55 protein-coding genes and 1 pseudogene (1 of these 56 only partly in view) are annotated in these 55,456 nt (G+C 69.0%); 16 read left to right on the forward strand and 40 right to left on the reverse strand.

What is annotated here, in order from left to right:
- Positions 1 to 43: 43 nt before the first annotated feature.
- Positions 44 to 988, forward strand: coding sequence for an RDD family protein (locus tag E0H75_RS28535; RefSeq protein ID WP_238163330.1), 945 nt, complete (start codon positions 44 to 46; stop codon positions 986 to 988).
- A gap of 55 nt (positions 989 to 1,043) precedes the next feature.
- Here E0H75_RS28535 and ahcY read toward each other — a convergent pair whose 3' ends face one another.
- Positions 1,044 to 2,480 (reverse strand): adenosylhomocysteinase, encoded by a 1,437-nt coding sequence (ahcY, locus tag E0H75_RS28540; RefSeq protein WP_131516766.1) that lies wholly within the window; start codon positions 2,478 to 2,480, stop codon positions 1,044 to 1,046.
- 121 nt (positions 2,481 to 2,601) lie between these two features.
- On the opposite strand from ahcY, the gene E0H75_RS28545 reads away from it, so the two are divergent.
- Entirely contained in the window at positions 2,602 to 2,961 is a 360-nt protein-coding gene (locus E0H75_RS28545) for a MerR family transcriptional regulator (RefSeq protein WP_131516767.1), read from the forward strand.
- A 158-nt stretch (positions 2,962 to 3,119) separates the two neighbouring features.
- On the opposite strand, the gene E0H75_RS28550 is transcribed toward E0H75_RS28545, so the two are convergent.
- The 8 genes from E0H75_RS28550 to E0H75_RS28585 form a co-directional block, all read right to left on the reverse strand.
- A complete protein-coding gene (locus E0H75_RS28550; RefSeq protein WP_131516768.1) occupies positions 3,120 to 4,079 on the reverse strand; it encodes a cation diffusion facilitator family transporter in 960 nt (319 codons plus the stop codon).
- Between the two features lie 33 nt (positions 4,080 to 4,112).
- On the reverse strand, positions 4,113 to 5,285 hold the full coding sequence (manA, locus tag E0H75_RS28555; RefSeq protein ID WP_131516769.1) for a mannose-6-phosphate isomerase, class I: 1,173 nt from the start codon (positions 5,283 to 5,285) through the stop codon (positions 4,113 to 4,115).
- The gene (locus E0H75_RS28560; protein ID WP_131516770.1) at positions 5,279 to 6,355 is read right to left on the reverse strand and encodes an SIS domain-containing protein; all 1,077 of its coding nucleotides are present in this window, start codon (positions 6,353 to 6,355) and stop codon (positions 5,279 to 5,281) included. The genes manA and E0H75_RS28560 overlap by 7 nt, the downstream gene beginning before the upstream one ends.
- Entirely contained in the window at positions 6,355 to 6,558 is a 204-nt protein-coding gene (locus E0H75_RS28565) for a Trm112 family protein (RefSeq protein ID WP_131352674.1), read from the reverse strand. Before E0H75_RS28565 ends, E0H75_RS28560 begins: the two co-directional genes overlap by 1 nt.
- The gene (locus E0H75_RS28570; RefSeq protein ID WP_131516771.1) at positions 6,559 to 7,944 is read right to left on the reverse strand and encodes a phosphomannomutase/phosphoglucomutase; all 1,386 of its coding nucleotides are present in this window, start codon (positions 7,942 to 7,944) and stop codon (positions 6,559 to 6,561) included. It abuts the gene before it with no gap.
- 37 nt (positions 7,945 to 7,981) lie between these two features.
- Positions 7,982 to 8,725 (reverse strand): ThuA domain-containing protein, encoded by a 744-nt coding sequence (locus E0H75_RS28575; RefSeq protein WP_131516772.1) that lies wholly within the window; start codon positions 8,723 to 8,725, stop codon positions 7,982 to 7,984.
- Positions 8,718 to 9,806, reverse strand: a complete 1,089-nt coding sequence (locus E0H75_RS28580; protein ID WP_131516773.1) for a Gfo/Idh/MocA family protein — start codon at positions 9,804 to 9,806, stop codon at positions 8,718 to 8,720. The genes E0H75_RS28575 and E0H75_RS28580 overlap by 8 nt, the downstream gene beginning before the upstream one ends.
- Before the next feature lie 101 nt (positions 9,807 to 9,907).
- The gene (locus E0H75_RS28585; RefSeq protein WP_238163331.1) at positions 9,908 to 10,354 is read right to left on the reverse strand and encodes a metallopeptidase family protein; all 447 of its coding nucleotides are present in this window, start codon (positions 10,352 to 10,354) and stop codon (positions 9,908 to 9,910) included.
- A gap of 31 nt (positions 10,355 to 10,385) precedes the next feature.
- On the opposite strand from E0H75_RS28585, the gene E0H75_RS28590 reads away from it, so the two are divergent.
- A complete protein-coding gene (locus tag E0H75_RS28590) occupies positions 10,386 to 10,769 on the forward strand; it encodes a DUF3499 domain-containing protein (protein ID WP_131516774.1) in 384 nt (127 codons plus the stop codon).
- On the opposite strand, the gene E0H75_RS28595 is transcribed toward E0H75_RS28590, so the two are convergent.
- The 4 genes from E0H75_RS28595 to E0H75_RS28610 form a co-directional block, all read right to left on the reverse strand.
- On the reverse strand, positions 10,770 to 12,245 hold the full coding sequence (locus E0H75_RS28595; protein WP_131516775.1) for a DUF5719 family protein: 1,476 nt from the start codon (positions 12,243 to 12,245) through the stop codon (positions 10,770 to 10,772). It lies immediately after the preceding gene.
- Positions 12,242 to 15,154: a glycosyltransferase family 2 protein gene (locus E0H75_RS28600; RefSeq protein WP_131516776.1), complete on the reverse strand. Its 2,913-nt coding sequence runs from the start codon at positions 15,152 to 15,154 to the stop codon at positions 12,242 to 12,244. The genes E0H75_RS28595 and E0H75_RS28600 overlap by 4 nt, the downstream gene beginning before the upstream one ends.
- Positions 15,155 to 15,397: 243 nt before the next feature.
- The gene (locus E0H75_RS28605; protein WP_020389877.1) at positions 15,398 to 15,649 is read right to left on the reverse strand and encodes a WhiB family transcriptional regulator; all 252 of its coding nucleotides are present in this window, start codon (positions 15,647 to 15,649) and stop codon (positions 15,398 to 15,400) included.
- A gap of 350 nt (positions 15,650 to 15,999) precedes the next feature.
- Complete coding sequence (locus E0H75_RS28610) at positions 16,000 to 17,262, reverse strand: hypothetical protein (RefSeq protein WP_131516777.1); 1,263 nt, start codon at positions 17,260 to 17,262, stop codon at positions 16,000 to 16,002.
- Positions 17,263 to 17,377: 115 nt separating this feature from the next.
- Here E0H75_RS28610 and cofD point away from each other — a divergent pair, with 115 nt between their 5' ends.
- The 3 genes from cofD (at position 17,378) to E0H75_RS28625 (ending at position 20,129) form a co-directional block, all read left to right on the forward strand.
- A complete protein-coding gene (cofD, locus tag E0H75_RS28615) occupies positions 17,378 to 18,355 on the forward strand; it encodes a 2-phospho-L-lactate transferase (RefSeq protein WP_131516778.1) in 978 nt (325 codons plus the stop codon).
- On the forward strand, positions 18,352 to 19,326 hold the full coding sequence (locus tag E0H75_RS28620) for a coenzyme F420-0:L-glutamate ligase (RefSeq protein ID WP_131516779.1): 975 nt from the start codon (positions 18,352 to 18,354) through the stop codon (positions 19,324 to 19,326). Before cofD ends, E0H75_RS28620 begins: the two co-directional genes overlap by 4 nt.
- Before the next feature lie 125 nt (positions 19,327 to 19,451).
- On the forward strand, positions 19,452 to 20,129 hold the full coding sequence (locus E0H75_RS28625) for a DUF3105 domain-containing protein (protein ID WP_238163332.1): 678 nt from the start codon (positions 19,452 to 19,454) through the stop codon (positions 20,127 to 20,129).
- 532 nt (positions 20,130 to 20,661) lie between these two features.
- On the opposite strand, the gene E0H75_RS28630 is transcribed toward E0H75_RS28625, so the two are convergent.
- The 5 genes from E0H75_RS28630 to E0H75_RS28650 form a co-directional block, all read right to left on the reverse strand.
- Positions 20,662 to 21,759, reverse strand: coding sequence for a mannose-1-phosphate guanylyltransferase (locus E0H75_RS28630; protein ID WP_131516781.1), 1,098 nt, complete (start codon positions 21,757 to 21,759; stop codon positions 20,662 to 20,664).
- A 9-nt stretch (positions 21,760 to 21,768) separates the two neighbouring features.
- The gene (locus E0H75_RS28635; protein ID WP_131516782.1) at positions 21,769 to 22,833 is read right to left on the reverse strand and encodes an NAD(+)/NADH kinase; all 1,065 of its coding nucleotides are present in this window, start codon (positions 22,831 to 22,833) and stop codon (positions 21,769 to 21,771) included.
- Between the two features lie 82 nt (positions 22,834 to 22,915).
- A complete protein-coding gene (locus E0H75_RS28640) occupies positions 22,916 to 24,001 on the reverse strand; it encodes a hemolysin family protein (protein ID WP_131516783.1) in 1,086 nt (361 codons plus the stop codon).
- A complete protein-coding gene (locus tag E0H75_RS28645; RefSeq protein ID WP_131516784.1) occupies positions 23,998 to 25,335 on the reverse strand; it encodes a hemolysin family protein in 1,338 nt (445 codons plus the stop codon). Before E0H75_RS28645 ends, E0H75_RS28640 begins: the two co-directional genes overlap by 4 nt.
- Before the next feature lie 63 nt (positions 25,336 to 25,398).
- Positions 25,399 to 26,232 (reverse strand): SDR family NAD(P)-dependent oxidoreductase, encoded by an 834-nt coding sequence (locus E0H75_RS28650; RefSeq protein ID WP_131516785.1) that lies wholly within the window; start codon positions 26,230 to 26,232, stop codon positions 25,399 to 25,401.
- A 70-nt stretch (positions 26,233 to 26,302) separates the two neighbouring features.
- On the opposite strand from E0H75_RS28650, the gene E0H75_RS28655 reads away from it, so the two are divergent.
- Positions 26,303 to 27,217, forward strand: a complete 915-nt coding sequence (locus E0H75_RS28655; RefSeq protein ID WP_131516786.1) for a LysR family transcriptional regulator — start codon at positions 26,303 to 26,305, stop codon at positions 27,215 to 27,217.
- Here E0H75_RS28655 and tatA read toward each other — a convergent pair.
- Positions 27,158 to 27,397, reverse strand: a complete 240-nt coding sequence (gene tatA, locus E0H75_RS28660; protein ID WP_131516787.1) for a twin-arginine translocase TatA/TatE family subunit — start codon at positions 27,395 to 27,397, stop codon at positions 27,158 to 27,160. The genes E0H75_RS28655 and tatA overlap by 60 nt on opposite strands.
- 66 nt (positions 27,398 to 27,463) lie before the next feature.
- On the opposite strand from tatA, the gene E0H75_RS28665 reads away from it, so the two are divergent.
- Together E0H75_RS28665 and E0H75_RS28670 are read left to right on the forward strand one after the other, a co-directional pair.
- Complete coding sequence (locus E0H75_RS28665; protein ID WP_131516788.1) at positions 27,464 to 28,144, forward strand: TIGR03089 family protein; 681 nt, start codon at positions 27,464 to 27,466, stop codon at positions 28,142 to 28,144.
- Complete coding sequence (locus E0H75_RS28670) at positions 28,144 to 28,929, forward strand: SDR family NAD(P)-dependent oxidoreductase (protein WP_131516789.1); 786 nt, start codon at positions 28,144 to 28,146, stop codon at positions 28,927 to 28,929. Before E0H75_RS28665 ends, E0H75_RS28670 begins: the two co-directional genes overlap by 1 nt.
- On the opposite strand, the gene E0H75_RS28675 is transcribed toward E0H75_RS28670, so the two are convergent.
- From E0H75_RS28675 to galE, 4 genes are all read right to left on the reverse strand, one after another.
- Positions 28,907 to 32,128, reverse strand: coding sequence for an AAA family ATPase (locus tag E0H75_RS28675; protein ID WP_131516790.1), 3,222 nt, complete (start codon positions 32,126 to 32,128; stop codon positions 28,907 to 28,909). The two genes, E0H75_RS28670 and E0H75_RS28675, sit on opposite strands and share 23 nt — an antisense overlap.
- Positions 32,129 to 32,174: 46 nt before the next feature.
- Positions 32,175 to 32,594 (reverse strand): Crp/Fnr family transcriptional regulator, encoded by a 420-nt coding sequence (locus E0H75_RS28680; protein WP_131516791.1) that lies wholly within the window; start codon positions 32,592 to 32,594, stop codon positions 32,175 to 32,177.
- A 100-nt stretch (positions 32,595 to 32,694) separates the two neighbouring features.
- A complete protein-coding gene (locus tag E0H75_RS28685; RefSeq protein WP_131516792.1) occupies positions 32,695 to 33,024 on the reverse strand; it encodes a hypothetical protein in 330 nt (109 codons plus the stop codon).
- Between the two features lie 26 nt (positions 33,025 to 33,050).
- Entirely contained in the window at positions 33,051 to 34,007 is a 957-nt protein-coding gene (gene galE / locus E0H75_RS28690; RefSeq protein WP_131516793.1) for a UDP-glucose 4-epimerase GalE, read from the reverse strand.
- Positions 34,008 to 34,073: 66 nt separating this feature from the next.
- Between galE and E0H75_RS28695 the strand changes: the two genes are divergently transcribed.
- Positions 34,074 to 34,823: a phosphocholine cytidylyltransferase family protein gene (locus E0H75_RS28695; protein WP_131516794.1), complete on the forward strand. Its 750-nt coding sequence runs from the start codon at positions 34,074 to 34,076 to the stop codon at positions 34,821 to 34,823.
- Here the strand turns inward: E0H75_RS28695 and E0H75_RS28700 are convergent.
- The 3 genes from E0H75_RS28700 to E0H75_RS28710 all read right to left on the reverse strand — a co-directional run bounded on the left by E0H75_RS28700 (position 34,813) and on the right by E0H75_RS28710 (position 38,518).
- Entirely contained in the window at positions 34,813 to 35,436 is a 624-nt protein-coding gene (locus E0H75_RS28700) for a class I SAM-dependent methyltransferase (protein ID WP_131516795.1), read from the reverse strand. The two genes, E0H75_RS28695 and E0H75_RS28700, sit on opposite strands and share 11 nt — an antisense overlap.
- A gap of 59 nt (positions 35,437 to 35,495) precedes the next feature.
- Positions 35,496 to 37,592: a spermine/spermidine synthase domain-containing protein gene (locus E0H75_RS28705; protein ID WP_131516796.1), complete on the reverse strand. Its 2,097-nt coding sequence runs from the start codon at positions 37,590 to 37,592 to the stop codon at positions 35,496 to 35,498.
- A 62-nt stretch (positions 37,593 to 37,654) separates the two neighbouring features.
- On the reverse strand, positions 37,655 to 38,518 hold the full coding sequence (locus E0H75_RS28710; RefSeq protein ID WP_131516797.1) for a S1 family peptidase: 864 nt from the start codon (positions 38,516 to 38,518) through the stop codon (positions 37,655 to 37,657).
- 283 nt (positions 38,519 to 38,801) lie between these two features.
- Here E0H75_RS28710 and E0H75_RS28715 point away from each other — a divergent pair, with 283 nt between their 5' ends.
- Entirely contained in the window at positions 38,802 to 40,286 is a 1,485-nt protein-coding gene (locus E0H75_RS28715; RefSeq protein ID WP_131516798.1) for an LCP family protein, read from the forward strand.
- 6 nt (positions 40,287 to 40,292) lie between these two features.
- Positions 40,293 to 41,309, forward strand: coding sequence for a glycosyltransferase family 2 protein (locus E0H75_RS28720; RefSeq protein ID WP_131516799.1), 1,017 nt, complete (start codon positions 40,293 to 40,295; stop codon positions 41,307 to 41,309).
- A 187-nt stretch (positions 41,310 to 41,496) separates the two neighbouring features.
- On the opposite strand, the gene E0H75_RS28725 is transcribed toward E0H75_RS28720, so the two are convergent.
- The 6 genes from E0H75_RS28725 to E0H75_RS28750 are packed head-to-tail and all read right to left on the reverse strand — an operon-like array spanning position 41,497 to position 45,625.
- Positions 41,497 to 42,264, reverse strand: coding sequence for an ABC transporter ATP-binding protein (locus E0H75_RS28725; protein ID WP_131516800.1), 768 nt, complete (start codon positions 42,262 to 42,264; stop codon positions 41,497 to 41,499).
- The gene (locus tag E0H75_RS28730) at positions 42,251 to 43,141 is read right to left on the reverse strand and encodes an ABC transporter permease (protein ID WP_131516801.1); all 891 of its coding nucleotides are present in this window, start codon (positions 43,139 to 43,141) and stop codon (positions 42,251 to 42,253) included. The genes E0H75_RS28725 and E0H75_RS28730 overlap by 14 nt, the downstream gene beginning before the upstream one ends.
- A 55-nt stretch (positions 43,142 to 43,196) precedes the next feature.
- Positions 43,197 to 43,898 (reverse strand): tyrosine-protein phosphatase, encoded by a 702-nt coding sequence (locus tag E0H75_RS28735; protein ID WP_131516802.1) that lies wholly within the window; start codon positions 43,896 to 43,898, stop codon positions 43,197 to 43,199.
- A 28-nt stretch (positions 43,899 to 43,926) separates the two neighbouring features.
- Positions 43,927 to 44,589 carry a hypothetical protein gene (locus E0H75_RS43715; protein WP_202873216.1) on the reverse strand — a complete coding sequence of 221 codons (663 nt, stop codon included), beginning with the start codon at positions 44,587 to 44,589 and terminating at the stop codon, positions 43,927 to 43,929.
- A gap of 29 nt (positions 44,590 to 44,618) precedes the next feature.
- A complete protein-coding gene (locus E0H75_RS28745) occupies positions 44,619 to 44,942 on the reverse strand; it encodes an AzlD domain-containing protein (protein ID WP_131516803.1) in 324 nt (107 codons plus the stop codon).
- Entirely contained in the window at positions 44,939 to 45,625 is a 687-nt protein-coding gene (locus E0H75_RS28750; RefSeq protein ID WP_131516804.1) for an AzlC family ABC transporter permease, read from the reverse strand. The genes E0H75_RS28745 and E0H75_RS28750 overlap by 4 nt, the downstream gene beginning before the upstream one ends.
- Before the next feature lie 69 nt (positions 45,626 to 45,694).
- Between E0H75_RS28750 and E0H75_RS28755 the strand changes: the two genes are divergently transcribed.
- The gene (locus E0H75_RS28755; protein ID WP_131516805.1) at positions 45,695 to 46,246 is read left to right on the forward strand and encodes a helix-turn-helix domain-containing protein; all 552 of its coding nucleotides are present in this window, start codon (positions 45,695 to 45,697) and stop codon (positions 46,244 to 46,246) included.
- Positions 46,247 to 46,313: 67 nt separating this feature from the next.
- Here the strand turns inward: E0H75_RS28755 and E0H75_RS28760 are convergent, their stop codons facing one another.
- Complete coding sequence (locus E0H75_RS28760; RefSeq protein ID WP_131516806.1) at positions 46,314 to 47,144, reverse strand: SAM-dependent methyltransferase; 831 nt, start codon at positions 47,142 to 47,144, stop codon at positions 46,314 to 46,316.
- Between the two features lie 165 nt (positions 47,145 to 47,309).
- On the opposite strand from E0H75_RS28760, the gene E0H75_RS28765 reads away from it, so the two are divergent.
- Complete coding sequence (locus tag E0H75_RS28765) at positions 47,310 to 48,185, forward strand: helix-turn-helix domain-containing protein (RefSeq protein WP_238163333.1); 876 nt, start codon at positions 47,310 to 47,312, stop codon at positions 48,183 to 48,185.
- On the opposite strand, the gene E0H75_RS28770 is transcribed toward E0H75_RS28765, so the two are convergent.
- Positions 48,182 to 48,673 (reverse strand): winged helix-turn-helix transcriptional regulator, encoded by a 492-nt coding sequence (locus E0H75_RS28770; RefSeq protein WP_131516807.1) that lies wholly within the window; start codon positions 48,671 to 48,673, stop codon positions 48,182 to 48,184. The two genes, E0H75_RS28765 and E0H75_RS28770, sit on opposite strands and share 4 nt — an antisense overlap.
- Positions 48,674 to 48,801: 128 nt before the next feature.
- On the opposite strand from E0H75_RS28770, the pseudogene E0H75_RS44700 reads away from it, so the two are divergent.
- Positions 48,802 to 49,131: pseudogene (locus E0H75_RS44700) on the forward strand (GNAT family N-acetyltransferase); the annotation flags it as partial.
- A 75-nt stretch (positions 49,132 to 49,206) separates the two neighbouring features.
- Here the strand turns inward: E0H75_RS44700 and E0H75_RS28780 are convergent.
- The 6 genes from E0H75_RS28780 to E0H75_RS28805 are packed head-to-tail and all read right to left on the reverse strand — an operon-like array spanning position 49,207 to position 54,013.
- Positions 49,207 to 50,337, reverse strand: a complete 1,131-nt coding sequence (locus tag E0H75_RS28780) for an epoxide hydrolase family protein (RefSeq protein WP_131516808.1) — start codon at positions 50,335 to 50,337, stop codon at positions 49,207 to 49,209.
- A gap of 3 nt (positions 50,338 to 50,340) precedes the next feature.
- A complete protein-coding gene (locus E0H75_RS28785) occupies positions 50,341 to 50,688 on the reverse strand; it encodes a VOC family protein (RefSeq protein ID WP_131516809.1) in 348 nt (115 codons plus the stop codon).
- 48 nt (positions 50,689 to 50,736) lie between these two features.
- On the reverse strand, positions 50,737 to 50,931 hold the full coding sequence (locus tag E0H75_RS28790) for a ferredoxin (RefSeq protein ID WP_131352715.1): 195 nt from the start codon (positions 50,929 to 50,931) through the stop codon (positions 50,737 to 50,739).
- A gap of 30 nt (positions 50,932 to 50,961) precedes the next feature.
- Positions 50,962 to 52,170 (reverse strand): cytochrome P450, encoded by a 1,209-nt coding sequence (locus E0H75_RS28795; protein WP_131516810.1) that lies wholly within the window; start codon positions 52,168 to 52,170, stop codon positions 50,962 to 50,964.
- Entirely contained in the window at positions 52,167 to 53,369 is a 1,203-nt protein-coding gene (locus E0H75_RS28800) for an NAD(P)/FAD-dependent oxidoreductase (RefSeq protein WP_131516811.1), read from the reverse strand. The genes E0H75_RS28795 and E0H75_RS28800 overlap by 4 nt, the downstream gene beginning before the upstream one ends.
- A complete protein-coding gene (locus E0H75_RS28805) occupies positions 53,366 to 54,013 on the reverse strand; it encodes a TetR/AcrR family transcriptional regulator (protein WP_202873217.1) in 648 nt (215 codons plus the stop codon). The genes E0H75_RS28800 and E0H75_RS28805 overlap by 4 nt, the downstream gene beginning before the upstream one ends.
- 184 nt (positions 54,014 to 54,197) lie before the next feature.
- On the opposite strand from E0H75_RS28805, the gene E0H75_RS28810 reads away from it, so the two are divergent.
- Positions 54,198 to 55,456, forward strand: partial view of an MFS transporter gene (locus E0H75_RS28810; protein ID WP_131516812.1) — the 5' portion only. Its footprint extends 175 nt past the window's final position; the window shows 1,259 of its 1,434 coding nt (coding positions 1-1,259); the start codon lies at positions 54,198 to 54,200; its stop codon lies beyond the right edge, outside the window.

The following is a 55,456-nucleotide window of genomic DNA, read 5'->3' on the forward strand; positions in this document are numbered from 1 at the left end:
ACAAAGTGTCGGACACCGTGTCGAGACGGGAGGGGGCGACGGAGTGTCTCAACTGGTCACAGGGGAAGCGGTCGTCCTCCAGGTGCGGATCGCGCGGATGCCGACGCGGGCGCTGGCGTGTGCGATCGACGTACTCCTGCAGGTCATTGTGCTGAGCGTGCTGATCTCGCTGCTGGCCGGCTTCCTGATCGGTGGGGATGCGAGCGAGGCGCTCGCGGTGTCGCTGATCTTCATCGTGATCCTGCTGGTCGCGGTCGGCTACCGCGTCGTGATGGAGACGCTGACCCGCGGCCGCACGCTGGGCAAGATGGTGCTCGGGCTCAAGGTGGTCCGCGACGACGGCAGCTCGATCCGGTTCCGGCACGCGCTGGTGCGGACGCTGTTCTGGTTCTTCGTGGACTTCGCGCCGTGGTTCGCGGCCTGCCCGGGGATCGTGGCGAGCCTGATGAACAAGCAGGGCAAGCGGATCGGGGACATGGTGTCGGGCACCGTGGTGATCCGCGAGCGGCACCAGCCGATGACGTCGCCGCCGCTGTTCGTGGCCGGCCACCTGGTGCAGTGGGCGCAGTCGCTGGAGCTGTCCCGGCTGTCCGACAAGCTCGCCAACACCGCCCGGGACTACCTCGGGCGCTTCACCGAACTGCAGCCCGACGCTCGGATCGCACTGGGTGACGCGCTGGCCTACCGCGTCAGCCAGGTCACTGCACCCGCTCCACCCGTGCCAATGATCGCTCCGGCGTACCTGTCCGCCGTACTGGCCGAACGCCGTCGCCGAGAGCTGAACCGCCTGGCAACGGCCCGCCCCGCCCACACCGGTCCGTTCGCGCCACCCACGGCGTACGCGCCACCCAGCCCGTACGGCGTCCTGCCTCCGCCGGTGCCGGCTCCCCCTGGCCCCTTCGCCGTACCTCGGCCGGTCCTGGACGGACATCCCGCCGCAGTCAACGCGCAAGGCTGGGCAGCGCCCGGCAGCAACGAGTGGTCCTAGCCAACGAAAAGGCGCCCCGCCGGGTGGCGGGGCGCCTTTCGTGGGGATGGGGGGATCAGTAGCGGTAGTGCTCGGCCTTGTACGGGCCCTCGACCGGAACACCCAGGTAGTTCGCCTGCTCCTTGGAGAGCTCGGTCAGCTTGACGCCGAGGGCGTCGAGGTGGAGGCGGGCGACCATCTCGTCGAGGTGCTTGGGCAGCACGTACACCTCGGTCGGGTAGTCGGCCGTCTTCACGAACAGCTCGATCTGGGCCAGCACCTGGTTGGTGAACGAGTTCGACATCACGAACGACGGGTGGCCGGTCGCGTTGCCGAGGTTCAGCAGCCGGCCCTCGGACAAGACGATGATCGTGTGTCCGTCGGCGAAGCGGAACTCGTCGACCTGCGGCTTGATGTTGACCCGCTCGATGCCCGCGACCTTGTACAGGCCGGCCATGTCGATCTCGTTGTCGAAGTGGCCGATGTTGCCGACGATCGCCTGGTGCTTCATCGCGGCCATGTGGTCGGCGGTGACGACGTCCTTGTTGCCGGTGGTGGTGACGAAGATGTCGGCGATCCCGACCACGTCGTCCAGGGTGGTCACCTGGTAGCCGTCCATCGCGGCCTGCAGCGCGCAGATCGGGTCGATCTCGGTGACGATCACCCGGGCGCCCTGGCCGCGCAGCGACTCCGCACAGCCCTTGCCGACGTCGCCGTACCCGCAGACGACCGCGACCTTGCCGCCGATCAGTACGTCGGTGGCGCGGTTGATGCCGTCGATCAGCGAGTGCCGGCAGCCGTACTTGTTGTCGAACTTCGACTTGGTCACCGAGTCGTTCACGTTGATCGCCGGGAACAGCAGCGCGCCGGCCTTGTGCATCTCGTACAGCCGGTGCACGCCGGTGGTGGTCTCCTCGGTGACACCCTTGATGCCCTGGCCGATGGTGGTCCACAGCTGCGGCTCCTCGCGCAGCGTGCGGGTCAGCAGCGACAGCACGACGGCGTACTCCTCGGAGTCCGCGGTCGACGGGTCCGGTACGGCGCCGGCCTTCTCGAACTCGGTGCCCTTGTGGACGAGCATGGTGGCGTCGCCGCCGTCGTCCAGGATCATGTTCGGACCCTCTTCACCGGGCCACTTCAGGGCCTGCTCGGTGCACCACCAGTACTCCTCCAGCGTCTCGCCCTTCCAGGCGAACACCGGGACACCGGCCGGGGCGTCGGCCGAACCGTCCGGGCCGACGACGACCGCGGCGGCCGCGTGGTCCTGGGTCGAGAAGATGTTGCAGGAGACCCACCGCACCTCGGCGCCGAGCGCCGTCAGCGTCTCGATCAGCACCGCGGTCTGGATCGTCATGTGCAGCGAGCCCATGATCCGCGCGCCGGACAGCGGCTTGCTGTCGCCGTACTGCGCGCGCATCGCCATCAGGCCGGGCATCTCGTGCTCGGCCAGCCGGATCTCCTTGCGGCCGAACTCGGCCAGACCGAGGTCCGCCACCTTGTAATCGAACGTCATACCGTTCCCGCTCCCCTGAAGACTGTTGATTGCTTCCTGCGTGCCAGAGCCTAGAGGCCCGAACCCTACCGATTGATCGCCTGTGCCGCGTTTCTAACACCGAAATGTCAAGATTGTCCCCATGCGCATCACCGAGGCCGCCAAGCGGTTGGGCACGACCCCGCGGATGCTCCGGTACCGGGAGGCCCTCGGCCTGCTTCCCCGCTCACGCTCCGGGCAGACCGCACAACGCCAGTACGACGACCGTGACCTCGCCGCCGTCCAACTCGCCCTGGACCTCGAACGCCGGTACGACGTGACGCCGGCGGCCCTGGCGTTCGCCCTCAGAGCCCTGGCCGAACCGTCCGTCGCAGCCGACATCCGCAACCTCGGCTACCGCACCGGACGGCTCACCACACCGCCGACCCAGTCCCAGATCGACAGAGACCGAGCTCTGCGCTGGCTCGGCCGCTCCGGCGTACTCCCACCCAAACCCCGCTGACAGCCCGCCCATCTCACTGCCCCCCACGTTCATTTGAGGGGAGAACCCCTGAACTTGCTCGTTCTCCCCCCGAAATACGACCAAAGAAGGGTGCATCTGACGGGATATCCACTCAAATGGACGGGCGGACGGCGGTGCGTTCGGTCTCTCGGGTGGGCTCAGTGCGACGGTGCCTCGGGGACGGCGGGGCGCTCGTCGGGGACGTGGTTCTCCTCGTAGACGTCGGGCTCGAGGTAGATGTGGACGGCCATCGGCTCGGCGGCGCGGATGGCGCGCTCGGCGGCGTCGATGGTCTCGGCCACGACCGCGGCGTCGGTGGTCGGCTCGACACCGACCTTGGCGGCGACCAGGACCTCCTCCGGGCCGAGGTGCAGGGTCTTGATGTGGATCAGCCGCTGGACGCCGGAGGTGTTCTCGATCGCGTCGACGATCTTCTGCTGCGCCTCGCGGGTCGCGGACTCGCCGAGCAGCAGCGACTTCATCTCGATCGCGAGGAAGATCGCGACACAGACCAGCAACGCACCGATCGCCATCGAGCCCAGGCCGTCGAACACACCGTTGCCGGTGGCAAGCGTCAGGGAGACGCCGATCAGCGCCAGCACCAGGCCGGTCAGGGCGGCGAAGTCCTCCAGCAGGATCACCGGCAGCTCCGGCGCCCGCGCGTTGCGGATGAACCGCGGCCACGACACCGGCCCACGCAGCTTGTTCGCCTCGACGATCGCGGTCCGGAACGAGAACGACTCCATCACGATCGCGATCAGCAAGACGGCGACCGGCACCCACTTCCAGTGCTCGATCGGGTGCGGATCGTGCACCTTGTGGTAGCCCTCGTACAGCGCGAACAGGCCGCCGACGCTGAACAGCACGATCGCGACGATGAACGAGTAGACGTACCGCTCCCGGCCGAACCCGAACTGGTGCAGCTCGTCGGCTTCGCGCTGGGCCCGCTTCCCGCCGACCAGCAGCAGGACCTGGTTACCGGCGTCGGCGACCGAGTGGATCGCCTCGGCCAGCATCGAGGCCGACTGGGTCAGCCCCCACGCGGCGAACTTGGTGACGGCGATACCGGTGTTCGCCAGCAGCGCCGCGACGACGGCCTTGGTTCCGCCACCAGCCATGTTGTCCAGGTCCTCCGTATACAGTCAGTGGTTTCAGCGCGCGGACACGACGAACGCCGTGCCGGAACCACGCAAGATACAGGGTCCTTCGGGTCCCGAGGCGAACGCGGACTGACCGGCGGACAACGTCACATCCGACTCGGTGCCTGCGGCCCCTACTTCGACCGATCCGGCCACACAGCAGACGATCCGCGGACCGACGCCGGCCACCGTCCGTTCGCCGTCGTCCAGGTCGACCCTGTGGATGGCGAAGTACTCGGCACCGGTCTCGTACGTCGCCACGCCGTCAACCACCGGGGGCGCGGTGAGCACCGGATCGGTCAGCGGCTCGAAGTCGACCACTGACACCAGTTCCGGTACGTCGATGTGCTTGCTGGTCAGACCGCCGCGCAACACGTTGTCGGAGTTGGCCATCACCTCGAACCCGAACCCGGACAGGTACGCGTGCACGTTCCCGGCCGGCAGGTACACCGCCTCGAACCGCTCCAGCCGCACCCGGTTCAGCAGCAGCGCCGCGAGTACGCCGGGATCGTCCGGGAAGTCCGCGCAGAGTTTGGCCAGCGTCTCGCGCTCGATGGCGAACGCGTCCCCGGCGTACTGCGCACAGGCCTCACCGAGAGCCGAGACCAGCGGACGAATCGTGTCCCGGTCACTGCCCATGAACTGGGTGAAGCCGTCCTGGAGCTTGCCGTTGCGCAGCAGGCTGGTGAGCTCCTCGAACCCCACCGGCGCCAGCGCGTCCAGCAGCGCGACCGTCGCGTTGAGCGGCCGGAACCCGACCAGCGCCTCGAACCGCCCGAGCGCGATCAGGATCTCCGGCTTGGGCCACGCGTCCTTGTAGTTCCGGTCGGCCGCGTCCCGCGGAATGCCGGCGGCCTCGTCCCGTGCGTACCCGTCGATCGCCTGCTCCTGCGACGGGTGCGCCTGGATCGACAGTGGCTGCTCGGCGGCCAGCAGCTTGGCGAGGAACGGGAACCGCCCCTCGAACCGCTCGGCGGTCTCCGGCCCGAGTACGTCGGCCGGCCCGGCGGACACCACGTCGTACAGGGAATCGCCCCACGGCAGGACGGACGACGCGGACTCGTGCGCGCCCATCCACAGCTCCGCCTGCGGGCGGCCGTCCGGCTCCACGCCCATCAGCTCGGGGAGCGCCGTTCGCGAACCCCAGGCGTAGTCCCGGATGGTGTTCAGCAACGGCACTACCACGCTGGATCCTCCGCTGGGTTCCCTGGCTCGTCCGGGGCGGAGTCGATCGGAGTGCCGTAGCGACCCAGGCCGATACCCAGGTACGCCGCGGCGTAGCGGCCGTGCTGCGACAGAGCGGCGTACCGGGCGATGTCCGTGCCCTCGGCCTGCGTGACCACGTTGACCCGCACGTCGTGACGCGCTGCCTTGTCCTCCAGCTTGTGGCGGTGCTCGGTGACCCCGGGGTCGTCCGTGCCGTCGTCCAGGATGACCAGAGCGGGCCGCAGCTCCTCCGCCTTGTCGAACGGGTCGGCGAACAGGTCGCGCGGCGGCTGGTTCAGCACCGGCAGCAGGTGCCCGGCGTCAGCGGCCAGAGCGGGCCGGCCACTCGCCAGCCGGATCGCCTCGACCACTCGGCGTGCCGCCCGTGCGGCGAGGACTGATCCACCCCACACCAACGGCAGCGCGTCGGCCAGGACCAGCGCGAGGTCCTTCGCCGGGTTCGAGGCCACGTCGGTGTTGGGCGAGCACTCGATCGCGACGTCGTCCAGGATCGACGCGACCGACTTGGCGTCCACCACCGGACCGAGCTCCATCTGGTGCAGCCCCTGCAGTACGGCGACAGCCGAGGCCAGCTGGTCGTCGGACTGCGACGGCAGCCGGATGGCGTGCCGCGCGCCCGCGGACGCGCGTGCGACCGGGGAGTCCGGCGGGCAGGCGACCATCAGGCCGGTGCCACGTCGTTCTGCCTCGGAGGCGGCCGACTCTGCGTCGGAATCGGGGCCGACTCCACCGAGGACGATCACCAGGTCGAGCGGACCGGCCCAGCCGGGCAGGCCCGGACCGGGCCAGGCCACGAACGGCACCGGGCAGACCGGCTCCAGCACTGCACGGACCAGTCGAGCATCGCGGCCCGCGGCCAGCACCGCACGCGGCCGGAAGCCGTCGGTGTCGACCTTGGACAGGGCCTCCTCGGCCGCTTCCAGCTCGGCCCGGACGCGCGCACCGGCCATCGCCAGGCGCCGCAGCAGGTGATCGGTCGCCTGGAGCGCGGCCGGGTCGTCCAGCCGCGAGTCGTCGAAGGAGCTCATCAGCTGTCCGCGGATTCGGTGTCTCTCGTGTCCCGGGCCTCGTCGATCAGCAGCACCGGGATGTCGTCACGGACCGGGTAGGCCAGGGCGCAGGCGGCGTTCGTACAGACCAGTTCGTTCGCCTCGTCGTCCACGCGGAACTCCGAGCGGCACTTCGGGCAGACCAGGATGCTCAGCAGGTCCGGGTCCAGGTTGACAGCCATTCAGTTCTCCTCCACCGATGCACCGGTGATCAGGGCCAGTACTTCGTCACGGACGCGCTCCATCGTGGACCGGTCCGCGGCCTCGACGTTCAGCCGTAGCAGCGGTTCCGTGTTCGACGCACGGACGTTGAACCACCACTGTGGCGCCGACACGGTCAGACCGTCCAGATGGTCGACGGTAATGCCGGGCTTGTCGCCGAAGGTGTCCTCGATCGCCGCGGTGGTGGCCGCGGCGTCGTCGACCTTGTTGTTGAGCTCTCCGGACGCGACGTACCGCTCGTACTCGGCGAACAGCTCGCTGGCCGGCTTGTCCTGCTCACCGAGCGCGGCCAGCACGTGCAGCGCGGCCAGCATGCCGGTGTCGGCCCGCCAGAAGTCCCGGAAGTAGTAGTGCGCCGAGTGCTCGCCGCCGAACACGGCATCGGTCTCGGCCATCTTCTGCTTGATGTAGGAGTGCCCGACCCGGGCCCGGACCGGCGTCCCGCCGTGCTCGGTGATCAGCTCGGGCACGGCCCTGGAGGTGATCAGGTTGTGGATGACCGCCGAGCCCGGGTGCTTGGCCAGCTCCCGGACCGCGACCGCACCGGTGACCGCGCTCGGCGAGATCGGGTCGCCCTTCTCGTCGATGACGAAGCAGCGGTCCGCGTCGCCGTCGAAGGCGAGGCCGAGATCGGCGCCGGCCTCGCGGACCTTGGCCTGCAGGTCGACCAGGTTCTTCGGGTCCAGCGGGTTCGCCTCGTGGTTCGGGAAGTTGCCGTCCAGCTCGAAGTACAGCGGGATGATCCGCACCGGACCGGAGGCGAACACGGCCGGGACGGTGTAGCCGCCCATCCCGTTGCCGGCGTCGACGACGACCGTGAGCGGGCGGATGCCGCTGAGGTCGACCAGGTCGTTGAGGTGGTCGGCGTACGCCGTCAGCAGGTTCTTGCGGCTCACCTTGCCCGGCACGGCGACGGGCACCGGGCCCTCCGCGACGGTCTTGGCGACCAGGTCCGCGATGTCGCGCAGACCGGACTCCGTGCCGACTGGGGACGCGCCGGCACGGCACATCTTGATGCCGTTGTAGCGGGCCGGGTTGTGGCTGGCGGTGAACATCGCACCGGGCAGCTGGAGCCGGCCGGATGCGAAGTACAGCTGGTCGGTGGAGGCCAGGCCGATGTCGACCACGTCCGCGCCGGTGCTCGTCACGCCCTCAGCGAACGCGGCTGCCAGCGCCGGGCTGGACGGCCGCATGTCGTAGCCGACCACAACCGCCCCCGGGGACGCGAGGACGTCCAGGACCTCGACGAACGCCGCCCCGGTCGCCCGGGCCACCGACTCGTCCAGCTGGTCCGGGACGACCCCTCGTACGTCGTACGCCTTGAAGATCGCCGCAACGTCAACCATGCGTGGACCCTATCCGGCCCACCCCAGAAGTCGTATTTCAGGCTCGCTCGAACCAGCCGATGTCCTTGCGGTGGTGAACCTCCGGGAGCTGGCGCGGGCTGGTCGGAGCGGCCCACTTGGCAGCGTTGGCGATGATCTGCTGCACCTCGGGCTGGTGGTACGTCGGGTACTCCTGGTCACCCGGGCGGAAGTAGAACACCCGGCCCTGGCCGCGGCGGTAGCAGCAGCCGGAGCGGAACACCTCGCCGCCGGTGAACGAGCTCACGAACACCAGCTCGTCCGGCTGCGGGATGTCGAACAGCTCGCCGTACATCTCCTCGCGCTCGATCACCAGCGGGTGCGGGATGCCCTGCGCGATCGGGTGGCCGGCCGCGACCGTCCAGATCAGCTCACGGTCGTTCTCGGCCCGCCAGTCCAGTGAGCAGGTGGTGCCCATCAGCTTGATGAAGATCTTGCTGAAGTGCGCCGAGTGCAGCGCGATCAGGCCCATCCCGGACAGCACGTGCTTCTGCACCCGCTCGACGATCGCGTCGTCGACATCGCCATGCGCCGCGTGACCCCACCAGGTGAGTACGTCGGTCTCGGCGAGCACCTCCTCGGTCAGGCCGTGCTCGGGCTGCTGCAGCCACGCGGTCCGGACCACCACGTCCTGGCCCAGCTTGGACCGCAGCGCGGCCGCGATCGTCTCGTGCATCGTGTCCGGGTAGACCTTCTGCACCGAGGCGTCGCGCTGGTCGTGGACGTTCTCGCCCCAGACGGTGACACGAATCGGATCAGTCATGGAGAACAACCTCTCGTCCCGCCTTCGCCGAGGCGTAGCAGGCGTCGATGACCTCGGTCCTCAGCAGCGCCTCGGACCCGTTCTGACCTTCCCAGTCGCCACTGCGGACGATCCGGACGAACTCCCGCACCACTCCGCGGTGGCCGAGTCCCGCACCGGTTGCGGGCTTCACCTCGGCCGGGACGCCGGCCACGTCGGTGAAGATCCGCAGCGTGTCCTCGGTGGTGTAGTTCTGCACCTCGATCTTGGCGCCGCCTTCGGTGCCGAACAGCTCGATGCCGAAGTTGTCGCCCGGCGCCCGGTAGGTGGCCCAGCTGGTCTCCAGCTGCAGCGCGCCGCCACCCTCGAGCCGCAGGTACGCCGTGGCCAGGTCCTCGACCTCGAACTTCGAACCGAGCGTGTCGACCGTCGGCCGGATCACGCTGCTGACGCTGCCACGACCGCGCGGGCCGAGCTCGGCGAACGTGTTCGCCGAGACCGTGGTCACCGACGGCTCGCCCAGCAGGTGCAGCGCCATGTCGAGGATGTGCACGCCGAGGTCGATCAGCGGACCGCCGCCGGACAGCTCCCGGTTGGTGAACCAGCCGCCCATCCCGGGGATGCCGTTGCGGCGCATCCAGTGCGCCTTCGCGTAGTAGATCCGGCCCAGCTGTCCCTCGTCGATCTGGTGCTTCAGCGCCGCGACGTCACCGCGCTCGCGGTGATTGAAGACCACCTTGAGCACCCGGCCGGCCCGCTGGGAGGCCTCGACCATCGCGGTGCCCTCGGCGACCGTCCGGGCCAGCGGCTTCTCCGACAGCACGTGCAGGCCCTTGCCCAGCGCCTTCAGCGCGATCGGGGCGTGCAGCTGTGTCGGCGTACCGATGCTGACCGCTTCGAGACCCTCGGTCTCGAGCAGGTCTTCCCAGTTCTCGTAGAGGTGCGGTACGCCGTGCTTCTCGCCGAGGGTGGTCAGGAGGTCCTTCTCCAGCCCGGCCAGCGCCACCACCTCGACGTCCGGCAGTTCCGAGAACGCCTCGAGCGCCGTACGCCCGGCGAAGCCCAGCCCGACAACCCCGACTCGCAGTCTTTGATCGTTCACACCCACGATCCTCTCGCACTGACAACGACGGACACAAACCGCTTCCCACAGTACGAAACATGTTCGAACACCGGCGGACCGACGGGCCTGTCGCGCCGGATTCAGTCGTCGTCGGCGTCGAAGTCGGGGTCGATCTGCTCCGGCGACAGCGCGAGTACGTCGGCCAGCTCGAGTACCAGCGCGGATCGGACCAGCCAGGCCAGGCTGGTCGCGGAGCGCTCGGCCCGCAGCTCGATCGGGCGGCGGAACACCACGATCCGGTACGGCTCGTGCGACGTACCGCCGGTGGAGTGGGTGAGCGGGATCTCGCTCGCGTCCAGGCCCAGGTTCGGCACGTCCTCGATGGCGAACTCGACCCGGGCGACGACCTGCGGCAGCCGTTTCTCCAGCCGGGTCACCTCGATCGCGACCACCTCGTCGAACTGCGCGGCGCCGGACCGCTGCAACGGCAGACCGCGCGGCGCGAACCGGCTCGGCCGGCTGATCGGGCCGAGCATGCCGCGGCCATGGCGGTCGATGTGCCTGCGATGACGGCGAGCCTCGGTCACGCGCTCAGCCTAGTGGGCGTAATGTCTGGTCGTGAGCATCGCCAGGATCTGTTCGCGCGCCGCCTGTCATCAGCCGGCCGTGTCGACGCTCACCTATGTGTACGCCGACTCCACCTGTGTGCTCGGCCCGTTGGCGACGTACGCCGAACCGCACTGCTACGACCTGTGTGCCGCCCACGCGGACCGGCTGACGGCTCCGAACGGCTGGGAGGTCATCCGGCTCGCTCCGGACCCGGCCGCGGCGGGACCGTCCTCGGACGACCTGGAGGCGCTGGCCAACGCGGTCCGCGAGGCCGCCAGGCCGCTGCCGCCCCGGGAGCCAGGTGCCGGTACGCCGGGCGCGCCCGTGGAGGTCGCCCGTCGCGGACACCTGCGGATGCTGCAGGACCCGGGCGCCAACACTTCCGAGGGCTGACTACCTCAGCGCAGCCCGCGCATCCGGCTCGGCGCCCAGCTGAGCCCGGAACACCAGTGACGTCGTCAGCGGCCAGGCCGCCACCTGGGCGATGTCGTCGTCGTCCGGCTTCTCGGCCGGCATCAGCGTCACCCCGGCAACGATCTCCCCGCGGGTCTGCTCCACCATCAGGTACGTCGGCCGGGGCTGGGCCTTGAACGGGATCGGGCTGGTGCTGCCGGCGGGGACGTCGAGCGTCCGCGTGCTCAGCACTCGTCCAGCCGCGTCCCGCAGCTCGAACTTCACGCTCGCGGGCTTACCCGGCGCCGTCACCTGCAGCACAGCGGGCTGCCGGTGCGACGGCAGCACCAGGTACGCCGGTCCGGTCAGCGGCTCGGCCGATCCGAGGGAAGCGAAGTCACTCCCACTCGAGTCCACCATCCGCATCGCGGCAGTCACCGGCTCGTCCGACGCCAGCGTGACAGCGCTTGCGTCACCGTGCAGCACGGGGTCGAGCTTGATCGTCTTCACTGCGCCGGCCGGGACCTGCACCGTCTCCAGTCCGGCCGGTTTGAACGGACCGTTCGGCCCGTTCACGGTCAGGCCGACTGTCGCCTGCAGGTCGGTCGGGTTCGCGATCGACAGGATCCGCAGTCCGGCGCCGGGTGCGGCAGCCGGGACATACACCTTCGTCGCCGGCGCGGCCGACGGACTCAGCCAGTCCACACCGCCTGGCTCGCCGTTCGATTTGGTTGCGTTGCTCCGCAGCGCGGGCGCCACCCGGCCGCCGGTCGACTGGACGTGCAGCGCGACGTCCTTCGCGCCCGGTGCGATCTGCCGCAGGTACAGCGGGATCGTCCCGCGCGCCGGCACGACCAGACCGCGGGCGTTCGGCAGGTCCAGCTGGCCGTTGCTCGAGTAGACGGTGACGTTGACCTCGGCGTTGATGCTGTCCAGGTTCGTCAGCACTAGCGCGTCGCGCCGGTCCGTGCTCGCACCGGCGAACCAGAAGTCCGAGCCGGGCACCTGACACGGCGCACTCGCCATGCCCAGGTTCACACCCTCGGCGGAGACCGTCGTACTGGTGCCGACTGTGCCCGCGGCGAGCGGACCGGTGCCCTGGATCGACAACTCGGCCGGTTTGGTGACCGCACCGGTCGAACCGACCTTGCCGCGGACCAGCACCGACCCGACCGGATTCGCGGTGCTCGGCAGCGGTGTGATCTGCAGCGGCACCTCCTTGCCGGCCGCGACAGGCGTGCCCTCCGGAAGGGTCGGCGACACCGCGCTCACGATGCTGGACGTCTTGCCGCCGGGGGCCAGTGCTGGGCAGGACAGCGCCGTACGGTTCACCACCGAACGCGCCGGCTCGGTCACACCCTCGGCCCGGGCCTTCGGCTCCTTCGCCTGGGTGACCAGGCCAAGGCCGCCGATGGCAGCCATCGCCAGCACACAAGCTCCGACCCGAACGCGCACGTCCGACAGCAACCGGCTCACCGGTCCCTCCTCGCGTGGGTGCCGTGCGGGACCGCGACAGTGCGCCGTACGGTCGGCAGGCAGAAGATCAGCGCGATGATCCAGGCGATGATGCCGAGGATCCGCCACAGCGTGTGGGTCTGGTCATGCAGCGGCGTCTCACCCTTGATCTTCGAGCGGTCCACCAGCCAGGACGCGTCGCCGTCGGCCGCACTGGCCCGGGTCAGACCGGGCAGGGAGTCCAGCGTCGACTGCAGGTTCTGATCCACCGGAGCGGGCAGGTAGACGTAGTCGATCGCCAGTCCGGCCAACTGCCGTCCCTCTTCACCGCTACCGCCACCACCGAGCGTCGACAGTACGTCGGTGATCGGCTTGGACTGCACCGCGGTCGGCGCCGCCTCGAGCGCACCCATCCGCGGACCGCCGTCCTTCACCAGCGAGTACCGCATCGCGTTGCCGGGGTCCTTGCGCACAACGAGAATCGACGCGTTCTGCGGCGGTGCCTGCGACGACGCCAGGTACGCCGGCAGGTCCTGCGCCGGGCCACGCCACAACGGGCCATCGGCGCCACGCACCAGCCAGAACCCGGCTGTCACGATCGTCGTCACCAGCACGATCCCGAGCACACCTTGCACGATGATCTCGGTGGACTTGCCGACCGAGTCCCACGCCACTGCCACAGCGACGATCCAGCCCGCGGTCATCAAGAACATCAGCGGTCCACTGCCACCGCCCAGCCGGCTGGCGATCAGCGTCCCGGCCAGACCGGCCAGGGCGGCGAACCACCCGAGCAGCTCGTACCGCTGCCGCGACTCCCGCAGCAGAGCGATCAGCGCCACCAGGATCAGCGGTACGGCGAACCACCACGGTGCCGGCGCACCAACCGGCGTACCGGTCAGCAAGTGCGCCAGGCTGTCGCCCGGTCCGACGGAGGCGGTGGGTGGACCACCGGCTTCCTGGCCGAGCCGCGCCGGGTGCAGCACCAACTGGACCGTCCACGGCAACACCAGCAGCAGACCCAGTACGACGGAGAACACGAGCTGACGACCCTGCCGACGCCAACCGAGTCGGAGCACGCCGCCGAAGACCAGAGTGATGCTGACCAGCAGACCCAGCGCCGGTGTGAACGCGAACAGCACGGCCTGGCAGATACCGGCGAACCACGCTGCCCGCCAGGAGCCTTGGACGACCACGCGACGCCGCCGGGCGATGGTGTGGACGGCGGCACCCAGCAGCGGCAGCACAATCGCGGCCACACACGTCCCGATCCGGCCCTGCGAGATAGCGCCGTTCGTGAACACAGCCAGCCCGTACGCCGAAGCGCCCCAAGCTCGCGCCACCCGGTCGACGACGAACGCACGCAGCAACACCCATGCGGAAAGACCGGCCAGCGGGACCGCACCGAGCAGCAGGATGTTCACCGCGCCGGTCGGACCGAACATCACGGTGGAGAAGGCCCAGAACTGCGCCAGCCAAGCAGGAGGGGTGACACCCGGTGGCGCGGCGGAGGCCGCATGCCACAGCGAGGCAAGGCTTTCGTGCGCCGGCAACAGCACGTTGGAGCGCAGTACGCCGCCACCGATCAGACTGCGAGCAGCGATGAACGCACCGAGCGCAAGGACGACCCAGGCGACCAGGAACGGCCTGCGGATCAGCTGACGGCGCCAGCGCGGCTTGTCGGCGGCCACGCGTGCGGTCGACTTCGCTCGCCGGGCAGTGGTGACGACCTGCTCTTCCGGTTCGTCCGCCCAGGCTTCGCGGATCCGCTCGGAGATCGTGCTGGTCGTCTCCTCCAGGTTGTGCCGCAAAGCGTGCACGGACCGGGAGAACAGTCCCTTGATGTCGTCGTACGGGACGCGATCGAGGCTGCGGCGATTCTTGCGCGCCTGCGTCCAACCGCCGGCCAGCAGGGTGCCGAGCAACGCGGTCCACTCGTCGACCGCACCGGACGGCGTCTTCCCGATGACGAACCAGATCGAGCGAAGGATCGTCCCGAGCAGGAAACGCAGGATCAGCAGCGGCAGTAGCTTGCCGGGCGCGTTGGCGAGGACCGTGTAGTACGCGTGTGCACGGTCGAGTTGATACGCGTGCCGTCGGGTGCCGGCCAGCGCACGCTCGCCGGTCGCGGCGGCCTGTGCGTGGTAGATGACCGCGTCCGGTGCGACGCCGACCTGGAAGCCGGCCCGGCTGGCCCGCCAGCCGAAGTCGATGTCGTCGCGGAACATCGGCAGCCGCGGATCGAAGCCGTGCAAGGCTTCCCAGACATCGCGACGCACCAGCATGCCGGCCGAGCTGACCGCGAGCACGTTGCGCGGCTGGTCGTGCTGACCCTGGTCGAGCTCACCGGTCTCGATGCCGGTGTCGCGGCGGCCGCCGAGCGACGTGGTGACGCCGACCTCGAGCAGCTCGCGGTCGCGCGGCCAGAGCCGCAGCTTCGGGCCCCAGACACCGACGGCCGGCGTGATAGTGGCCTGGAGCAACAATTGCTCGAGCGCCTTCGGAGCCGGTGCGCAGTCGTCGTGCAACAGCCACAGCCACTCGACCACCGGCATGTGACCGTCGTCGCCGTACGGGCCGACCGCGGATGGGATCGGTGCGAAGCCGACCGCCTCCAGGCCGCGGGCGACCGCCACGCCGAATCCGGTGCGCGCGGACACGCTGACGACGGGCTCGGCACCGGGCATCGCGGCCAATAGTTCGGCCGTCTCGTCGGTGGAGCCGGTGTCGACCGCGATCAGCCGGTCCGGGCGCGGGTTCAGCGCCCAGAGCGCCTCGGACAACCGGGGCAGCCAAGCGGCACCCTCGTGCCCGACCACGACCGCGGTGACGACGTGCCGGACTCGCGGCCGACCCATCGGGTCGTCGATGTGGTCGGTCGGGAAGTCGACGGAGTCGAAGAATTCCCAGCCGGCCGGAGCTTCTTGTTCCATGCGGAGCTATGACCTCGATGGTTGCGGAATGCCTTGGTCGTGTCTGGCGGTCCATCGCCTACTGCGCGGCACTGCTCGCGACGGCGCTGGACCACCAGACACGACCTACCACGACCGGAGTCGTAGCGAGGACTCACCATACAGCCGTCGGCCCAGCCCCCGGACAGCCGCGGGCCCCGGCGACTGTACGTCGGCGGGGCCACGCGGAAAGTCCTGATGAAGTTGTGTGCCGGGTTTCGACCGTCAGACGGCCTTCTTCTTCAACTTGCGGCGCTCCCGCTCCGACAGGCCGCCCCAGATCCCGAAGCGCTCGTCGTTCTGCAGTGCGTACTCGAGGCATTCGCCCCGCACGTCACAGCCGAGGCACACCTTCTTCGCCTCGCGGGTGGAACCGCCCTTCTCCGGGAAGAAAGCCTCCGGGTCGGTCTGGGCACACAGCGCCCTTTCCTGCCAGTTCGGCTCCTCCTCGATCGCCTCACCGTCGACAATCGCCATCAGCTCTGTCACGGTACGACCTCCTCGACCCTGTTCGTTCCCCTGTACATGTGGGTTTGCGGTCCACATGCCTGACCTCGTCCGTCCTGCGCTCTGCAACGGTCCCCGATACCGAGTGTCCAACGAACGACACGGTTGAAATTACATTCCTGCAATCCACGAAAGTCAAGCCGTGGTCTGCTATTGGCATCATCCGCAACACGGCTGCAAAAGAACGAGAGGCCTGTCTACACAGGCCTCTCGTCTTCGTGTGCTACTGCGCGAACCGGGGTGAAGAATTTTCGCCACCGGCTCGGTAAGGGCTTGCTGCCTTGTCAGCAAGGCGTTTCAGCCCCGCTGCGACCACCAGCTCAGGACGGCTGGGACCACCAGCCCTGCTGACCCTGGCCCTGCTGGCCCTGATCGTCCTTGTCGGACTCGGAAACCCGCGGATCCACGCGGGTTTCGTCGGCAGCGGCCTCGGTCGCCTGCGGCTGCTCCGGCTCCGCGCTGGGCGCCGGCTCGGCGGCCGGTGCCTCTTCGGCCTGCCAGGACTGCTCACCCGGCTGCCAGGACTGCTGTGCTTCCGGCTGCGCCGGCTCGTGCTGGCTCTGCTCCTGCGGGGCCGGCCACTCCGGCTGTGCCTGCTGGCTGTACTCGTCGGCGGCCGGCTGGGCCTGCTGGCTGTAGTCCTGGCCGGACCACTGCTGCTGACCGGCGTCGGCGCCGCCCCATTGCTGCTGCTCCTGCGGCCACTGCTGACCCTGGTCCTGGCCGCCCCACTGCTGCTGGCCTTCGGAGCTCCACGCCTGGGTCGGCTCGGCACCCTGGGCCTCGGCGGCGGGCCAGGCCTGCTCGGCCGGCTGCTGGCCGGCCTGCTGCGCCTCGGCTTCGCCGGCGGACCAGTTCTGCTGCTGCTCGCCCTGGTTCCAGCTCTGCTCCTGCGGCCACTGCTGGTCGCCCTGCGCCGCCGCGTAGCCACCGACCGCACCAGCACCGGCCGCCGCGCCATAACCGCCGTACTGGCCCTGACCCTGGGCCTGGCCCTGGTCGTAGCCGTACTGGCCCTGCTGGCCCTGCTGCTGGCCGTAGCCCGCCTGCTGACCGTACTGCGCCTGCTGCTGGCCGAACTGCTGCTGCGGGTACTGGCCACCCTGCTGCTGGGCGAACTGCCCCGGCTTCGGTGCACGCACCGGCACCGGCAGCGCCTGGAAGGTCTTCATGACATAGAGGCCGACAGCGCCGTACAGAGCGAGGCCGGCGAGAGCGTAGACGAAGCCGACGATCTTCAGACCGGCCGTGCTGGTCTCGGCGAAGCCCGCGAAGGCCGTGATCAGGCCGATCAGCAGGGCCACACCGGTGATGACGAGCGCGACCAGGGTCACGGTCCGGGCATTCGCTGTCCGTTCACCTGCCTCGTTCACCAGCCAGACCGCAGCGGTCAGCGCCAGCAGGAGCAGCACTGCGCCGAAGGACGGCGGGGTGAGAATGCTCTGCACTCCGCCGGCGGCCGCGGTGAATCCGGCGCCGCCGACGAACAGCCGGATCAGCGATGCCAGCACGATCAGACCGGCGAATGCGAGCAGGATGTACGCGACCGGCTCTCTGAGCTTCTTGGTTGCGTCGGTGACCACGAGGGCTCCTCGGGAATGTTGGGGGCCGTACAACTGAGCTGTGCGGATGTTCGGACCCACCGCAGCATAGTCGTGCGGTGGTCCGATGCATTGACGACTCGTGCAGACTCTTCCCATGCGATTGACAGTGCTGGCCGGTGGCGTCGGCGGTTCCACCTTCCTGCGCGGGCTGCTCAAGGCTCGCCCGGATGCCGAGATCACCGTGGTGGGGAACACCGCGGACGACATCACCCTGTTCGGGCTGCGGGTCTGCCCGGACCTCGACACGGTGATGTACACCCTCGGTGGCGGCATCTCGGCCGAGCGCGGCTGGGGCCGCGAGGACGAGACCTGGGTGATCAAGGAGGAGTTGGCCGCGTACGGCGTGGAGCCGACCTGGTTCGGTCTCGGCGACCGGGACGTAGCGACCCACCTGGTCCGGACCCAGATGCTCGACGCCGGGTACGGCCTGACCGCGGTCACCGAAGCCCTATGCCAACGTTGGAAGCTGCCGGTCAGGCTGCTGCCGATGAGCGACGACCGGGTCGAGACTCACGTGGTCGTCGACGACCCGGACAACCCCGGCCGGCGCAAGGCGATCCACTTCCAGGAGTACTGGGTCCGCCACCACGCCGAGATCACCGCGCACCAGATCATCGCGGTCGGCCAGGAGAAGGCGAAGCCCGCGCCCGGTGTGCTCGAGGCCATCGCCGACTGCGACGTACTGATCGTGCCGCCGTCGAACCCGGTGGTCTCGGTCGGCACCATCCTCGGTGTCCCCGGCATCCGCGACGCGGTCCGGGAGACGTCCGCTCCGGTCATCGGCCTCTCGCCGATCATCGGGAGCGGTCCGGTCCGCGGCATGGCCGACAAGGTGCTGGCCGCCGTCGGTGTGGCCTCCACTGCCTCGGCGGTCGCGCGGTACTACGGTTCGCGCGCGTCGGGCGGCGTACTGGACGGGTGGCTGATCGACCTGTCGGACTACGCTCAGCAGGATTCGATCGCGGGAGCCGGAATTCACGTGCAGGCGGTGCCGTTGTGGATGACGGACGAGACAAAAACCGCCGCGATGGCTGACGCGGCACTGAACCTCGCGGAGGCCGTACGGCGATGAGGAAGCACCTGGAAGTCTTCCCGGTGACCGGTCTGCCCGAGGTGGCGGCCGGAGACGACCTGGCGGAGCTGATCGGCCAGGGGGCGGACCTGCGCGACGGTGACGTGGTTTCCGTCACCTCCAAGATCGTCAGCAAGGCGGAGGGGCGGCTGACTCACGGCACCCGGCAGGACGCGATCGACGCCGAGCTCGTGCGAGTGGTGGCCCAGCGTGGCGAGACCCGCATCGTGCAGACCCGCCACGGCCTGGTGATGGCCGCCGCGGGCACTGACACGTCCAACACCGCGCCCGGCACGGTCCTGCTGCTCCCGATCGACCCGGACGCGTCGGCCCGGCAGTTGCGTGAGGCCCTGAAGCAGCAGTACGACGTGAACGTCGGCATCGTCGTCACAGACACCCTCGGACGCCCATGGCGCAACGGCCAGACCGATCTGGCCATCGGTGCCGCCGGTGTGCGCGTGGTGGAAGATCTTCGCGGTACGACGGACAGCCACGGCAACGTGCTCGCGGTGACGGAGCCGGCCCTGGCCGACGAGATCGCCAGTGCCAGCGAGCTGGTCAAGGGCAAGGCGGACGGCGTACCGGTCGCCGTACTGCGTGGGCTGGGCGACGTCGTACTGCCCGTTGGCGAGCACGGACCGGGCGCGCGGGCGCTGGTGCGGGATGCCGCGTCGGACATGTTCAGCCTGGGGACTCGGGAAGCGGCGCGGGCCGCCGTACTGGACCGGGTTGCGCCTGCTGGGCCGCGCGAGGTGGCCCCGGCACTGTGGGACGGATTGCTGGACGAGGTCGAGGACGTTCACCTCGAGGTGCTTGACAACGCTGTCACGGTGTTCGGCGACGAACCCGTCGCGGTCGGGGTGATCGCGGAGCGGCTCGCGGTGCTGTTGCACGCGGAGGGGTACGGCGTCTCCGTGCGGACCGGGCCGGGCAGTGAGGCGACGGTCACGTTCGGCTCACGACCGAGGTAGTTTTCTAGGCAACCTCTCAGGGTCGCTGCGTACACTGCATCCGCACGGCGGCGCGGTGGCCGCCCCGATCCGGGAAGACCAACACTGTGGGTAAAGCGTCGTCGCAGAAGCAGTCGCGCCGCGAAATGATCGAGAAGATGCAGCGGGACCAGGCGCGCCAGGACAAGCGCCGGACCATGCTCATCGTGATCGTGTCGATCGCCTTCGGCCTGGCCCTCATCGCCTGGCCGGCGATCCGGCTGATCCAGGACTCCCGGACCAAGAACCAGGCCATCACCGAGTTCGGCGTGGCCGCCTCGGCCGCCTCCTGCGACGCGGTCACCAACGACGAGGGTGGCGGCACCCAGGACCACCGCCCGGACGGCGAGAAGATCGCCTACCCGGTCTCCCCGCCGTCGTCCGGCCCGCACTACGCGGTCTGGGCGCCGTTCGGGAAGAAGTTCTACACCGTCGACGACCGTCCGCCGGTGGAGAACCTGGTGCACAACCTCGAGCACGGCTACACGCTGATGTGGTACCGCGACACGTTGCCGAAGGACCAGATCGACGAGATCGAGAAGATCTCCAAGGCGAAACTGCCGGACGGTTCGATGGGCAAGTTCATCGCGGCGCCGTTCAAGGAGTCCGACGGCAAGCCCTGGCCGGACGGCAAGACGGTCGCCTTCGCGCACTGGAGCGCCCCGCAGTCCGACAACAAGTCCTTCGGCCACCGCCAGTTCTGCGGCTCCGTCAGCGGCGAGTCCCTCCAGCAGTTCCTGACCAAGTACCCCGCCTCCGACGCCCAAGAGCCCAACGGCGGCTGACCCTTCCCGCCACCCCACACCCACACCCCCGCGCATTTGAGCGGATAACCCTTCAAACGCACGGTTGTACGCTCGGATATTGGGAGGACAACCGGCAACGCGAGGGGTTATCCCCTCAAATGTGCTTCCGCCGCCGAAGGACACCACCTTCGGCGGCGGCTGTTCTTTGGGCCGGCTCTCCGGCGATGTGAGCGAGTGCCGGAGGCGCTGGGTGGGAAGGTGTGCAGGTGGACAGGAGGTGTCCGGTTGGCCGACGTGCGCGTGAGCCTGAAGCGCCTGCGCGTACGGCGTATCGCCGGCGCACTACCTGTCGACCTGCACATCAACGACTGCTGAGCGACGGGGATCCCGTGGCGCCCGGTCGGCCTGCTTGCCTTCGTGGGGGATGACAAGGTTCTGCTGCCGAGAACAGGTCCTGGACTGTGCACGGCCACCGCAGGCTGTTCACGGCGGGCGGGGCGAAGGCGGGCGGGGCGAAGGCGGGCGGGGAACAGCAGCTGGCGGAGGCAGTGGTCGGCGGGGGCTGTGCGGACTACAGGTATTTGTCGGCGTGGTCGGATTGGACTTGGGCTACCAGGTCTTTGACTCGTTCGCCGTCGGCCAGCGGGCAGACCATCGTGACGTCTTGCGTGTGGACGATGATGTGGGCGCGGAGGCCTACCGCGGCGATCAGGTGGTCGGGGTCGTCGGTGACGATGATGTTGTCGTGTGAGTCGAGCAGGCAGCTGAGGGTGGTGCCGTCCGTACGGTTGCCGCAGGCATCGGCGTCGTACGTGCCGGCCAGGGCGGCCCAGGAGCCGACGTCGAGCCAGTGCACCGGCATCGGTACGACGACCACGTCGGCGTCGACCTTGCCCTGCGAGGCCGGCTCCATCACCGCGTAGTCGACGCTGATCTTGCGCAGGTTCGGGTAGATCCCGGCCAGCGTCTCCTCCCGCTCCGGGGTGTCCCAGACCGACGCGACCTGACGCAGGTTCGTCGCGGACTCGGGCAGCAGTGCGTCGAAAACGCTGAGCACCGTCTCGGCCCGCCAGACGAACATCCCGGAGTTCCACCAGAACCGCCCGGTGGCCAGGTACTCCTCCGCGGTCGCCCGGTCCGGCTTCTCCCGGAACCGTTCGACGACGTACGCCTTGGTGCCGTCGATCGGCGTACCCCGCTCGATGTAACCGAGGCCGGTGTGCGGATGCGTCGGCTCGATCCCGAACGTGACCAGCGACCGCGGCCGCTGCTCGACCACCTCGAAGCCGCTCACGATCGCGGCGCGGAACTCGTCCTCCGGGCTGATCAGGTGATCGGATCCGACGAAGGCCACCACGGCATCGGGATCGTTGCGGGCCACCACCGCGGAGGCGAGTGCGACCGCGTTCGCGGTGTCGCGGCGGGCCGGCTCACCGATGATGTTGTGCTCACCCAGCTCCGGCAACTCCTTGCGGACCACATCGCCGTACGCCCCGACCGTGCACACGTAGATGTGCTCGGGCTCGACCAGCCCACGCAGCCGGTTGTACGCCACCCGCAGCAAGGACTCCCCGGCCGCCAACGGCAGCACCTGCTTCGGCCTGTCGTCCCTCGTCATCGGCCACAGCCGCGTCCCCGCGCCGCCGGCCAGGATCACCACGTTTCGCATTGGGAGACCCTACCCGGCGTCGACGGGTGGTGGCAGCCGTAGGTGCGCCAGATCCGGCGGCACCGGCGACGTCGTCCGCCAGAAGGTCTCCGATTGGCCATCGAGCGCGGTCGCGGGCGCATCGGTGAGGCGGAAGCGGTCGCGCAGCCGGCCGTAGAAGTCGGTCGGTCCCAGCCGGACCAGTCGCAGCCGTCGCGGCGAACCGTAGACGCCGATCCAGTCCCCCGGATCGAGGACACCGCGCAACTGCCCGTCGATGCTGACGGCGGCCTGCCCGGAGTGCGGCAGCACCCGGACCGCGACCGGCTCGTCGGGTGCTGCGACAACCGTTCGATTGAACGTCATGTGGGGTGCGACCGGAGTGAACACGACCGCTTCCATGTTCGGCGACAGGATCGGCCCACCGGCAGCGAAGCTGTACGCCGTCGACCCGGTCGGCGTCGCCACGATCACAGCATCGGCCGAGTACGACGCAAGCAGCCGGCCCGCCAGGTACACCCCCAGAGCCACCTGGTGGTCCCGCGCAAGCTTCTCCAGTACGACGTCGTTCAGCGCAGTGACGTCGAGTGCGACACCCCAACCGTCGCCCTCGGTGGATTCCGGGCGCACGGCCGGCGGTGGCAACGAGGGGCCGTGCCCGTAGCGCAGCAGCGACTCGATCCCGCTCGGAATCTCCAGCGGACGGGACGCCCGCATGGTCAGCGTCATCCGCTCCTCGATCGTCGCGCCGCCGTGGTGCACGGCCTCCAACGCGGTTTCGACGTCGCTGCAGGCCACTTCGGTCAGGAAGCCGACCTTGCCGAGGTCGACGCCGAGCACCGACGCGTTGTTCTTCGCGGCGATCCTGGCCCCGCGCAGGAATGTGCCGTCACCGCCGAGCGTGACGACCAGGTCCGGGTCCCCGGCGTGGTGCAGCTCGTCCATGCCGCCACGCCGTTCCTCATGCGATTTCCAGACGTCGATGTCGGTGCAACCGATGCCGTGCCGGTCCGCCCAGGCGCGCACCGTCGCGGCTGTCCGCACCGCCAGCGGACGCCCCTCGTGAACAACAAGTCCAAGCCGGCGCACAGGCACGACATCCTCCTCCGGACGGTTACTGCCTCAACGGTAGCCGCCCCGGCGCACCCGGCCCGGAACGGCGGCCTCCCGCCACCGCTCAGTTGCCGTCAGCAACATTTTTGCCCCTCGACTCCGCCGCGGCACTGACGATCGGGTCGGTCTCGTCGTCGAACTCCCCGATCACCTCCTCGAGCAGATCCTCCAACGCCACCACGCCGAGTGGATGCTCCGCTCCCTGTACGACGGCCAACTGGGACCGCTGATCGCGCATGACCCGGATCGCCGTGGCGACCGGGGTCTCGGCGGGCAGCCGCAGCGGCTCCGTCATCAGCTCGGACGCGTGCAGCGTCGTACCGCCGGCCGTGGTCGCGCGCGCCGCGTCGCGGACGTGGACGATGCCGCAGATCGTCGTACCCGGGCTGACGACCGCCAGGCGGGAGCGGCCCTCGCGGCGGCTGGTGAGCTCGACCTCGCGCGCCGACGCCTCGGCCGGGACGGTGACGAGCTGGGAGATCGGGGTCATCACCTGGGCAACGGTGGTGTTCTGCAGCGCGAGCATCGCGGTGAGCAGATCGTGCTCGGGATCTTCGAGAGTGCCGTGTTCGCGGGACGACTCGATCAGCAGCCGGAGTTCATCGGGGCCGTGGGCGCTGGCCAGTTCGTTCTGCGGCGTCACTCCGACCAGGCGCACACACACGTTGGCGATCCAGTTGAGCACCAGGAGGAGCGGCCGGAAGACGTACGTGAAGCCGCGGAACGGAAGCGCCAGCAGCAAAGCCGAGCGCTCCGGGTTGCTGATCGCCCAGGACTTCGGGGCCATCTCGCCAAGCAACACGTGCAGCAAGCCGATGCCGCTGACCGCGATGATCAGCGCGATCACGTGACCGACACCTTCGGGGATGTGCATCAGCTCGAACAGCGGGTGCAGCAGATTCGCGACCGCGGGTTCACTCAACGAGCCGAGTCCCAAGGTGCACAGCGTGATGCCGAGCTGCGCACCCGCAAGCATCAGCGACAACTCGCTCACCCCTGCGATCGCGGCCCGCGCCGAACGGCTGCCGGACGCCGCAGCCTGCTCGAGGCGATGCCGCTTCGACGCGACCAGAGCGAACTCCGCGGAGACGAAGAAGCCGTTCAGGGCCAGCAACACGGCCGAGATGAGCAGAGCGAGCGGCGTACTCACGGCAACCGCGCCATCACGACGAGACCAGGCACATGCCGTACGACGGTCTGGACCGACAGCCGGACGAACTCCTGCGGCACCGGCCGCCCGTCGTGGTCGAACCGCCGGCGCAGCTCCACCGCCACCTGGTCACCGATGACCGGGACCCGGCCGAGCCGCGCCATCACCAGACCGGACACAGTCTCGTAGTCGTCGTTCTCGGGAAGCGCGACGCCGGTGGCCTCTTCGACCTCGTCCAGCCGCCATCGCGCGGGCACGACCCACGAACCGTCGCCGCCCTGGACCAGTCCGGTCTCCGGCAGGTCGTCCTCGTCCCGGATCTCGCCGACCAGTTCCTCGGCGATGTCCTCCAGCGACACGATCCCGGCGAAACCGCCGTACTCGTCCACCACAATGGCCAGCTGCCGGTGCGCGGTCCGCAACCGTTCCAGTACGGCGGGCAGCGGCAGCGTGGACGGTACGACGACCGCCGGTGTCGCGAGCGAACCCGCGGTGACCCACGACCGGTCCGCCGGCTCGACCTCGACGACATCGCCGACCGCGATCACCCCGACCACCTCGTCGACCGTATCGGCGATCACCGGGAACCGGCTGTGGCCGGTCTCCTGCAGCTCGACGATCCGGGTCAGCGGGTCGTCCTGATGCACCGTGATCACATCGACCCGGGGGCGCATCGCCGCGTCGGCGGTCCGGTGGCGGAAGTCGAGGCCGCGGTCGAGCAGCCGCATGGTGTCCTGGTCCAGCAGTCCCTGCTCGTACGACTCGACGATGATCCGGTCGAGCTCCTGCGCGGTCGCACCCTGCGGCAGCTCCTCGACCGGTTCGATGCCGACCCGGCGCAGGATCCGGTTCGACGTCGCGTCGAACACATGGATGAGTGGTCCGGCGACGGTCAGGTACATCAGCGTGGACCGGGCCAGCCGCAGCGCGATCGCCTCCGATTTCGCGATCGCCAGGTTCTTCGGCGCCAGTTCACCGAGCACCATCTGGATGATCGTTGCCACCAGCAACGCCAGGATCACCGAGATGGACAGGCTGACCGACTCCGGTACGCCGGCCGAACCGAGCACGTGCGACAGGCCTTCACCCAGGTACGGCTCGGCGAAGTACCCGGCCAGCAGCGCGGTGATGGTGATCCCGACCTGGGCGCCGGACAACACGAACGAGAGCCGGCTCGTCACCTTCAGTGCGCGTGCGGCAGCCGCGTCACCACCCTCGGCCAGCGACCGCAGCCGGCTGCGGTCCACCGCGACGTACGCGAACTCCTGCGAGACGAAGTAGCCAGTGGCAACGGTCAGCACCAGGATCAGAGCCAGGCCGGCCAGGATCAACATGTACAGAGGCTACGAGAACTCCGGGCCTTGGAGGAGCGCAGGGGTCGTGCAGTACGCCGCTGGTCACAGGGTGGACGGCTTCCAGGGCAGGACCTTGCCGTCCTGGATCAGTTCGCCGTACCAGGACGGGTCTACCTGGTCGGACAGGAGCAGGTCGACGATCGGCAGCACCGCGTCGGCCGGCGACTTGGCCTGGCTGAAGTCGTCGAACCACGGGCGCGATGCGCGGGTGTCGACGAGTCCCGGACAGACCGACGCGATCACCGTGCCGTCGGCGAGGTCCTGAGTACGACGTTCCGCGGCGACGGCCCGCACGGCGGCGACCTGAGCGACCTTCGACGGGAAGTTGATCCACTCCGGCCAGTCCTTCGCGGCCGCCGTGCCGTCGTGGATCGCGGCGCGCCAGTCCTCGACGGCCTGCTCCACCTCGTCGAGCGTCACGCCGTCGAACCGCGGCCACAGCCGCTCGGGCAGATGATCGAGCGTCCCCAGCGAACTGGCCACCACGATCAGCCGCCCACCGGGCCGCAACACCGGCGCGAACGCCCGCAGCACGTCCTGCGCTCCGCGGTTCGCCACATCGATGAACACATCCGCCTGCTCCGCCTGCCCCCGCTCCGGCACCAACGGCCCCACCGCGTTCGACACGACGATGTCCACCCCACCCAACTCCTCGGCCAACTTCCGCACCGCCTCCCCGTCCGTCACATCCAGCACCCGCCCCTCCACCCGGGCCACCCCGTTGATGTGAGCGACAGCGTCCCCGACCCGCTGGGGGTCACGGCCGGTGAGCAACACCAGGTCGTTGGGGTTCATCCGGGCGGCGAGAGATTCGACGAGGGCGTAGCCGATGCCTTGGTTGGCGCCGGTGACGAGTGCGATGCGTTCGGTTGTCATGGAGCCAACGTAGGTTCGAACCAGCCATGACGCTAACGAGACTTCGGCACAGCTAGTATGCGTAAACGTCATGGATTTCTCCGACGTCTCCCTGGTCGTGCTCCGGGTGTTCCGCGAGGTTGCCGAGCGCGGCACGTTCACGTCTGCCGCGATCGCACTCGGCTACACCCAGTCGGCCGTGTCGCGACAGATCGCCTCGCTCGAACGGGCCGCCGGTGCACCTCTGCTCGAACGCCGCCGCGAGGGCGTCCGGCTGACCGCGGCCGGACAGATCGTCCTGCGCAACGCCGCCGGCGTACTCGACCAGGTCGACGCGACCGCTCGCGAGCTCGCCGGCCTCCCGGCCGCCGGTGGGACTGTCCGGCTGGGCTGGTTCCCGAGCGCCGGCGCCGTTGTCCTGCCACAGGCAATCAGTGCGCTCCGCCGGTCCCATCCCTCGATCGCCGTCACCACCCGGGAAGGCTCGACGCCCGCGCTCGTCCGCGCGCTCCGGGCCGGGAGCATCGATCTGGCACTGATCGCCTCAGCTCCACCCTTCCGGCCACCGGACTCGGAGTCGCCTGCCCTCGAGCTCGAGACGCTGGCCGAGCGCAGCCTGCGCCTCGCTGTCCCGGCCAGTCATCCACTGGCGGCCCAGGACACCGTGGACGTCGCCGAGCTGCGAGGTCAGCGTTGGATCGCCGCACCCGCCTCCGGCGAGGAGTTGTTGATGGGCGTGTGGCCAGGGCTGGACGAGCGACCTCAGGTCGCGCACACCGTCCGCGACTGGCTCGCCAAACTCCACCTGGTCGCGGCCGGCGCCGGACTGACCACGATCTCCGCGTCGATGGCCTCGGCTGTGCCGCCCGGTGTCCGGGTGCTCACCGTCCGGGGTGGCCCCGAGGAGTTGCGCCGTACGATCCTGGCCCGGCTCCCGGGCCGGCCGTCAGGACCCGCCGCGCTCCTCGCGGACGCCCTCCGCGCCGCGGTTCCCGCCCTCGGCTGACGACGGCTCGACCGCCGGTTTCTCGTCGTCCTCGCCGTTCTGGACCTTCTTGAACTCGTTCATCGCGCGGGCGGCGTTCTTGGTCAGCTCGGGCAGCTTCTTCGCGCCGAACAGCAGAACCACGATGACCAGGATGACGATCCACTCGCCGCCTTCGGGCAGCGCCAGGTATGGCACCATGACAAGCCTTCTTTCCGGGAATCCCCCTCCACGCTACGTCGCCGCCCGAACCGTAGGGTGGGCCATATGTCACGAGTTCTGCCCGAGCTGTTCGCGGCCGCGGTACGCCGGGACGGCGGCGCCCCGTTCCTCACCTACTACGACGACTCGACCGGTGAGCGGATCGAGTTGAGTGCCGTCACCACCGCGAACTGGGTGGCCAAGACCGCCAACCTGCTCGTCGACGAGTACGACCTGGAGTCCGGCGCGACGGTTGCGATCGGCCTGCCGCCGCACTGGCTCGGCGTCGTCTGGGCGCTGTCCACCTGGTCGGTCGGTGCCTCGCTGACCACCGGCACCGGCACTCTCGCGATCACCGGCCCGGACGTCGCGATCCGCGGCGAGCGGGAGACCATCGCGTCCGCGCTCCTGCCGCTCGGCGGAAGGTACCGCGAACCGCTGCCGGCCGGGGTCCACGACTACGGCGCCGAGGTCTACAACCACCCGGACGTGTTCGTCCCGTTCGACCCGCCGTCGCCCGCGTCCCCGGCGTACGACGAACTCACCCACGACGACCTGATCGGTACGGCGGAGCCCGTCGCCGACCGGATCCTGGTCACCCGCGACCTGGCGTCCCGCCAAGGAGTGGGACTACTGGTCGGAGTCATCTCCGGAGGTGGTTCGATCGTCCTCTGTCGCAACCTGGACCCGGCGAAGCTGGACCGCCGAATTCAGGACGAGAAGGTGGATCGAGTGGTGGAGGACTGATGCAGCGGTTCGAGGGGCGGGTTGCGCTGGTCACGGCGGGCGCGCAAGGGATCGGCGCCGCGGTGGCGCGGCGGATCGCCGACGAGGGCGGGGCCGTGGTGGTGACCGATCTCCAGGAGGAGAAGGTCGGCCAGGTCGCGGAGGAGCTCGGCCGGCGGGCGCTGGGACTGCGGGCGGATGTGACGAGTCGCGAGGACGTGGACGCGGCGGTCGCGGCCGCTGTCGAGCGGTTCGGGCGGCTGGACGTTCTGGTGAACAACGCCGGCGGCTGCATCGTCACTTCGGTGCCGGAGGACGCGACCGCGGAGGAGTTCCACCAGCAACTCGACCTCACGCTGGTCGGCGCGTCCCGGTGTATCCAGGCGGCGCTGCCGCACCTGGTGAAGACGCGCGGCAACGTGGTGACGATCAGCTCGGTCAACGGGCTGGCGGCGTTCGGGAACATCGAGTACGCCGCGGCCAAGGCCGGCCAGATCGCGCTGACGGTGAACTACGCGGCCAGGTACGGCCGGATGGGCGTCCGCTTCAATGTGGTTGCCCCAGGCACCATTCGGACGCCGAACTGGGACAAGCAGCCGGACACGCTGGCAGAGTTCGCGAAGCTGTACCCGCTCGGCCGGGTCGGCGAACCCGAGGACATCGCGGCCGCCGTCGCCTTCCTCGCCTCCGACGACGCCTCCTGGATCACCGGGCAGACACTGCCCGTGGAAGGCGGCGTACTGACCGGCCCCGGCGCCTTCGACCTCACGCCGTCAGGACGCTTCAAGAAGGAGTACCCATCGTAGTGAACAGCTCCTCGGCCTGCGCCAGGGCCGCCGGATCGCCGGTGGTGCGGTGCAGGCCGCGGAGCGCATGGGCCTGCTCGAGCTGGTTGCCGAAGGCACCCCAATCCGCGGCCGCGCGGGCGAATCCGTTCGCCGCGGCCGCCTGATCGCCACGCTGCTCGTCCAGCAGCGACTGCGCTGTGGTCGCCGAGTACTCGCGCATCGGCAGCAGCGGCACGAGCAGGTCTGCCAGCGCGGCACCAGCCTGGGTCTCCCCCACGGCCAGCGCTGAGCGGACCAGACTTGGGACCCGCGCGGCGAACTCATGGCTGCCGGGTAGCTCGGACAGCGAGCGCAACCGCTGAAGGATCTCGCGAACGCCGTCCCGGTCGCCCTCGCGAGCCCGAGCCGCCGCCGTCGGTGCCGCTGCGATGGTCACGAAGTCGGGCCAGCCCGCCTCGACGGCCAGCCGGTACGCATCCTCGGCATGGTCCCGGGCCGTGCCGATGCCGAGCTCGAGCTCTGCGGCCGCCAGCGCGGCGAGCACTTCGATCCGCCGCAGCATGATGAACGCCGGACCCGGATGATCGAGCTGTGCCCGGCACAACGTCGCGACCTCGGCCGGGCGGCCAGTCTCGATCATCAACTGCAGAACGGTGCAGCTGAGCTGCTGCTCCAGCTCGAGCAACCGCCGACGAGCCGAGAACTCACGCGCTTCGGCCAGCGTCGCCAACGCGACCACGGGCCCCTCGATCTGCCACACGACGAAGCCGTAGTTCAACCACGTCACGGCCGCGTCCCGGCCCTGCCCGAGCTCGATCAGCGCAGCCAGTGCGTCCTTGATGTCGACCAGTCCGCCGGTGTCGCCCTCGCCGACCCGCGCCAGCCCGCGAGACTCCAGCGCCCGGTGCGGTACGGCGTACCCCTGCTCGGCGGCCATCCGCAGCGCGCGGTCGGCGGACACGATCGCCTCGGTACGGCGGCTCGCCACCAGCAGGATGCTCGCCTGGCCTGCGAGTGCACCGGCCAGATCCTCGCTCGGTCCGAGCTCCGTCAGCATCGTGACCACCCGGTCGATCGTCGCCAGGCTCTCGGCCATGCTGCTCATCGCGTACGTCGACGAGCGCAGCGTTCTCGCCAGCCCGGGGATGTCGCCGGCGGCCTCGAAACCGGTCACTGCCTCGCGATACGCGGTCCGCGCATCGTCGAGCCGCCCGGCCAGGAAGGCTGCCCAGCCCCACCGGGCCAGCACCTCGGGCCGATCCGGATCGTCCTGCGGCGTCAGGCTCAATGCGCGATCCAGCAGGGTCAGCGCCTGGCCGGCGTCGAGGTTCATCGCGAGCTCGGCGGCCTTGCATTGGTTACGACGAGCCCGTGGGGTGATCGCGGCGACCGCCTCCGTGTCGCCGGCTGCGGCAGCCAGGTCGAGGGCAGTGGTGAGGTGGTGGGCGATGAGACTCGGGGTCTCGGCTTGGCAGGCGGCACAGCGCAGGTCCAGCCAGTCGGCCGCGGCCAGGTGCCGGTCGGCCCGGATAGCCCGCGGCACCTGGCTGTAGGCCACGTCCCGGGTGAGAGCGTGCCAGAAGACGTACTCGTGCTGCCCCAGCATCGACGACCGCCGGACCGGGCGCACGAGCTCCTTGCGGACCAGCTCCTGCAGCGCCTGGACGACGTACGCCGGGTCTCGGCCGGATAGTGCGGCGACGGCCTCGGCCCAGAAGACTCGGCCGACCACGGCGGCGTCCGCGAGCAGGGCCTTGCGCTCGGGGTCGAGCGTGTCGAGGCGGGCAGCGATGATGGCCGCGATCCCAGCGGGAAGCTCACCGGACGTGGCCTGGTCGACGCCGCAATCGGTCACGATCCGTGCGAGTTCCTCGGCGTACAAGGGGTTGCCGTCGGCCCGTCGTACCAGCCGCCCGCGCGTCTCAGTCGGGACGTCCTGGCCGGCGAACATCCGGTCCATCAGCTGTCCGGTCTCGGCTTCGCTCAACGGCGACAGTCCGATCGTGAGCGAGTTCTGCACCGCGCGGGTCCAGCGTGGGCCGCGCTCGAGCAACTCAGGGCGGGCGGTGACGACGACCAGCAGCGGGAGGTCGGTCATCCACTCGGCCAGGTGGTCGATGAAGGCGAGCAGCGCGTCGGAAGCCCAGTGCAGGTCCTCGAACACCAGCACCGCGGGCGACTGCTCGGCGAACGACTCCAGCAGTTGCCGCCAGGCCGCGAACGATTCCTCCTGCGTCCCGGCCCCTGCCGGTACGCCGGACACGGCGCCGACCAGCGGGCCGACGCGAGCCCGCAGCCAGGCGCGATCGCCGTCGTCGGGCAGGATCGCGTCCAGCTTGGCCGCGGCCTCGGCCGGACCGTCGGTGTCGAGGATCCCGGCCTGGACCTTGACGATCTCCGCGATCGGCCAGAACGGCGTCTCGCCGTACGGCACGCACCGGCCCTCGCGCCAGGTGACGAGCTCGTCGTGGCGATCCAGCCAGGCGCCGAGCTCGGCGACCAAGCGGGACTTGCCGATGCCCGGTTCGCCGAGCAGTGTGACGAACTGCGGCAGCCGCTCGGCCACCGCCTTGTCGAACGCGGTCCGCAACAAGGTCAGGTCGCGTTCGCGGCCGACCATCGGCGTACTGAGATCGCGGATCACGTCCGCGCCGAAGCGGGCCCGCGGTGGGCCGGCCTGCCAGCGGTGGACGTCGTGGCTGATCCCCTTGGCAGCAACGGGTTCCAGCTGTTCGTAGCCGAACACCCGGTCGGTCGCCGCATGCGTGCCGGAGCCGACCACGACGGCGCCGATCGGTGCCGACGACTGCAGCCGGGCCGCCAGGTTGACCACCATGCCGGTGACGAACGGCTCGCCGAGCTCGGGGCGCGCGCTCAACTGGACCAGCGCCTCACCGGTCTCGATGCCGATCCGGACCTCCAGCGGCCCGGACGGCAGCGCCGCGACCGCATCGAGGATCGCGAGACCGGCCCGGACCGCCCGCTCGGCGTCGTCCTCCCGCGAGCGCGGCGCCCCGAAGACGGCCAGGATCGCGTCGCCGGCGAACTTCTCGACCGTCCCGCCGTACTGCTCGACCGTGTCTCGCAAGGTCGAGTGGTACGGCGCGAGCCAGCGGCGGACGTCCTCCGGGTCGGCGGACTCCGACGCGGTGGTGAAGCCGACGAGGTCGCAGAACAGCACCGTGACGACCTTGCGCTCCTCGACCGGTGCGATCACGTCCACGTCCTCCAGGCCCTCCCGCCGTTCGCGCGGGCCGCTTGAATCAGTTCTTGGCCTCGAGCGAACGAATCCGGGCGGTCAGCGCTTTCAGCAGGGCTTGCGCGACGTGGGGGTTCTCCTTGACCACCGGGGCGAAGGCGAGCGACGACAGCGCGAACGTGGTCAGACCGTCCGGTCCGGCCACCACCGTCGCGGAGCGCGGCAGGCCGTCGACGAGGGAGATCTCGCCGAAGTAGTCGCCCGGTCCGAGCGGCGTCCTGTCGGCGCCGTTCACCGTGACCTCCGCGGATCCCTCCAGCACCACCTGCAGGCCGGCGTCGTTCGCGCCCTGGTCGACCGCGTGCTGACCGGCTGGGATCGTCAGCGTCGTACCGCGCGCGATCAGATCGGACAGCGTGTCCTGGGACAGCCCTTGGAAGAGATCGATCTTCGCCAGGAACTGCGGCAGGCTTTCGTGACTCATGGTTCGGGTTCCTCCCTCGGCACCCGCGGGGCGGGTGGCACTGTGAACTGCGCCACAGGCTACCGCCGGACAGGATCGGCGACCATGTTTTCGGTCCGGCTCAGAACGAGAACCAGAACGTGACCCGCAGCGGAAGTCCCGGAGCCGCCAGCCCGAACCACGATCCCCGCGTGAGCAGACACCTCCCGCGGTGCCCACGGGCCGCCTGCAGCACCAGCGCTCCGACCACGAACACGGCCAGCACCCCGAGCAAGCTCACACCGAAGACAGTCCATCCGCCGACGACCGACCCGGCGCCCAGCGCCAGCCAGACCAGTCCTCCGATGAAGGACGCCGGACTCCACAACGCGTCCCGGGTCCGCCATGGCTGACGGACACCCCGCCCACACGAACACGCCTCGGCGGCATCGGTGGCGGGGTCTGGGGCCATAAATGCAGTGTGCCGACCCGGCGGGGTCAGGGCTTGTTCGGCCAGGCCTCCCAGGCGGTGGCGAACATCTGGTCGACGGTGTGGGTGTTCTGCCAGCCGAGATCCCGGGTCGCCAGGTCGCCGCTGGCGACGACGCGGGAGGGGTCACCGGGCCGGCGCGGGCCTTCGGCGGGGGTGAAGTCGATACCCGTGACCCGGCGGGCGGCGTCCATGATCTCGCGCACCGAGGTGCCGGTGCCGCTGCCCAAGTTGTAGACGGGCTCTAGAGTCTTGCTCGCATCCAGCGCCCGGGCGGCGGCCACGTGAGCGCGGGCCAGGTCGGCCACGTGCACGTAGTCCTTGACCGACGTACCGTCCGGCGTCGGGTGGTCCGTGCCGTAGATCTGCGGGATCTTCCCCTGCGACAGCAGGTCACACACGATCGGGAACAGGTTGTACGGACTCGCGTCGTACACCGCCGGGTCGCCGGATCCGACCACGTTGAAGTAGCGCAGCGACGTGTGATGCAGGTCCACCGCGCGTGCCTGGTCCCGGAGCAGCCACTCGCCGACCAGCTTCGATTCGCCGTACGGGCTCTGCGGGTCCGGCGGGGTCTGCTCGGTCACCACCTCGTCCTTCGGGGTACCGTAGACCCCGGCGCTGGACGAGAACACGATGTTGCGGATGTCCTTGTCCGCCATCGCTTCCAGCAGCGACACCATCCCGGTCACGTTCTGCGTGTAGGTGTGCAGCGGCCGGTCCACCGACACCCCGGCGTACTTGAACCCGGCCAAGTGGACGACTCCACTGACCCCCTCCAGCGCCCGGCGCACCGCCCCACCGTCGAGCAGGTTCGCCTGCACGAACGGAACGCCGTCCGGGACGAACTCCGCCTTCCCGCTGGACAGGTCGTCGATCACGACCACGTCGATCCCGTCTGCGCGGAACGCACGCACCACATGCGCCCCGATGTACCCAGCACCACCAGTCACGAGCCACGTCATGTCCCTGATCCTGCCACCACGCAGCGACGCATCCCCACCGGACGGGCCGAACCCGTACCATGAGCCATGATCGGACTAGTCCTCGCCGCCGGGGCCGGTCGCCGCCTCCGGCCGCTGACGGACAAGTTGCCCAAGGCACTCGTTCCGATCGTGCCCGGCGTCACCGTGCTGGACCTGACGCTGGCCAACTACGCGGCGGTCGGCATCACCGAGATCGCGATCGTCGTCGGGTACGCCGCCGGCACCGTCGAGGCGCGGGTGAAGGACTTCGAGACGCAGTACGGCGTCCGTCTCGAACTCGTCCACAACGACAAAGGCGAGATCTGGAACAACGCCTACTCACTGTGGTGCGCCCGCGATCACCTGCGGTACGGCGTGCTGCTGGCCAACGGCGACACCGTCCACCCGGCCTCGGTCCAGCAGGCCCTCCTCGACGCCCGGGAAGACGACCGCCGGATCATCCTTGCCCTGGACACCGAGAAACCCTTGGCCGATGAGGAGATGAAGGTCATCTGCTCAGACGCCACCGGCGTCGAACGCATCACCAAGCAGTTGGATCCGGCGACCGCCACCGGTGAATACATCGGCCTCACGCTGATCGAGCCCGCGGCCGCCGCAGACCTCACCAGCGCCCTCGAGCAGACCTGGCAGCGCGATCCCCACCTCTACTACGAGGACGCGTACCAACTCCTGATCGACCAAGGGTTCCGCATCGACACGGTCTCCGTCGGGCGCACCGACTGGGTCGAGATCGACAACCACGCCGACCTCGCCCGAGCCCGTGCAATCGTCCAGCGCCGGCCGACTACCCGGTAACGGTCGCCAGCCAGAAGTAGGTCAGGTCGGTCCAGGTGACGTCGGCCGGTGCCATGTCGGCCCTGAACTGCTCCGTGGTCGGGAAGTTCTTCAGTACGTCGTACGTACGCCCATCCGTCAACTGACGGGTCTGGTACGTGTCGCCGTCGGCAGTCGTCCGGCTGATCGGGTAGTTGCTGCCAGCCACATACTTGTTGTCGACCAGCACCACTCGCTCCGCGCGCTGCACGAGCGACTGCGCGAACCGAGCCGTGTCCTGGCGCAGTACATGCGACCAGAAGAACCCGGTGAACACCACGTCGTACTCACCGGCGATCTCGTCCAGCCGGAACGCATCGGCAACCTGGAAGCTGACCTCGGAGGAGTACGACCGGGACCGTGCGATCGCGAGTGTCTCGTCGTTCAGGTCCGTCGCCACGATGGACTGCGCCGATTCGGCCAGCACCTGGGTCCAATAGCCGGTGCCGGCGGCGATCTCGAGGACTCGCTTGCCGGCGACCAGCGGCGGCAGCAGTTCCTTCAGGGTTGCCAGGTCCTGCTGCCGCTCCGGCTTGTCATAGACCGCGTCGTACTCCGCCGCGCGGTCCCGGTAGTAGTCCGCAAGTTCGCTCATCGCCTTGACCTCCGTCAGTTCGAGGAGGTCCGGACGACCCAGACATCTGAACCTAGCAGCTAGCTTCGCACCACCGCAGGGGTTTTCGGGCGGAGCAGGAAGGCGCCGAGGTAGAGCAGCGCGGCGATGATCAGCAGGCCGTCGAAGCCGATGATCAGCGCGGCGTACTCGAGACAGCCACCGAGCATCGCGCCCAGCAGGTTGGCACCGAACGACGCGGTGCCGTCCGCGGTGTCGGTGAAGCGCTTGGCGAAGATCACGTTCGCGGCGAAGATCGGCAGGAACGCGATCACCACGGCGACCACAGCGCGCAAGCCCACCGGCATCGACAGCAGCCACTCGTCCGGGAACAGCCACGCCAGCAACAGCCCACCGAACAGGACGACGTACATCACCTTCACCGGTGGTGTCTTGAACCGTCTGGTGACTTCGACGGCGGCCAGTACGGCGACCAGTACGCCGGCGAACACGATCGCGTTGACCACCCACGTCGTACCGAACAGCAACGCGAAGCCCGTGATGCTCTTGGTCTCCAGCAACATGAAGCCGGCACCCAGCAGGAACAGGTCGGTGTACGGACGCATCCGCCGGTACGACGATCCGCCGCCGGCGATCCCGACACCGATCAGACCGGCGACCAGGACCAGGCCGAGCGTGATCAGGTAGAGCGACGGGATGCGGTCGGTGAACAGGTAGAGGAACGGCCGGTTGTCGGTCGCGGGCGGCGGCGTGATCGCGCTAGGCCCGCCCCACTCACCGCTGCAGGTCTGATCGGCCTCGGTCAGCCCGACCGTCACCACCGCCTGCTGCAGGTCGTCACCGACCTTGTCCACACAGGGCTTGTGCCCGAACGCCGACTGCGCGGTAGAGGCGAGCCGGTCGATCAGCCAGGTCTCGCGGTAGTAGTTGTACATCGCGAACGCGCCACCCGGGTTCAGGTGGTCACGCGCGGACTCGAACGCCTGCTGGGTGAACAGGTAGCTCTCCAGCCGCAGCGAACTCGCGCCGTTCACCAGCGTCAGCGAGTCCGGCAGCGCCAGCAGGATCAGGTCGTACTTCTTGTCGGTCCGGGACAGGAACGCCCGCCCGTCGTCGATGTGCGACGTCACCCGCGGGTCCTGGTACGGCCGGTCCGGGTGCAGTGCCTTGCCGAGGTCGCGGATCCGCGGGTCGATCTCGACCGCGTCCACGTGCGTCGCGCCCTTCTTCAGCGCGATCGCGACGTCCGAGCCGGACCCGGCGCCGATGATCAGCACGTTCTTCGGCGTCTTGCCGACGTTCGCCCGCTCGTACGGCAGCCCGTACTGCGGCTCCCACTGCAACCGCGCGTCGGCCGGGATCGCCTGCTGGTGCGGTACGCCGTTCACCGTGATCGTCAGCAGCGGCACGTTCTGCCAGGTGAACGCCTTCGTCTGCACCTTGTAGTACGGCGACCAACTGTTCTCCGGCCGTGTCGACTCGTGGAACAGCACCCCGACCATGACGAGCAACGGCGCGAGCACCAGCGCTCCACTCAACCCGGCCGCGACCAGACCGCGGCCGGTCGGAGCGGCGGACCGTGGCCGCGGGATCATCAGCGCGGCGAACATCACCGTGACGATCGCGCCCCACCAGATCGGCGGTGCGCCGAGGAACGAGAGCCCGGTGAACGCCGCGATCCCGACCAGACTGCCGATCAGGTCGTAGCGGTACGCCGTCAGTCGCGGCAACTCGGCGAAGCAGCGGCCCACGAGCTCGGCCGGACCGGCGAGCACGACCGCGGCGGCGACGAAGATGATCGGCAGGATCACCCAGACCGGCGGGCCGGTGGTGTTCAGGCTGGTGAAGTAGATGACGCTGGACGACGTACCGCGGTCGACCGTGACCGGCTTCCAGGCGATCACGAGGACCAGCAGGCCGAGCATCACCGGCGAGTAGTACGGCAGCCGTTTGGCCCGGCTGGACCGCAGGATGCCGATCCCGATGCCGAGGAACGAGCCGAGCAGCACGAAGTTCGAGAAGTAGCTCAGATGCACCACGTTCGAGCCGGTCCAGCGGATCAGCGCGAGCTCGGTGAAGAGCATCAGCGCGCTGGACGCGACCAGCCGGGTCCGGACCCCGAACGGGCTCGGCCAGTTTGTCGTACTGACGTGGTCGGTGGAGGAGTCGACTGCCATGCGGGGCGACGTTACCTGATCGCAAGTGGTCTACGTCACCCCGCACGCTCAGCCCGCGGCTGTCAGTGCCGGCGGGACGGCTTGGGGAGTTCGCAGCCGGCCTTGTTCAGGTCGATGGTGCGGCCGGCGGTCAGACAGGTGTAGAGCCACCACGTCTGCTGGCCGTACGCCGCGCCCTGGTCGACGGTGACGTTGCCGTCGGCGTCGACCTCGCACGGGTTGTTCACCGTGCACTGCTCACCGTCCTCGTTGCCGGTGTTGTTGACCCCGATCACCTCACCGGTCGTCGTGCTGACCACCGGCGATCCCGACGTACCGCCGATCGTCTCGCAGCCCGGCTGCTGGTACTTGATCGAGTTCTGCCAGGACCAGTCGCCCTCGCGCAGTTGCGGGATGGTGGCCTGCACCGAGCAGGTGTAGATGCGCTTCCAGTAGCCGGAGACAACTGCCATCCCCGCGCCGTTGGCCGGGCCCTGCTTGGCCAGCGTCAGCGGCGTGACGTTGAGCCGGCTCTGGATCGACGCGTAGGTCTCGTTCACCTCGTACACGATCATGTCGGTCTTGGTCATCGTGCCGAACAGGATCCGGCTGGCCCGGACCGTGCCGGCCCGGCTGGAGTCCGGCCGCAGCAGCGTGATCGAGCGGGTCGACGCGCGGTTCACCAGCACCTGGCCCGGGTTCAGGAACCCGCCTTCGTAGCAGTGGCCGTTGGTGAGTACGAGCGCCTTGTCGGTGCCCACCGACCTGGCGTACCGGACGAGGGAGGCAGAACAGTTGCTGAGCGCAGCGATCCCGGTGAAGTCGGCACCAGGGGCCTGGACGGAGGCCTGCTGGGGAGCGGCCTCGAAGGCTTGGGCCGAACTGGTGCCGAGCAGTGCGATCGTGCCGGCCGCGGCGGCGGCCAGGAACGTACGGAACAGTTTCATGGGGGGCGGTTTCCTGTCCTGTATGGATGGGTCTGGAGCTTTCGTAACCGATCCGCCCACCGACGACCATCACAACCGTGTGAAACCACGTGATCACCGGGTGTCTGCACGGGTTTTCCTGCGCTGCGTGGGGGGACTGCTACTCTTCGTCTCCGGATCCGCCTGGGCTCGAACCATCACCGCGTCCGGCACGTCGTACCCAGTGGTGGTGGGGACGACAAGGTACGGTCGACTGGATTGCTGGCCCGCCGTGCCGCGTGAGATCAGAGAACGGAAGGACGTCATGCCGCAGGAGAAACCTGACCTGCGCAGCCTCAGCGAGCCGGTGCGGTTCAAGCGGGCGCTGACGCTGGTCTTGATGACCCTGGTGCTGCCGGGGTCGGCACAGATCGTGGCAGGCAGCAAGCGGGCCGGGCGGTACGCCTGGCGGGTGGTGGCCGGGCTGATCGCGATCATCGTCTTCTTCATCCTGCTCGGGCTGATCTGGCGTTCCGGCACGATCAACCTGCTGGCCCGTCCGGGCACCCTGCGGATCGTCCAGGTCGGGCTGATCGTGCTCGCGATCGGCTGGGCCGCACTGTTCATCGACGCCTACCGGCTCGGCCAGCCGCTCACCCTCGAGCGCAACCACCGCCTGACCACCAGCATCCTGGACGGCTTAATGGTGCTCGTGGTGGCGGGCGCGCTGATCTACGCGAGCACGATCGTCAACACCCAGCGTGATCTCGTCGCCAGCATCTTCGGCAACGGCCAGAAGTCGAAGGCCGAGCACGGCCGCTACAACGTGCTGCTGCTCGGTGGCGACTCCGGCGCGGACCGGATCGGCACCCGGCCGGACAGCATCACGCTGGCCAGCATCGACGCCGACACCGGCCGGACCGTCCTGATCGGCCTGCCGCGGAACCTGGCGAAGGTCCCGTTCCCGGCCGGTACGGCGATGGCCAAGCAGTTCCCGGACGGCTTCCAGTGGAAGAACTGCGGCGCCGAGTGCCTGATCAACGCTGTCTACACCTACGCCTCCAACCACAAGGACCTGTTCCCCGGCGACCCGAATCCCGGCGTGACCGCGACCCGGCAGGCGGTCCAGGCGGTCACCGGGCTGAAGGTGAACTACTTCGTGCTGATCGACCTGGCCGGGTTCCGCGACCTGCTCGACGCGGTCGGCGGCATCACCCTCGACATCGGCAAGCGGGTCCCGATCGGCGGCGGCAGTTCGCCGATCAAGGGCTACATCGAGGCGGGCAAGGACCGGCATCTGGACGGCTACCACGCGCTCTGGTTCGCCCGGTCCCGGGCCGAGTCGTCGGACTACGAGCGGATGGCCCGGCAGAAGTGCGTGATGTCCGCGATGCTGAACCAGCTGTCCCCGCAGACGGTGCTGACCAAGTTCCAGGGCATCGCCAAGGCCAGCAAACAAGTGGTCCAGACCGACATTCCGGCCGGCGAACTGGGCACCTTCACCGATCTCGCGCTGGACGCGAAGAAGCTCCCGGTGTCAAGCTTCTCCGCGGTCCCGCCGCTGATCCACACCGGTGACCCGGACTTCGAGCTGATCCGGACCAAGGTCGCCGAAGCCATCGGGAAGTCGGAAGCGCTGGACAAGGCGGGCTCGGGAGGAGACGGTAAGAAGCCGAGCACTCCGAGTAGTTCCACCAGCAAGCCGACCACCGGCACGACCAAGAAGCCGAGTAAGACGAGCAGTCCGTCGAACTCACCGACCAAACCCGCCACCGGCGTCGACGACGTCGCTTCGATCTGTAAGGCCTGACCTGATATGCCGCTGTCCCACTGGCCGCCCGTGTCCGTCGTGATGCCCGTCCTGAACGAGGAACGTCACCTCGAAGAGGCGGTCGGCCGCGTCCTCGAGCAGGACTACCCCGGCGAGCTGGAAGTCGTGCTCGCCATCGGTCCGAGCAAGGACCGGACCCAGGAGATCGCGGACAAGCTGGCCGACCGCGACCCGCGGATCAGCATCGTGCCGAACCCGACCGGCAAGACGCCGGCCGCGCTGAACGTCGGCATCGCGAACGCGCGGCACGACATCCTGGTCCGGGTCGACGGCCACGGCGCACTCACCGACGGCTACATCACCCGCGCGGTCGAGGTCCTGGACGAGAGCGGCGCGGACAACGTCGGCGGTGTGATGGCCGCCGAGGGCCGGACGCCGACCGAGATGGCGGTCGCCTGTGCGTACCGGTCCCGGCTGGGTCTGGGCGCCTCGACGTTCCACCAGGGCGGCAAGGCCGGACCGGCTGACACCGTGTACCTGGGCGTGTTCCGGCGGGCCGCACTGGAGCGGGTCGGCGGGTTCGACGAGACCATGCACCGGGCCCAGGACTGGGAGCTGAACTACCGGATCCGCAAGACCGGCGGTCTGATCTGGTTCACCCCGGACCTGTCGGTCACCTACCGACCGCGGTCGTCGCTGTCGGCGGTGGCCAAGCAGTTCTTCCACACCGGCCAGTGGCGGCGCGAGGTGATCCGCCGGCACCCCGAGACCGCGAACAAGCGGTACCTGGCGCCCCCGATCGCGGTGATCCTGCTGGCGCTCGGCACCATTCTCGGCATCATCGGCCTGGCCACCGGCAGCAGCTGGCTCGACCTGGGTTTCCTGGCCCCGCTCGGCTACGCGATCCTGCTGCTGGCCGGCTCAGCCGTCGAGGGCCGCTACCTGCCCTGGAAGGCCCTGCTCTGGATGCCGCTGGTCTGCGCGACCATGCACGTCTTCTGGGGCCTCGGCTTCCTAGTCGGCCTCCGCGAGCAGCCGAAGGCCGTCCAAGGCCTGTCCTAACCCCGGCCGGCCCCCGGCCAATCCACCGCCGGCATTTGGACGGATATCCCTTCAGGTTGCGGGTTCTCATGCCTTGATACGGCCACAGAACCCGTGAGTTGAGGGGATATCCGTCCAAATGCATCTCGAGGGGCGGCGGGGGGCCGCGGCGGAGGGCGGGGTGGGGGCGGCGGAGGGCGGGTGGGGGTTAGCCCCGGGCGAATTTGGTGTAGGCGGCGACGACCTCTTCGGCGGTGCCGTCGAGGCGCAGTACGCCGCCGTCCAGCCAGAGCGCGCGGTTGCAGGTGTCGAGGACGACGTCGAGGCTGTGGCTGACCAGGAACACCGTGCCGGCCTGGTCGCGCAGGTCGCGGATCTTGCGTTCGGACCGGACCCGGAACTCGGCGTCCCCGGTGGCCAGGGCCTCGTCGACGAGCAGGATGTCGTGCGTCTTCGCCGACGCGATCGCGAACTTCAGCCGGGCCGCCATCCCGGACGAGTACGTCGACATCGGCAAGTCGATGAACTCCCCGATCCCGGAGAACTCGACGATCTCGTCGTACCGCTGCTGGATCTCGGCCGCCGACATACCCATCGCCAGGCAGCCGAGGACGACGTTCCGGTCGCCGGTCAGGTCGTTCATCATCGCCGCGTTCACGCCGAGCAGCGACGGCTGCCCGCCGGTGTAGACGACGCCGGACGCGGGCGGCAGCAGCCCGGCGATCGCCCGCAGCAGCGTCGACTTGCCGGAGCCGTTGCGGCCGATGACGCCGATCGCATCGCCCTTGTAGGCAACGAAGTTGACGTCCTTGACCGCATGCACCTCGCGGATCGTCGGCCGGTCCTGCCGCTTCAGGATCCGCCGGAACGCCGTCGCCGCCGTACCCTTGCCGCCCTGCCCGGCGATCACCTTGTAGATGATGTCGAGGTGGTCGGCGATGACGGTGGGTTCAGCCCCTGAATCAGCCACGGCCATAACGGTCCTCCGCGCGCCAGAAGTACACCAGACCCGCCACCAGCATCACGAACGACCAGACGATCGCGATCGTCCACGCATGCGGCAACTCGTTCGCCTCGTGCTCCGCGAGCAGCGATCGCCGGACGATGTCGATGTACGCCGAGATCGGGTTGAGCGCGAGCACCTTGATCACCCAGCTCGGCGCGTCCACCTCGGCCAGCTTGGCCGGCAGCGAGAAGAAGATCCCGGACGCGTACAGCCAGGTGCGGGTGACGAACGGCAGCAACTGACTGATGTCGGACACGAACGTCCCGACCCGGGCGCAGACCAGGGTGATCCCGATGTTGAACATGGTCTGCAGCACCATGGCCGGAGCGACGAGCAGCCAGCGCCAGGAGATTCCGTCGGTGAAGCCGACGATGACGAACAGCAGGCACAGCGAGACCAGCATCTGGTTCAGCTCGTTCAGCACGTAGGCGAGCGGCAGGGTCGCGCGCGGGAAGTGCAGGGTGCGGATCAGCGACAGGTTCAGCGCCAGCGAGCGGGACCCTTCGGTCATGCAGCGCTGGGTGAACGTGAAGACGAAGATCCCGCTGAGCAGGAACGCGACGTAGTTGTCGATCCCGTTCTTGGTGCCGAGCAGGACACCGAAGGCGAGGTAGTAGACCGCCGCGTTGAGCAGCGGCGTCAGTACCTGCCAGAACGACCCGAGGCGGGCCCCGGCGTACATGGCGTAGGTGCGGGCTCGGGCGTAGCTGAGGACGAACTGGCGACGGCTCCACAACTCCCTCAGGTAGGAGTTGAGCGGCGGGCGGATCGAGCTTTTGGAGAGTCCGTAGCGTTCGGCCAGTGCCGCCGGGTCGGTCGCCCCGGTCGGCTCTGCGGCGGTCGGCATGAGCGCCAATGTACTGCGTTGCGTCACTCCGCCGTGACTGCGGTCGGCTCCGGCGTCAGCCGATCAGCCGCCGGCGCAGGCGATCGAGATCGTCGTCGGTGAGACCACCGTGCCGCAGGTATGCCTCGGGTCCGCCATACTTTTCGTCCAGATGACGCAGGATCGCGACCATCGACTCGGCCCGCGTATCGCGGAATTCGATCAGCTCCGGATGCTGTGCGGGGTCCGGTTCGGCGGCCAGTTGCTCGGCCAGCAGGCCGGCCAGCCGCTCCTGGGTGAGGAAGTAGTCGGCGACGATCTCCTCCTCGGGTACGCCGGCGATGCTCAGGGCCAGCGCGACGACCATGCCGGTCCGGTCCTTACCGCCGTGGCAGTGCACGACGACCGCGCCGTCGGGCTCGTCCGCGATCGCCTTCACGGCGGCCGCGAACAGCTCTGGGCGCCGATCCAGCATCCAGGTGCACGCGGCGACGATCGTCGGCTGCCCGTGATCCGGGTCGGCCGGATCCTGCAGCGACTGCGCGACCAGCAGCGGATCCCCGACGAACGGACTCGGCGCGGCCGCAGCCTCCGCCTCGCCGCGCAGGTCCAGAATCCGGCTGACGCCAGAACGTCGTACCGCCTCGACACCCTCGGCGGTCAGATAGTGCAGGCTGTCCGACCGGATCAGCACCCCTGCGCGAACCCGCGCACCATCCGCCGTCGGCAACCCACCCACATCCCGTGCATTCCGGCACCCCGGCCACTCAAGATCCATACGCCCATCCAAACAGGAACCTTGCGGGTCAGCGGTCTTGGGGGCGGTCCGGGTTGGGGCCGGGGTTGTACGGGGGTGGGGGTGGGAAGGTGTTGTTCTGGGGGCCGGGTGGGGGCGGGTAGTTGCCGGGGGCACCTGGTGGTTGCTGGGGTGGGTAGGTGTTCGTCGGGCGGTTGCGGCGGCGGTTGCGGACGGCGGTGATGGTGAGCAGGACGCCGCCGAGGATGAAAAAGATCAGGAAGGAGCCGATGGCACCGAAGATCGACAGCACGAACGCGACCACCGAGGACTTCGGTCCGGCGGCGTACGTCGCGCCGGTCGTGTCGTCAGTGCAGGAGATGCTGTAGTCCCCCGCCGGGACGGTGTCCACCGACCGCGCGACGACGTACCACGTCTCGTCGTTGATCGTGATCTGCTCGGAGCCGGTCGGCGCCTTCAGCGGTACGTCGCCACCGGACGCGTTTTTCGCCTCGCAGGGAGGATTGAGCACCGGGACGGACGAGTAGATCGTCAGCCCCTCCTCCTTCAGGTGGACCACGCCGCCCTCGATCGACTGCGGCGACTCCGGCACCGTCTGGACGATCCGCCAGATGAAGAACAAGGTCAGCAGGGCACCGATCGCGAAGCACGCGATCGCGATCCAGGTCAGCGTCTTCTTCGGCGCAGTCGGCTGCCCGGGATAAGTGCTCATGGCAGCACCGTAGTCCTTGGAACGGTTCGCTACGGTACGCCGAGCAGCCTCAGACCGGCCGCGGTCGCGGCAGCCGCCACCACGACCAGCACGAACGGCGCCTTGCGCCACGCGAGCACGCCACCGACCAGTACGCCGGCCGGACGCGCGACGCCGGCCGGCCCATGGCCGTCCGTCAAGGCAGAGGTCGCAACCAAGGCGGTCAGCAGCACGATCGCCGCCGCGGCCAGGAGCTGCTGGGCCCGCTCGGGCAGCTCGAACCGGCTGCGCATCACCGGCCCGGCGAACCGCAGCGAGAAGGTGCCCACGGCAAGGATCAGGATGCCGACCAGCACCAGCGGCGTGTTGGTCATCGCGACACCTCCAGCGCAGGCTTGCCCGCGCGGTAGAAGAGCATCCCCGCCAGCGCAAGCAACACAGGCAGACCGGACGGCAGGAACGGTGTCGCGGCCAACGCGAACACCACCCCGATCAAGGCCGCCGTACGCGTCGCACGATCGCGCAATGCCGGCAGAACAAGGGCGAGCAGCACCGCCGGGAACGCAGCATCCAGCCCGAACACATCGGTGTCCGTGATGACCGATCCCGCCGCACCGCCGACGACCACGCCGATGTTCCAGCACACGAAGATGCCGATGCCGCCGGCCCAGTACGCCGCCCGCCGCTGCCGCAGATCGTCCTGGCCCATGGCGAACGCGACGTTCTCGTCCGTCATCAGGTGGCTGCCGGGGAAGCGCCGCCAGCCGCTACCGATCACATCACTGACCGCGAGGCCGAACGCGACGTGCCGGGTGTTCACCAGCAGGCCCGCGATCATCGCCGCGATCGGACTGCCGCCTGCCGCCACGATTCCGACGAACAGGAACTGCGACGCACCCGCGAAGACCACCAGCGACAGCAGCACCGGCACCCACAGCGGCAGCCCACCGCCGACGCTGATCGCGCCGTACGAGAGGCCGACCACGCCGTCGGCCAGGCAGACCAGCCCGATGTCCCGGGCCAGCCCACGGTCGAGTGTTCGCCAGATCGAACGCATGAGCATTATGATGAACAACACCCCCTGCGTTCGTCAAGCCGAACAACCAGACCGATGGAGCGAACACGGATGGACACCAAGGCACCGCTCGACGTGATCGCGGCCTCGCTGCGCCGGTACCGCGCCCGAGCCGGACTGTCGTTGACCGAGGTCGCCAAGCGCGCCGGGGTCGCGAAGTCCACGCTGTCCCAGCTGGAGTCGGGGTCCGGCAACCCCAGCGTGGAGACGTTGTGGGCGCTGGCGGTCGCGTTGGACACGCCGTTCGCCACGTTGCTCGATCCGCCGCGGCCGAAGGTGCAGGTGATCCGCGCGGGCGAGGGGCCGGTCCTGTACTCCGACCAGGCCGAGTACAGCGCGACTCTGGTCGCGTCCTGCCCGCCGAACGCCCGCCGCGACATCTTCCGCATCGTCGCCTCCCCCGGCCCCGGCCGGAAGTCCGAGCCGCACATGCCCGGTGTGGTCGAGCACGTCGTCCTCAGCTCAGGCCGCGCCCTCGTCGGGCCTGCGGACGACCCGATCGAACTCACGCCCGGCGACTACCTGGCCTATCCCGGCGATCTCCCGCACATCTTCCAGGCCCTCGAGGAGTCCACCGCAGTCCTCGTCTCCGAACATGTCTGACACTTGCCCTGAGCAACGAAACGCCCGGAACCGCAGTGGTTCCGGGCGTTTCGGCGTACTGCAGGTGTCAGAGCTTGCGGCCGACGGCGCCGGCGATGCACTCCTCCACCTGGTTGAGCGGCTTGATCCGCGGTCCGTCCGGCCACCAGTCGTCGCACAGGACCAGGCCCGGCGGGACGAGTTCCTGGCCGGGGAACAGGTCGAGAAGTTGCTCGCGGGTGCGGAACACCCCGCTGCCCATCGGGCTGTGGACGAACCTCTCCTCCATCTTGCGCGCCACCGCGGAGTGCTCCGGCGTCTGCGGGTCGTAGAAGTGCGCGACCACCGTGTACGAGCCCGGCACGACGGCGTCGACGTACTTCTGCATGATCTGCGGGCCGTCGTCGCCGATGTAGTGGTGCAGCGTGCCGTTCTGGATCACGGCGATCGGCTTGCTGAAGTCGAGGAACTCGCGCACCTCGTCCCGGCCGAGCACCTCGTCGGGGTCGAAGATGTCGGCGCTGACGAACAGCGTGTTCTCGTTCTCCTCCAGCAGCGCGCGGCCGTGCGCGAGCACCACCGGATCGTTGTCGATGTAGAGAACCTTCGACTCCGGCCGCAGCCGCTGCACCACCTGGTGCGTGTTCTCCGCGGTTGGCAGGCCGGAACCGCAGTCGAGGTACTGCATGATGTCGGTCTGGCCGGCCAGGAAGCGGCACGCCCGGATCAGGAAGTTCCGGTTCGACCAGGCCAGGTCGTTGACCTGGGGCGCGACGGTGGCGACCTGCCGGAGCACCTCGCGGTCGATCTCGAAGTTGTCCTTGCCGTTCAGCGCGGCGTCGTACACCCGGGCGATGCTGGCCCTCGTGGTGTCCACCCCCACCGGAGTCGAACTGGGCGCCTTGGTGGCATCGGGCATCGGCAGGACCTCGCAAAATGATCGGGATGTTGTAGGACGACTCTACTGACAGTAGGGGGCGGTGAACACATGGTGTAGGCGCGTCGGGGGTGCACGCGTTCACGTTCTGTTGTGAAATGATCTACTTGCTGTCTGCACCGGGTGGTTTGCTGTGGGAGGCGAGGCGTGACGGAACCGGGCGCGTACGGCGGTCCTACCGCCCTGCGCATCATGCTCGGCGTGCACCTGCGCCGGCTCCGCGAAGAGGCCGGGATCAGCCGGACCGACGCGGGCTGGGCGATCCGCGGCTCGGAGTCGAAGATCAGCCGGCTCGAACTCGGCCGGGTCGGCTTCAAGGTGCGCGATGTCGACGATCTGCTCACGCTCTACAAACTCGAGGACGAGGACGAACGCGATCGCCTGCTGACGCTGGCACGGGACGCGAACAACCCTGGCTGGTGGCAACGGTACGACGACCTCACGCCGACCTGGTTCCATTCGTACCTCGGCCTCGAGATGGCGGCCGATCTGATCCGTACGTTCGAGTTGCAGTTCGTGCCCGGCTTGCTGCAGACGCCCGACTACGCGCGCGCCGTGCTCAGCCTCGGCCGGCTGGACGAGCCACTGCAGAAGGCCGAGGAGGAGCGACTGGTCGCGCTGCGGACGACGCGCCAGCAGGTGCTCACCCGCCAGCGCCCGGCGCGGTTGTGGGCCGTCATCGACGAGTCGGTACTGCGCCGGCCGATCGGTGGCACGAAGGTGCTCAAGGAGCAACTGGAGTACTTGATCGTGGCGTCGAAGCGGCACAACGTCACACTGCAGATCATCCCGTTCGACAAGGGCGGCTACACCGCAACCGGTGGCGCCTTCACGCTGCTCCGTTTCACCGACACGGACCTGCCGGACATCGTCTACATCGAGCATCTGACCAGTGCGGTCTACCTCGACAAACGCGAGGAACTCGACGCGTACGTCGTCACCATGGACGCGCTGTCCATCGCGGCCGCCCAACCCCGTCACACCGAGGGCCTGATCCGCGCGGCAATCGACGAACTCTGCTAGCCGGCCAGGGCTCGGGGTTTGGCTGTTGGGCCTGGGCGGAGGGCTACTTCGCGCGGCGTGGGTTCGTGGCCGGCTTCGCAGCGCAGGACGACCGTGACGTGGGCGTCGCAGTCGCCGCGGTGGCGCGACTCGATCGGCGGGCCGCCGTCCAGCGGCAGGTGCTGATCGCCCCACTGGATCATCGCGACCAGCACGGGGTACAGGTCCAGGCCCGCCTGGGTGAGGCGGTACTCGTAGCGTTCCCGCTGACCGGGCAGACGGTAGGGATGCCGGCGGATCAGCCCGCGCTCGATCAGCGCCGCGAGCCGATCGGTCAGGACCTGCCGGGGTACGCCGGCCCGGGTGCGGATGTCCTCGAAGCGGCGTACGCCGACGAAGAGTTCGCGCAGCACGTGGAAGGTCCATTTGTCGCCCAGGATCTCCATCGTCCGGGAGATCGTGCAGTTCTCGGTCGACCAGCGCATCGCCTCGGGCACCTGCTCGTTCATGAGATCCAGGATAAGTCCGCTTGACAGACTCAGCCAACCCGGGCAACCCTGAATCCGTGAACCAGACTCAGATGGGTACGCCGCTCATCCGCCGCGCCGGAGAACCCGACGCGGACGAGCTGGCGCGAATGCTGACCGGGCTGACCGACCTCAGCCTCTACTTCCGGTTCCAGACCGCGATCGGCCGGCCACCCCGGCCCGCGCTCCTGCTCCGGCTGCTGTGTCCCACCGGCGCGTCCTGGGTGTCGACCCGGGGCGACACGATCGTCGGCCACTCGATGTGGGCGTGGGCTCACGGCTACGACGCGACGGCTGAACTCGCGGTGATCATCAGCGAGGACGAACAGGGCCGCGGGCTCGGCGTCCGGATGCTGGCGACGGCCGCGGCCGGAGCGATCGCGGCCGGTGCCACCCGGTTCCTGTTCGTGGTCAGCCCGGCCAACGACCGGAGCCTCCGGATGATCCGCCGCCGGCGGCCGGAGGCAACGGTCGAACGCGACGGCACGTTGCTGAACTTCGTCGTCCCGGCCCGCCTAACGGACCAGCCGGAAGAAAGCACGGATGTCGTCGACGAGCAGGTCCGGCGCCTCCAGTGCGGCGAAGTGCCCACCGCGGTCGAACTCCGACCAATGGACGATGCGGTGCCGGCGGTCTAGCACTCGCCGGATCGCCGGATCGGTCGGGAACACGGCGACACCGGTCGGCACTCCGGACGGTTCGAGTACTTCGTCGGCCGCGACCCGATTCTCGAAGTACAGGTTGGCCGATGAGGCACTGGTGTTGGTGAACCAGTAGATCGATGCGTCCGTCAACAAATGGTCGAGGTCGACCGCGTCCTCGGGCAGCGCACGGGCCGGATCCGTCCATTCCCAGAACTTCTCCAGGATCCACGCCAGTTGCCCGACCGGCGAGTCGCTCAACCCGAAGGACACCGTCTGCGGTCGCGTGCCCTGCAGCTCGGCGTATCCGGTCCCGACTTCCCGCAGACGTTCGGCCGCCGCGAGCCGTTCCCGCTCGACGTCGGTCAGGTGCTCGGCGTCACCCGGCACGAGCGGCGGAAACGCCAGGCCGCCGTTGATGTGTACGCCGACAACGTGGGACGGATCGACGTACCCGAGCAGTGGGGACACGACCGATCCCGTGTCGCCGCCCTGGGCGCCGTACCGCTGGTAGCCCAACTCCTGCATCAAGACCGCCCACGCCTGCGCGATCCGGCGATGGTTCCAGCCGGGGCTCTCGAGCGGGACCGAGAAGCCGTGTCCCGGCACGGAGGGTGCCACCACGTGGAAGGCGTCGCGCGGATCCCCGCCATACGACGCGGGGTCGGTGAGCGGGCCGAGAAGCGGCAGGAACTCCGCGACCGACCCCGGCCAGCCGTGCGTGAGGATCAACGGCAACGCGTCCGCCTCCGGCGACCGAGCATGCAGGAAGTGAATCGTCTGCTCGTCGATCCGCGTCGTGTACTGCGGATACGCGTTGAGCCGCGCTTCCCACGCCCGCCAGTCGTACGCCTGCCATCGCGCCACGATCCCCTGCAGATATTCGAGCGGTACGCCGCGATGCCACCCGCTACCCGGCAGTTGTCGCGGCCACCGGATCCGCCGCAAGCGCGCGGCGAGATCCTCCAGGGCGGCGTCCGGAACGTCGATCCTGAAATCGATCACGACTCAGAGGTCGTGCGCGCGCTCATGCAACGGCTCGTACAGCCCGAGCTCGCTTCCACCGGGCAATCGGATCGACGTCAGCACGCCCCACGGCTGCCGCTCCGGCTGCTTGACGAACTCCACCCCGCTCGCTGTCAGCTCGGCGATCGTCGCGTCGAGGTCGTCGCACATCAGGAACAGCTCGTGCGAGTCCACCTCGGCCGGATGCACCGCCACCTCGGCGGGCGGCAACTTGAAGATCAGCCACCCGCGTCCGGCATCCACATGCGGATACCGGAGCACGTCCCGGAAGAAGTCCCGATCGGCCTCAGCGTCGCGGCTGTAGATGATCACATGCGCACCGTTGATCATCTTCCGCACTCTAGTCGGCCCGCGCGGTGTGCGCGCGGGCCGACCGGTTCAGTCCTCGACGAGGATCGCGAGCGCCGGGCAGACCGCCGCGGCCTGGTGGACGTCGGCGGCAAGGTCCTCGGGCGGGGTGTCGGTGAGCAGGACGACGATGCCGTCCTCGTCGCGCTGGTCGAAGACGTCGGCGGCGGCCGTGACGCACTGGCCGGAGGCGACGCACCTGTCCTGGTCGACGATGATCTTCATGACGATGGCCTCGATTTCTTCGAGTAGGGGCTACCAGGTGACAGGCAGCGAGTGGACGCCGTACACGGCTCCCTCGTGCTTGAACGGGATCTCGTCCAGCTCGGCCGCCCGCCGCAGAGTGGGGATGCGGCGGTAGAGGGTGCTGTAGACGACCTGCAGCTCCATCCGCGCGAGTGGTTGCCCAAGGCACTGATGTACGCCGAAGCCGAAGGCCACGTGCCGCCGCGCATCGCGCTGCAGGTCGAGCACGTCCGGATCCGGGAACACCTCCGGGTCGCGGTTGCCGATGTCGTTCGGGAAGATCACGCCGTCACCGGCCTTCAGCACCTGCCCGTCGAGCTCGATGTCCTCGAGCACCGCCCGCCGGCGGCCGTTGTGGGTGATGTTCAGGTACCGCAGCAACTCCTCGACCGCGCCCGCGACCAGCTTCGGGTCGTCGGTCTCCCGCAGTACGGCGAGCTGCTCGGGGTGCTCCAGCAACGCGAGGGTGCCGAGGGCAATCATATTCGCGGTGGTCTCGTGGCCGGCGAGCAACAGCAGTACGCCGATGCCGGCCGCGTCCTGGCGGGTCAGCTCACCGGTCTTGATCCGCTCGGTCAGCCCGGACAGCAGGTCGTCACCGGGGTTGTCCAGCTTCTCCCCGACCAGATTGTCCAGGTAGGCGGCCAGGTTCCCGTGGGCCGTCGCGCGTTGTTCCTGCGTGGCAGTCATCTTGATCAGTTGCTTGCTGTTCTGCTGGAAGAAGTCGTGGTCGGCGTACGGGACACCGAGCAGCTGGCAGATCACCAGCGACGGCACCGGCAGCGCGAACGCCTCCATCAGGTCGACCGGCTTCGGCCCGGCCAGCAGGTCGTCGATCAGGCCGTCCACGATCTTCTGTACGCCGGGGCGCATCGCCTCGACCCGCTTGATCATGAACGGCGCGGTCACCATCCGGCGCAGCCTCGCGTGTTCAGGATCGTCCATCAGGATGAACCCGATCCCGACCCCGCCGTCGGACTTCGGCGGCGTACCGGTCGGGCTCGGGTACCCGGACGTGGTGACGTCCGCGCTGAGCCGCGGATCCGCGAGCAGCTTGCGCTGCTCGGCGTACCGGGTGACCAGCCAGGCGGGTCTGCCGAAGATCTGGACCTCGACCAGCGGCGCCTCGTCCTGCAGCTCGCGCAACTTCGGCGGCGGGTCGAACGGACATCCGCTCGCCCTCGCCATCGGGTACGCCGGAGCTTCGTGGATCGTCATCGGAATCCTTCCCCAGAGAGGTTCTCGATCGGGTCGCCAGACGCGGCCCACGCCCGCACCAAGTGCTCCCGGTGCAGGCGGGTCTGTTTGGGCATGTTGCAGCCGAGGACGGCGACCACCTCGCCCGAGCGGCGGTAGTGGACGACGAATCGGCGGTTCTCGAGGTGGCCTTCAGCAACTGCCACCTCGGCGGCGGCCGAGGGCAGGCCGTAGGCCTGGATCTTGGTGGCGAACTGGTCGGTCCAGAAGTACGGCACCGGCGTGTACGACTGCGCCTCGCCGACGATGTTGGCCGCGACGCACGCGGCTTGCTCGGTCGCGTTGGTCCGATTCTCCAAGCGGAGCAGGGAATCCAGGCCGGCGTGATGCCACCGAGCCACGTCGCCGGCGGCATAGATCCCGTCCGCCGCCCGGCACCGGGAGTCACACACCAATCCGTTGTCGAGCTCGAGCCCGCTACCCGCCAGCCACTCCGTGGCCGGAGCCGCGCCCAGCGCCACCACAACCAGATCGGCCGGCACCACCTCACCGTCTTCCAGCCGTACGCCGCTCACCAGACCATCGACCGCAGTCATCCCGGTCACCGCCGTACCGAGCCTCAGTTCCACGCCCTCCGCCGCGTGCAGCTCAGCCAGCAGCCCGGCCACCATCGGACCGAACTGACTCTCCAACGGCGCCGACTGCGGTCCGGCCATCGTCACGCTCAACCCCAGCATGCGCGTGGTGGCGGCGATCTCCGCCCCGAGTACGCCGTCGCCTACGACGACCACCCGCGAAGCCTCGACCAGGCCCTTCCGCAACGCGGTGGCGTCGTCCACGGTCCGCAGTACGTGAACTCCTCTGAGCTCACCCAGCCCCGGCAGCACCCGCGCCCGCAGTCCGGTCGCAACCACGATCGCGTCCGCCCGCAGTTCCCTGCCTGCCGCGGTGTGGACGGTACGACGTTCGACGTCGAGAGCAACTGCGGAGTCGCCGAGCACGAACTCGGCGTCCAGGGCCGACAACATCGTGTCCGGCCGGAGCCTCGTCCGGCCGAAGTCCCAGACGCCGGCCAGGAACTGTTTGGACAGCGGCGGCCGGTCGTACGGAAGATGCGGCTCGGCGTCGAGCACCGTGATCGTGTCCCGGTATCCCTTGCGGCGAAGGGCTTCCACGGTGGACAGCCCGGCCGCCGAGGCACCGATGACGAGTGCTGTCACCGAGTCACCGGTGCGGTCCAGAGACCGACCAGGCCGTCGATCAGACCGGTCGCCATGTCGTGCCAGGTGGCTCGCGCGGTCGGCGTACCCTCCGCTACCGCACGCTCGTACTCAGCACACATCTGCACGATCACGCTGCGGGCCATGTCGCCGCGCTCCAACCGGACCTCGAGCGGCAGATCCGCCAGGCACTCACTGAGACCGTCGAGGATCTTGCGCATCATCGGCGACGTCAGCGATTCCTCGATCACCACCTCGCGCAAGGACGGGTCGTTCATCAACTGCGCGTTGAACCGGGCCAGCCAGCTCGGCACGCCGAGGCTGCCCATATGGTCGGTGGCCGGCCGGACCAGGCAGACGATCCAGTCCCGCACGTCCGTGCTGCCCTCGGCCGCGGCGACCAGTTCCTTGCGCCGCTCCTCGATCTGCTCGGAGTGCTTGCGCGCGATCGCCCGGACCAGGTCGGTCTTGGTCCCGAAGTGGTAGCCGACCGCGGTGTTGTTGCCCTGCCCGGCAGCCTCGCTGATCTGGCGGTTGGACACCTCGTGCACGCCGCGCTCGGCGAACATCCGCTCCGCGGTCGCCAGGATCAGCTCCCGGGTCGCGTTCACCCGCTGGGTCCGGACCGTCTTCGCCATCATCATCGCCACATCATCGCCACACCACCGGCACACCCGGCCGCCCACTGGAGTCACTCCACGTCACCGACCATCACCTCCGCGTCGACTTCTCCTCCAGCTTGCCTCGCCGCCTTGTTTAAGTCAACTGCCTGACTTAACGTATGGTTGCGCAAACCAACTATCTTTCCCGTCCCCTTCGGAGGCGTTGATGTCCGCTGTTCCCACCGAGGTCGATCCCGCCCCGGCGCCGGTTCGCACCGGTGCCGTCGTACCGGTGCTCGCCTCGGCCGGCATCACGGTCGCGCTGATGCAGACACTCGTGATCCCGCTGGTCCCGGAGTTGCCACGGCTGCTGCACGCCTCGGCCGCCGGTACGGCGTGGGCGATCACCGCCACCCTGCTCGCGGCCGCCGTGGCCACGCCGATCATGGGCCGGCTCGGCGACATGTACGGCAAGCGCCGGATGCTGCTGATCAGCGTCGCGATGCTGGTCAGCGGCTCCGTCGTCGCCGCGCTGAGCAGTTCGCTCACGCCGATGATCGTCGGCCGGGCGATGCAGGGCCTGGCGTCCGGCGTCATCCCGCTCGGCATCAGCATCATGCGCGACGAACTCCCCCGCGAGAAGCTCGGTACGGCGACCGCCCAGATGAGCGCGTCCCTCGGCGTCGGCGGCGCCCTCGGTCTGCCTGCGGCCGCACTGCTCGCCGAGAACACCAACTGGCACAACCTGTTCTGGGTGTCGGCCGCTCTCGGACTCATCGTCTTCGGGCTGGTCCTACGGTTCGTGCCGGAGTCGTCCGTGCGATCCGGCGGACGGTTCGACGTACCCGGTGGGGTCGGCCTGTCGGCCGGGCTGATCTCGTTGCTGCTGGCAATCTCTCAGGGCGCCGGCTGGGGCTGGACCAGCGCGCGGACGCTCGGCCTGTTCGCGTTCGCCATCGTCGTACTGCTGGTGTGGGGCTGGTGGGAACGCCGTACGACCGAGCCGCTGGTCGACCTGCGGACCACGGCCCGGCCGCAGGTGCTGCTGACCAACCTCGCGTCGATGGTCTTCGGGTTCGCGATGTTCGCGATGTCGCTGGTCCTGCCGCAGCTGTTGCAGATGCCCAAGGCCACTGGTTTCGGGCTGGGGCAGTCGATGCTCGCGTCCGGCCTGGTGATGGGCCCGTCCGGCCTGGTCATGCTGCTGACCGCCCCGCTGTCGGCCCGGATCTCGAACACACGCGGGCCGAAGGTCACCCTCATGCTCGGCGCCGTCGTCGTCGCGGCCGGCTACGGCTTCGGCAGCGTGCTGATGGGTTCGGTGTGGGAACTCGTCCTGGTGTCGCTGCTGATCGGCGCGGGCATCGGCCTCGCGTACGGCGCGATGCCCGCGCTGATCATGGCCGCCGTACCGGTGTCGGAGACGGCGGCCGCGAACAGCTTCAACACGCTGATGCGTTCGATCGGTACGTCGGTGTCCAGCGC

Origin of the sequence: Kribbella capetownensis (assembly GCF_004331485.1) — a bacterium.
Classification (GTDB): domain Bacteria; phylum Actinomycetota; class Actinomycetes; order Propionibacteriales; family Kribbellaceae; genus Kribbella; species Kribbella capetownensis.

Excerpts from the sequence above, each read along its gene's own strand:
- E0H75_RS28560 (WP_131516770.1), bottom strand. The coding sequence starts at position 6,355 with ATGAGCTCCTTCGACGACTCGCGGCTGGACGACCCGGCCGCGCTCCAG.
- E0H75_RS28730 (WP_131516801.1), bottom strand. The coding sequence starts at position 43,141 with ATGCCGACCGCCGCAGAGCCGACCGGGGCGACCGACCCGGCGGCACTG.
- E0H75_RS28545 (WP_131516767.1), top strand. The coding sequence starts at position 2,602 with ATGCGCATCACCGAGGCCGCCAAGCGGTTGGGCACGACCCCGCGGATG.
- E0H75_RS28785 (WP_131516809.1), bottom strand. The coding sequence starts at position 50,688 with ATGATCAACGGTGCGCATGTGATCATCTACAGCCGCGACGCTGAGGCC.
- E0H75_RS28665 (WP_131516788.1), top strand. The coding sequence starts at position 27,464 with ATGTCACGAGTTCTGCCCGAGCTGTTCGCGGCCGCGGTACGCCGGGAC.
- E0H75_RS28630 (WP_131516781.1), bottom strand. The coding sequence starts at position 21,759 with ATGCGAAACGTGGTGATCCTGGCCGGCGGCGCGGGGACGCGGCTGTGG.
- E0H75_RS28565 (WP_131352674.1), bottom strand. The coding sequence starts at position 6,558 with ATGGCTGTCAACCTGGACCCGGACCTGCTGAGCATCCTGGTCTGCCCG.
- E0H75_RS28720 (WP_131516799.1), top strand. The coding sequence starts at position 40,293 with ATGCCGCTGTCCCACTGGCCGCCCGTGTCCGTCGTGATGCCCGTCCTG.
- tatA (WP_131516787.1), bottom strand. The coding sequence starts at position 27,397 with ATGGTGCCATACCTGGCGCTGCCCGAAGGCGGCGAGTGGATCGTCATC.
- E0H75_RS28550 (WP_131516768.1), bottom strand. The coding sequence starts at position 4,079 with ATGGCTGGTGGCGGAACCAAGGCCGTCGTCGCGGCGCTGCTGGCGAAC.
- E0H75_RS28700 (WP_131516795.1), bottom strand. The coding sequence starts at position 35,436 with ATGAGCGAACTTGCGGACTACTACCGGGACCGCGCGGCGGAGTACGAC.
- E0H75_RS28805 (WP_202873217.1), bottom strand. The coding sequence starts at position 54,013 with ATGATGATGGCGAAGACGGTCCGGACCCAGCGGGTGAACGCGACCCGG.
- E0H75_RS28710 (WP_131516797.1), bottom strand. The coding sequence starts at position 38,518 with ATGAAACTGTTCCGTACGTTCCTGGCCGCCGCCGCGGCCGGCACGATC.
- galE (WP_131516793.1), bottom strand. The coding sequence starts at position 34,007 with ATGACGTGGCTCGTGACTGGTGGTGCTGGGTACATCGGGGCGCATGTG.
- ahcY (WP_131516766.1), bottom strand. The coding sequence starts at position 2,480 with ATGACGTTCGATTACAAGGTGGCGGACCTCGGTCTGGCCGAGTTCGGC.
- E0H75_RS28790 (WP_131352715.1), bottom strand. The coding sequence starts at position 50,931 with ATGAAGATCATCGTCGACCAGGACAGGTGCGTCGCCTCCGGCCAGTGC.
- E0H75_RS28680 (WP_131516791.1), bottom strand. The coding sequence starts at position 32,594 with ATGAGTCACGAAAGCCTGCCGCAGTTCCTGGCGAAGATCGATCTCTTC.
- E0H75_RS28605 (WP_020389877.1), bottom strand. The coding sequence starts at position 15,649 with ATGGCGATTGTCGACGGTGAGGCGATCGAGGAGGAGCCGAACTGGCAG.
- E0H75_RS28575 (WP_131516772.1), bottom strand. The coding sequence starts at position 8,725 with ATGACTGATCCGATTCGTGTCACCGTCTGGGGCGAGAACGTCCACGAC.
- E0H75_RS28695 (WP_131516794.1), top strand. The coding sequence starts at position 34,074 with ATGATCGGACTAGTCCTCGCCGCCGGGGCCGGTCGCCGCCTCCGGCCG.
- E0H75_RS43715 (WP_202873216.1), bottom strand. The coding sequence starts at position 44,589 with ATGAGCACTTATCCCGGGCAGCCGACTGCGCCGAAGAAGACGCTGACC.
- E0H75_RS28650 (WP_131516785.1), bottom strand. The coding sequence starts at position 26,232 with ATGACAACCGAACGCATCGCACTCGTCACCGGCGCCAACCAAGGCATC.
- E0H75_RS28625 (WP_238163332.1), top strand. The coding sequence starts at position 19,452 with ATGATCGAGAAGATGCAGCGGGACCAGGCGCGCCAGGACAAGCGCCGG.
- E0H75_RS28715 (WP_131516798.1), top strand. The coding sequence starts at position 38,802 with ATGCCGCAGGAGAAACCTGACCTGCGCAGCCTCAGCGAGCCGGTGCGG.
- E0H75_RS28645 (WP_131516784.1), bottom strand. The coding sequence starts at position 25,335 with ATGTTGATCCTGGCCGGCCTGGCTCTGATCCTGGTGCTGACCGTTGCC.
- E0H75_RS28750 (WP_131516804.1), bottom strand. The coding sequence starts at position 45,625 with ATGCGTTCGATCTGGCGAACACTCGACCGTGGGCTGGCCCGGGACATC.
- E0H75_RS28735 (WP_131516802.1), bottom strand. The coding sequence starts at position 43,898 with ATGGATCTTGAGTGGCCGGGGTGCCGGAATGCACGGGATGTGGGTGGG.
- E0H75_RS28670 (WP_131516789.1), top strand. The coding sequence starts at position 28,144 with ATGCAGCGGTTCGAGGGGCGGGTTGCGCTGGTCACGGCGGGCGCGCAA.
- E0H75_RS28685 (WP_131516792.1), bottom strand. The coding sequence starts at position 33,024 with ATGGCCCCAGACCCCGCCACCGATGCCGCCGAGGCGTGTTCGTGTGGG.
- E0H75_RS28760 (WP_131516806.1), bottom strand. The coding sequence starts at position 47,144 with ATGCCCGATGCCACCAAGGCGCCCAGTTCGACTCCGGTGGGGGTGGAC.
- E0H75_RS28755 (WP_131516805.1), top strand. The coding sequence starts at position 45,695 with ATGGACACCAAGGCACCGCTCGACGTGATCGCGGCCTCGCTGCGCCGG.
- E0H75_RS28795 (WP_131516810.1), bottom strand. The coding sequence starts at position 52,170 with ATGACGATCCACGAAGCTCCGGCGTACCCGATGGCGAGGGCGAGCGGA.
- E0H75_RS28655 (WP_131516786.1), top strand. The coding sequence starts at position 26,303 with ATGGATTTCTCCGACGTCTCCCTGGTCGTGCTCCGGGTGTTCCGCGAG.
- E0H75_RS28705 (WP_131516796.1), bottom strand. The coding sequence starts at position 37,592 with ATGGCAGTCGACTCCTCCACCGACCACGTCAGTACGACAAACTGGCCG.
- E0H75_RS28570 (WP_131516771.1), bottom strand. The coding sequence starts at position 7,944 with ATGGTTGACGTTGCGGCGATCTTCAAGGCGTACGACGTACGAGGGGTC.
- E0H75_RS28600 (WP_131516776.1), bottom strand. The coding sequence starts at position 15,154 with ATGGAACAAGAAGCTCCGGCCGGCTGGGAATTCTTCGACTCCGTCGAC.
- E0H75_RS28745 (WP_131516803.1), bottom strand. The coding sequence starts at position 44,942 with ATGACCAACACGCCGCTGGTGCTGGTCGGCATCCTGATCCTTGCCGTG.
- E0H75_RS28770 (WP_131516807.1), bottom strand. The coding sequence starts at position 48,673 with ATGAACGAGCAGGTGCCCGAGGCGATGCGCTGGTCGACCGAGAACTGC.
- E0H75_RS28725 (WP_131516800.1), bottom strand. The coding sequence starts at position 42,264 with ATGGCCGTGGCTGATTCAGGGGCTGAACCCACCGTCATCGCCGACCAC.
- E0H75_RS28620 (WP_131516779.1), top strand. The coding sequence starts at position 18,352 with ATGAGGAAGCACCTGGAAGTCTTCCCGGTGACCGGTCTGCCCGAGGTG.
- cofD (WP_131516778.1), top strand. The coding sequence starts at position 17,378 with ATGCGATTGACAGTGCTGGCCGGTGGCGTCGGCGGTTCCACCTTCCTG.